The sequence below is a fragment of the Paenibacillus sp. J22FR83 genome, from assembly GCF_059691955.1.
Window position 1 is genome coordinate 115,343 of record NZ_JCAUAM010000018.1, and the last position, 40,677, is coordinate 156,019.

Genomic DNA, 40,677 nt, shown 5'->3' on the forward strand with positions numbered 1-40,677 from the left:
TTCAATATGTATGGCACTTTTACTTGCACTAGTATTCAGTCACAACATTCATGTTTTTGCCACCGAAGAAACAACCGAAGAAATGACTTTCAATGCAAGTCATATCGAATCTGATGGAAGTGTTACGTTTACTGCTACAGCTGAAGTTATTGATATGTATGGATTTGAAATCAAGGCTTCTTTTGACGCTACAAAGCTAGAATATTTGAGTGGAAAGGTAGAAATAGTCGATGGGTTTACAGTAGATCAAGGAACAACTGGCAATGAAATTATTTTTGCCTACTCCAGAACAGGTCAGAATCCGGGGCTAACAGGGAAGATAAAGCTGGCAACGTTCAAATTTAAAGTAAAAAGTAATGCCAAAGGAAGTACTGCTGTAACTTGGGCATCACTAACGGTGGTAAAAGCAGAGACGTCGACGAAAACAAAAAGTACACCAAATATTACGACAACTTTGATGCTTAACGACGACAATCCATCTCAAACCCAACCACCTGGGAATACCACAACTCCTGGTACAACGCCATCATCTAGTGAATTCAAAACAGATAAAGAAACTGTAAATCTAGTACCTACACTGATTAACGGAGTAGCAAAGTTTGAAATTAAAGAATCAGCTTTAACAGATATGTTCAAAAAAGGGAAGACAAATGAACATGGTGTGATGCAAGCAGAAATTAATGCGGCATATGTCTCGAGTGCAAATTCATATGAGCTTTCAATGCCATCTTCGTTGTTTCAAGTGGGTCAAGGTAAGAAACAACTCATCATTCAGACACCGCTTGCAGCCATAACGATTCCAGATAATATGCTGAAATCGCAAGATATAGGCAACGCTGCACAAGTTGAACTTGTCGTATCTACTGTTGACCATGCTGTTTTAAATGAATCCCTTCAAAAGAAAATTGGAAATCGACCAGTAATTGAATTAAATATTATGTTAGATGGTAAACGCTTAGATTGGAAAAATAAAGAAGTTTTGGTTAACGTAGCTTTTAAATACTCACCAACTCGTGATGAAATGAAGAATCCCGAGCATATCGCTATTTGGTATGTTGACGGTGAGGGCAAAATAGTGAAGATTCCTTCGGGCAAGTATGATCTTGTTACTGGGATGATGACCTTCAACACGACTCATTTTAGTTATTATACAGTTGGTTATGAAAAAATTAGTTTTGAAGATTTGGTTGGATATAGTTGGGCTCAGCAGCAAATAGAGGTCATGGCATCTAAAGGTATTATTGAAGGGATCTCGGATTCAAGATTTGAACCGAACAGATCAATTAGTCGAGGGGACTTCATATTACTTCTCACTAAAACGTTAGGACTAATGGCTGATGTTAAATCAAACTTTAAGGATGTCGCTACGAACGCGTACTATGCTGAAGCTGCTGGCGTTGCCAAGACGATCGGTTTAGCAGAGGGCTATGCAATGGGTTTGCTGCAGCCGAATCAACCCATTACTAGGCAAGATTTAATGACTCTCTTATCACGAGCATTAAAATTGAGAGGGAAACTCAGCTCAGCCTTGGATTCAGATTTAAGCAAATTTGACGATATGAAGGAAATCGCACCTTATGCGCTCAATGCAATTGCAGATTTAGTGAAAAGTGGAATTGTACAAGGGGACGGGAAGCATCTTAATCCAAGAGCGGAAACGACAAGAGCAGAAGCTGCTGTATTACTGTATCGTGTGTATACAAACTAGTTTTAAATTAGATTTAATTTTCAAAATAGTGGAAATTCCATATACATTTAGTAGGATTTCAGGTTCAAATGCAAGTTTAATCTGCGTAGTATTCATGTGGTAACTAATTCAGTAAAGAAAGGAGAATGATGCTAATGCTGTAAGCGCTTTAAAATATGCACTAAATAAGTACACTTTAGAAAATCTGGTTTAGTAAGGTAGTTATGAAACTTAATTTGGAGGTCATGCAATGTTAAGGAATCGCAAGATGTTAAAATTTTATTCATTACTTTTACTTGCCAGCATATTTTTAACCGTGCTTTCTTTGCCAGTGAAGGCTGCCGAAACTTCTACTTCAGGTTCATCAACACAAACAAACAATAGTTCTGCAATTTTTGAACAGCCAGCGATCAACGATACGGTAAGCGCAGCAGGCTTCGTTCATCCTTCTATTGGCTTTAGCAGCAATTCCTTGAGATTAATGCAGCAGAAGATTGCAAAAGGTGAAGAGCCTTGGGTTAGTGCATTTGAAAGTTTCCGTAACAGCCCTAGTGGATCGCTAGATTATGATATTCGGAACAAAAGCAAGCTGGATCCTTCGAAACCGGCATACACGAAGGTCGATAATGACGCAAAAGCAAAAGAAGCTAAGGTCGATGCAGCAGCTGCCATCGCAGATGCAGTGATTTGGACGGCGACAGGAGATATTAGATACCGTGCGAAAGCAATGGAAATAATACGTCTGTGGTCTCGAATTGATCCTACTAATCCAGTTGGTTTTACGGATTCTCACATTAGTATCGGTGATGCTATGTCTGACATGGTAAGAGCTGCGGAATTACTACGATACACCGAATGCGCGGGAGAATGGGGATGGACGGATCAAGACACATCCAATTTTACTAACAATTTTCTAATGGCTTTCTATGATGGTAGTTTTTATCACGCTAACGGAAGATGGATGAATCAACATGGTATTGTAACGCTTGCCTATATGATGGCGGCAATCTTTTCCGACAATAAGAATTGGTATCAAGAGGCCGTAGAATGGGCTACCGTTAACAAAACAGCTACCTATAAAGGGCAGTCCGGTGATATTTTTCATCAAATTCGATATGTGACACAAAATGAGAGAACTGGGGCACCTGTAGACCCCCATGTGCAATTAGTTGAAATGTTCAGAGATATGGGGCATGCTTCAGGAAACATAGGAGCGCTTTCAAGGATAGCGTATTTAACTGAACTCCAAGGAACTAAAGTGAATCCTGATCCAGTTTCTCCGACGTTTGGTGAGCTAACAAATGCTTCAAATGGAGTAGGATTATTTGAATTTTTGGACGATCGTATACTAACTGGTGCTAATCTATTTTCAAAATATAATTTAGGCTACGATATCCCTTATACACCCGTTAATATCAGTAATGCAATTATTGGTGATCCTCCACCAACAGGTAACTATGCGGATACGATTACTGATAATGGACGAGGATTAGGGGGAGCTTCCGAACTTGTATACGGATATTATACACATCTAAATAGCGCTCGTTTAAATCCAAATGATGAACGCATAAAATATCTTAGTCAATCAATTGATCGAATGGGAGGATTGGCAAACTTTCCATCCTATATTTTACTGCAAGGAACGGCAGATCTATCTACGGGGAAAATCGTTGGATCTCCAAAGCCCTTGAGTCAGCCTACTTATGCAGAATTAAAGATGGCCTATAATCGAATGCAAGCTTTTGATTTCCTAGGCAGAAGTGCGACGACTAGTACAAATACGTTCCAAGATCAAGATGGATTACGTTCCGTACTATATGATGTTCGATATGCCAATCAATTTACATGGTACGACTTGGACATTAAGGAAAACAGTTTCGATAATATTACCATTAGAGCGGCGAGTAATTCTAGCGTAGGCACGAAAGTTGATGTAATTTTACTGGACAATGTAGCAGGAATTGATCGTTCCAATGTCACTTTGGACAATTTGACTCAAGGTGAAGTATTGGCAACGCTGCAAGTCCCTAATACCGCATGGTGGACAAATTATGCAACAGTATCCGGTAAGCTTAGCAGACCCATTACTGGGAAGCATTTACTTGCATTTAAATACTATGGAAGTGACAACTGGCTTTCTTATCAAATAGCATTTGATTGGTTTGCATTCTCCAATTCCTATGCAGGTGTTGAAAACAATGTTTCGAATGCGGTCCTGTCCGGGCCAGCGACACTTGTTTCGGATGGTGTTCAATTAGAAAATGGTGGATCCATCTCGTTTAGTAAAATGGATTTTGACAGCGGTATCAATAGTGCAGAATTTAATGCCAAAACGTCGGATGCAACCGGGAAATTGTTGCTTTATAGTGATGGAGCGTTAGTTACTACTTACAACTTGACGAGTACAAGTGGTTCAATGATCAAATTTATTTCAGATATAGTGACCGCTGATATTGCCAAGATTACCGGAATTCATAATATATCCATTAAATATGAAGGCTCGTCGCCAATTGTTCTGAAGACATACAGAAATATTGAGCGCAATCGATTGCTAGGTTCATCTACTACAACAAACAATGCCATGCAAATCGAAGACCAAGCAGTTTCAATTTCCGGTAGCTTTGAAAGTGGAATTGACGGATCAATCAAGTATGTAAAAGCTACCAACGGCAGTATTATTTACTTAAGTCAGGCCGTTCTGCAGGCTGATCGAACGAAGGATAACATAGTATCATTCACCGTAAAATCCAATGGAGAGGCTCTTCTCAATTTACAAAGAGATCGTACTACGGTGCCATTTGCGACAATTCGGATTCCGGATACGAAGGGGCAGTGGATTAAAGTAAGTACGAACATCTCGAGCAAATATGTCAATCCTGACGACTACCCGACAAACCTTAAAAGTGTTTTTATTTCAATGAGTTCAGCAATTCCAAATACTGAATTACTGTTAGATAAATTGGAGCTTGATCCCGTACAAGTTCCTCCGACCATTAAGCTGTTAACGGCTAAGGGCGACGAGATACAGTCAATTATGACTTATGAACATGGCAGCAATTTTGATTTACAAGTTACAATCCAAGATCCGGATTCGGTTAATGTCATGGTATCTGCCGACCAGAAAGATTTTATGGAAACCAATTTAATGGGAAAAAGCGGAGGAACACTTACCATAAAACCAGCTGCACTTGCCCAAGGAGAATATTCGTTTCATATTTATGCACAGGATGATACAGGAAATTATGTGGATAAAGTAGTCAAATTGATGATCTACTCACAGCAGGAAAATCATGCGCCTGTGGGCTTAACGGCAAACGTAACAGGTGCGACGAGTACGGATCTGCAATGGTCTCCAGTCAAGGGAGCAAGCTATTATGCCATTTATCGAATGGATATGTCTAGTGGCAGCTACGTTAAAGTAGCGGATTCCAATGCGACAACATATTCCGATACGAGCATGAGCCCAAATACTACTTATAAATACAAGGTAACGGCTGGCGGAGTGTTTGGGGAAACCACTCCAAGTGATGCAGTAACCGTAACCACGCTATCAAAGATTGTAATTACTCCTGCGATGGTTAAGGCATCGACACTTACTTGGCCTACTACTGGAACTCCAGAATCAAATGGTTGGCTCGCTTTCGACGGTAATACAACGACTGCAACAGATACAACAACTAATCCGAGTTGGATAGTGATCGATTTGGGTGCAGGAAACGAACAAGTTGTAGGTGCGATGAGGTTCTACCCAAGAAGTTCCAATATTAGCAGAATAAACGCTGCTGTCATTCAAGGTTCGAATGATGGAACAACTTTCGTCGATTTGTATACGATTAACAACATCACTGCTGCTAAATGGTATTTTGCTCCGATAAGCAACAGTGCGTCTTATCGTTATATTCGGTTTTATACTCCGAAAGGCAATGCTAATGTTGCGGAGTTGGAGTTCTTCAAGAAGCTGAAGCCTGCCACTCCAGATGGTATAAAGGCAGTTGCAGGTAACGGTCAGGTTCAACTTTATTGGCAGGGGGTTACAAATGCCGTTTATTATACGGTAAAAAGAAGCTTGTCTTATGACGGACCTTTCAGTGCAGTACAGACAAATGTTGAGGGAACTAGCTTCACGGATACAAACCTTACAAATACTGAAACTTACTATTATGTAGTTACAGCATCGAATACTCAAGGTGAGAGTATTAGCTCTGCCAAAGTCAATGCAACACCATATGTTGCGGCTACTTCACTTTCAGTAACAGGAGCAGGGGGTTCTACAGCTATTTCGACCGTTGGTGGTACACTTCAACTGAATGCATTTATTCTACCTTCAGGTACAACATATCCTACCGTTAGCTGGGCCGTATATGACGTTGGTGGTGTTGCAGTAACAGATAAGGCAACGATTCAGCTTAATGGGTTACTTACAGCTTTGAAGAATGGCGTCGTTAAAGTTACCGCAACAGTTCAGGATGGCTCTGGTACTCAAGGAAGTGCATATGTTGTTATTAATGGACAGTCCCCAGTCACAAGCTCCTCCGTTTCAGCTGTTATAACTGCACCAAGCTCTGTGCTAGGAACGGAGGCGTTTCATTCTTCAATCGGAGTTAGCAATGTTAGTAACGCTGTGTATGGGGTAGATCTTACACTTACCTATAATCCAGACGCATTACAATTTGAATCAGCGCAATCTTTAAAGAGCGGGTTTACGCTCGTAAGCGCAAATAATGATGTCCCTGGTCAGTTGCGGATACTTGCTGTTAGTACCTCTACGGCAGGGGCAATTTCCGTAAATTCCGATATTATTCAGTTGAATTGGACCGCAAAACAAGTACCTTCGACTACAGCTGCACCAATCAATTTGACGCAAGTGCTTCTCTCGGATGGAAGCGGAGCATTAATGACGGCTGAGGCGTTTAGCCAGCAATTGGCTGTTATTTTTGTCAATAGAGTTGCACTCGCTAGTGCGATTCAAAACACAAATAACGAATATAATCATGCAGTAGAAGGAAATCAAATCGGTCAATATCAAACTGGAGCCAAGGTAACATTGCATACTGCCATTCAAGCAGCTAATAGTGTTAATTCGAACAGCTTGGCGTCACAGCTTGAAGTCGATGCAGCGGCAAATTCATTAAACCTTGCATTAAATGAGTTCCACAGTAAGTTAATTACAACTGGAATTCTCGGTGACTTTAATAGCAATGGTAAAGTTGACATCGGAGATCTAGCTTTAATGGCGCTTAAGTATGGAACTACATCTACAAGTCAAACCTGGAATGATGTTAAGAAGTTTGATGTAGACGGTGACAATATTATTGATATTGCTGATCTTGTTTTTGTTGCTAAGTTGATTCAATAAACGGTACACAAAATAAATAAAAAAGGGCTAAGCGAGTGCGCTTAGCTCTTTAACAATTTTATAAAATGGTAGAACGAGCATTTGCCTTTAAATCATATGTTTATATAATTGTTTAACAAAGTAGGAATTAACCTGTAAGTCAATAGGATATTGCCTTCATCACCTCGCTCTCCATGATTATAGTTAGAGAATGAGTATCGAAAATAGAATGGAGAATGATATTATGCAATCTATTCTTCAAGAGAAAATTGAATCGTTACGTTTTGAAATGATAAATCAAGCTGTAATAAACGGAAGTCTTACACATGAAAAAGTGATTTCAGTAAGTCAGTTGTTGGACCGATACATTTTGTTATATCAAAAACTTATTTTAGAACAAGCGAAATTGAAGTTTATTAGTTAAGACTACCTATGAGTATTAACTTCAGAAGGGTAGTTTTTTCACGTCCTTGTAAACAAAGTAGGAATTAACCTGTAAGTCGATAGGATATTGCCTTCATCATCTATCAATTCGTGACTATAGTTAGTAATTGAACATCGAATAATGATAATGAGGTAAATAACAGATGACGAAAGATCCAGGACATAAAGAAAAGCTGCAGAACTTAATCAACCGAGCTGAATACTTAATTACAACGAGAGGTCGCTTTTTCACAGAAGGGGCCAAATTGGCGATTCACGATATGATTCAAGACGCTTGCATGGCGTTAGAAGACACGTACCAACTTCCTTTTGTGAGAAGCCGCAGATTTTATTCGCCTAGAGAAGATGAAGCAGTTCACTTTACGACTAGGCGTTTTACGATGACACCGATCTACAAAGACGATGGAAATGAGCATAAGTACTATGGGTTGGAGCCAGCATTAGCGTGGTTTGAGAAGCAAGATATGATGATTGGTGGTCGAGCAAGTCTTCTTGCGAAATCAGATTTACTGATAGGTAAAACGGAGGAAATTCTGAGTACTGCCGTTATCGGAACTGAGATTGGTAATTATTCGGCAACTTCCTGTAAAGAAATAACATACGCTATTGAACAGATAAAGAAGGCGAATACAAGCTCTAGCAGCAGTGATGAAGAACTCGCTCTGGCAATTGTAGCAGGCTTCAATGCTCTGAGGAATTTCCGTTTTTCAAGAGTATTAAGGACGGATGTGGACCCCTCCGCTACTTTATATGTAACTCAAGAGGCTTTGGAAGAGATTATTAATAACACGAATATTGATCCTCTAGTAAAGCAACAGTATAACGAGATCGTTTCAATTGCGGATCGCTTTAGTTTGCCATATATAGAAAAGACTTCTCAACTGATGGGGGAAGATTGGGATTACAGCGAAGTTAATAAGGAATTCTATCTTTGGAGTAACACAGATAAAATCATTAATTTCATAGCTCCAGATCAAGCAGTTACAGCATCACTCTCTTTTGTTCTTCCATCCGTGGAGAATGAGCAGGACGGTCTTGGTCATGTTTGGATTGATGATCTTAAGCTTGAATCAGCGAGTGGAAATAACCCCGTGATTATGAATAGCAGCTTTGACGCAGGGGTTGGATCACCAGACCATTGGACACCAAAAGCACGAAGTGGAAAGCCCCTCATGATATGGGAGGGTAAGTACCCATATTGCGGTGGAGGGGACCGCTCTTACCCAAAGCAGTCAATTGAAGGCAAAGATCATGGTCTCGAGCCTCATTCCTTATATATTGGTAATCCTACCAGCAGTGATGAAGGGTCTTGGCAGTATGATAGTGACATTATGATTGTAAGTGGTAGTAGGTACACGATCTCTTTTGCCGCTAAAATTGAGGGGAAGTTTAAGCAAGGATTGAAGTTAATTCTAGTATTTAAGGATGTCAATGGTTGTGAACTCGATACGTTTGAGTATGATTTTAACCGAAAATCGTCTCTACCAAATTCCTGCTTTCTTTTGACTATGCAGTGTGACGCCATTCAATATGCTTTTACTAAGGAGTTGGTCTATGCCCTGAAAGCCAAAAAGGAGATTCTGTATACCCTGCATGATTTCTGTCAGGGTGCGGAGCACTGGCTGATTGAACAATTACGTCCAGATGGCAGTGATAGCTTCGGGGCTGTGCAAGGCGGAAGAGTACTGTGTTCCACTGCAGTAACGTATTCAATGATTAAAAATGCTGGGGTGTTCACCGAAGAGGAGAAAGCCAAATTTTACGCGATGGTTGAGTACCTCATGCGATACATGTTGGATTTACGTGACAGAACCGAACTCACACCGGAAGAAGCACAGCGTGCTTGTAGTAATTGGCAAACAGACATGTGCGCGGGAGCTGCATATATGATGTTAGTATTGGATGATTTCCCCAATCGAAAAGCATGGTTGTATAACGCGAATATGGTGCTCCGATCTCAATTGGAATGGAATGTGAATTCCGACCACTCTTGGCCAGAATCCATCCGATACCATCATGCAGCACTGGAACGATTTAGCGGCTATGCCAAGGTATTGGAAAATGTGACTGGGGACAACTGGTTTGCAACTACACCGCTAGCAGGCATGTTTGGTTTCAGTCTAGCAATGCAGACTCCAGGTTATACCTTTTTTGAGGGACGAATTGGAACCCCTCCATTTGGTGACCATGCCTTGGGTGGAGGTTCGGAATTCAGTGTTTTTGCAACGTATTTGACGGATATTGCGAAAATCGATCAGAAATTAGCAAGCAACATGCATCACACATGGCAGTTGGCAGGCAAGCCTTACAAACATTTCTGGGGGGAAGCGATTGCTTTTGAAAATCTGCTGGGTCAAAGCACGTCATATAAGCCATCTTCTCCACTTAGCCTGACTTCAACGCAAGATTATAGGGATGCTGGCATCACGATTTTCAGAAAAAGTTTTGGAGAGTCTCATCAAAGCTATTTTGCCATCATGTCCAGCCCCAAGCCGATCGGGCATGGTCATTTGGATCAAGGTTCTTTCATTATTTACAAAAATTCAGTGCCTATCGTCATGGATTCGGGCATCCAGGGTTATTTCAACTCCAGTACAAATTGGCACCTTAGTTCGTATTCTCACGCTTGCCTGCAATTCGCTACGAAACAAAGTGCTATTCTGAAACAAGGGAGCGGATTTATCAACCTTTCAGCAGGAACGTACAGCTTGGAGCGTGGTTGGGTTGATGTTCCTAAAACAAGTAAAGTTTTAGAATGCGAAATTGGCTCTGATTTGGAAACCATTACAATTGAGATTATGAATCCTGAAGGTACTGGCAAGCACATTCGCCAAGTATGGTATTGGAAAGAGTCAGATCTCTATGTGATTCGCGATACTGTTGTGGGGTACGAGGGCCAAGTATTATTTAGCTTACCAGTTGTTTCTCATCATTCCGTAATTGAAGAAAAGCGGGTCTACTCGACGGGGGTATATGGTGTTGATTTAGAGACAGTTTTCATCACAAAAGTGAAGGATCTCTGGTTGGAAAAAGGACGATCTACGCCAATTTGCGAGAATGAACAAGACTCAGATGTCTGCATGATGGATTACATTAGAGCGACCGCCGATGCTAAGGATGGTTTTCTAACGCTGCTCTATCCCAAGAACAGAGAAGCTCGAAGGCTCCAAGTATCAAGTGAAGACGAACTTACATTGCGCATTACTGTGGAGGATAAGACAATTGTATGGTCATTACCAAATTCATCCGATGAAGAGGAGAAAAAACATGTTAAACGTAAATGATCAGCAATGGTTGAACTCGGTTATCGATAAAATTTCATCAAAGATGAACTGGGTAAGCGAGAAATCGAAGCATAAAATTCCTTATACAACGATAAATGGAACACATGATGATCGTTCCGTAGATAACCCTTCAGGGACGATGGATAACGGTATTAATTGGTGGACGAATGGTTTCTGGGGCGGGATGATGTGGTTAATGTATCATGAAACCGGCAATGAAAAGTACAAAGATATTGCACGAATTTCAGAAGAGAAGCTGGATAAATGCTTCCAGGAATTCGAAGGGCTGCATCACGATGTAGGGTTTATGTGGTTACCTACCGCCGTGGCTAATTATAAAGTTACAGGTAACCCTGAATCTAGGAAAAGAGCCATGCATGCCGCCAATTTACTTGCTGGCCGTTTTAATTTAGCAGGCGGCTTTATTCGTGCATGGAATGACATTAAGGGAGCAGATACGCGTGGTTGGGCTATTGTGGATTGCATGTTCAATATTCCACTCTTGTATTGGGCAACGGAAGAAAGTGGTGATCCTCGTTTTATGCAAATCGCGATGAAACATGCGGATACAGCTATGACTGCCTTTGTCAGACCGGATGGTTCCGTCAATCACATCGTTGAATTCGATCCTTTTATTGGTGGTGTGGTAAGAACTCATGGCGGACAGGGCTATGAAGATGGCTCGTCGTGGACGAGAGGCCAGACTTGGGCGCTGTATGGATTTATGATGAGTTATAAGCATACGCAAAAAGAAGACTATTTGCATACAGCGAAGCGAATCGCTCATTATTTTATAGCAAATACACCTGAGAACGGAATTATCCCTGTTGATTTCAGACAGCCAAAGGAGCCTGCTTATGAAGATTCAACAGCTGCGGCGATTGCCGCTTGCGGATTGATTGAGATTGCGAAGGCTGTTGATTCATGTGAAAGTGATCTCTATTTAAATGCTGCATTGAAATTGTTGAAAGTGTTAGATGAAAACCGCTGTGACTGGACAACAGACTCCGATTGTATCTTGTTAAACGGCTCTGAAGCCTATCATCGTAATAACCATCATAGCGCTATTATTTATGGAGATTATTATTTGCTTGAGGCTATTTTTAAGCTGAAAGGAAATGATTTGTACTTGTGGTAAGGGAGTTGAAGTGACGGGGGGCACAAGAATGAAAGCCCGGGGCGTGAGGTGAGTAGGGGACGAAACCTTTCTAAATCTCATCTTGAGTTCAGACTATAGTGACCCTGATATAATACGTGTTGGGGATACATATTATATGATCTGATCCACCTTTCAGATGTTTTCTTGGCATAACTTTGCTTAAATCCACAGATCTAGTTAACTGGAAAACGATTGGAGCGGTTATAGTTAATTTAGTGAACTAGATCAGAAATTTGGCCGTGAACATTTGGGAGGATGTGGAAATTATAGAGACTAAAATAGGAGAAACATATCATATTGGAGTAAAACCCTGCCGTTATTGGCAGGGTTTTTTACGTTGCTTGTTGTACACAACCTCAAAAAATTCGACAATACGGGGGAAGATTTGGAAGATCTGATCTCCATCGGGACGATCGGTCTGATCAAAGCGATCGAATCCTTCTCTCCAAACAAAGGGACAAAGTTGGCGACTTTTGCTGCTCGTTGTATTGAGAATGAGATCCTCATGCATCTGCGCTCATTGAAAAAACACGGAAAGATGTATCCTTGCATGACCCCATTGGAACGGATAAAGAGGGGAATGAAACTACGCTAATTGACATCCTTGGCAGCGAAGCTGACGATGTGGTGGATGCGGTGCAACTGAAGATTGAGAAGTCGAAGATATATAAAAATTTAGAGATTTTGGACGACCGCGAGAAGGAAGTTGTTGTCGGACGGTTTGGGTTGGAGCTTGGCGGCGAAGAACGGACTCAGCGGGAGATTGCGAAGGAGCTGGGCATCAGCCGGAGCTATGTATCGCGGATTGAGAAGCGATACATAGCTCCGGCTGATGAAGTTGTATCATGAGTTTTATAAGGCGAAGCGGTAGAGGTCATTAGCGGCTTTGTAGCGATGGGGGCGCCCACCGTTTAAGCGAATAATAACAGAAACTTCTTCGAGATACTTCATATCACCTCGAACGGTCTTTTCGTCAGGTAGCGGACTATTGGCTGGCATTTGCGCATAGCAGATGTCTTGCAAGTCCTTGGCAGTTAGCTCCTGCGTGGATGCTTTCCGTTTCCTTAAGAGACTTAGCACGAAATAAGAAAAGGAGCAGCGGATCGGCAGATTCGTAATAGTTATATCGGAGCCCTTCGGAGAGCTCTGTTTCTTGCTCAGGAGGAAGCCCCTGCTGTAAGACACTTAGCATTTCTTTGAGGTTTCGAAGTGTTTTGTCATAGGTATGTACGGAAATGCCGAGGCTCGATCTCGGATGAGAGCAAGGGCGAGCTGCATCTGATCGCTTTGAACAAGAACAACGATTTCGCCATGAATGCGACGATCCATATTACCGGCGAGAAGCAGTACCGGCATGCGCGCGTATTCGCCTTCGACGGCTTGAGCGCAGAGATAGTCGAGCTACAGGGCATAGTGGACAGTGAGAACAATACTTTCATTTACAAGCTACCGAAGCTGACGGCCGAGCATATCGTATTGACCCGGTAAGATGTGCCTTATATAGAGCGCGCGGAAGTGATCCGCGCGCTCTATATAAGTATGTTCAACTGATAGTCGCCTCATTTTTCGATGGAGAAGGTTCTCAAGTCAACGCTGCGAGCGCGATTTTGAAGTGAGTTCCTTAATCGCTCGAATTAGTTCGGATCTGCTCGTCTGCTGCAGCACCTTTCCAGAAGTCGGAAACAGAAGCAAAAGGCGGAGTGAAACCTTGGAGAATTTGTCTCCATAGACCCCAACATACTCCGGAAACGTATGGTCCATCACCGCCAGAAACTGCAGCTTTGTTTGCACAGACATATCCGACAGGGATTCATGGAATCGCGTCAGATGGTGAAAATTTAGAAGTTGAGCCGCGGGCAAAATCTCCTGATTATTACACTCGCTCATAGACGAAATATCTGATGACTATACGTATCTGGTGGAGTTTTGAATATTATATTATTGTAGAAGGGAATAGCATGCAGGGATTTGCACTGCCTAGTCATCCACTTCTTAAAAGGGTATGCTGCACCAAATTAACAAATAGTGAATCACTTCGTTGGAGGGAATGAATCTTGAAAATAATTGGCACTACTTTTTCGGCGGGGCTGACGCCGATGACGATGTCGACCAACCGTGCAGCTTTTAAAATCAATCATCTAACGGACACTTCGCAGCTTGCCTTGTCTATTTCCCGCGTCGGCAGCGCAAAGTCCGAGTTTCTCGAGCGGTTCCGCGCAGCGTTGGATCCCGATGCAAGCTCCGCATCTTATGTGCTGTCGTATGCGGAGACATACACGAAAATCCGGGAAGAAATTTTAGGCGGTGAAAGCGACGCTCAGGAAATGTCGTTGAAACTTTTGGACGAGATATACGGCGAGGTGACCGGCGAGGCCGCGGATCGGTTGGCTAACCGCTTCGACGCCTTTTTCAACGGGCCGGAGAAGCTATCGGATAGATATCGGATGCCTTCGATGCCGTCCGGGTTCGACAGAGATTCGTTTCGCAACCATTTGACCAAACTTGCGGAGGAGGCTCGGCAGTTAGCGCTTGCGCATTCTGGAGAGGTAGCTGCTTACCTGGAACGTTCCGGGCCCGCCGATACGCTGGAATCGATGAGCTATCGCGATATAGAAGCGCTCTCAGGCGCATTGGCGGACATCAGCGCTTTGCGACCGCCGATTGCAGCCGGCAACGATCCGGATAAATTCGGCGCTGCGGTAGCGAACTGGGAGGCGGAGAGCCGCCGGATTCTTAACGCCGCCGGTCTCTCCGATCGCGTCAAGGACGCGGCCTCGAAGACGCTCCACGATTCGTCTCAAGCCCGGCTTAAGACAGGGTCCTATGCGCTTGCGGTGGATTCTTACAAAAGTAAAATCGATGAAACGCTCAAAAAATTGTCGCATCTCTCAAACTTGATCGCGACGATCAATGGCAAGCTGAATGAGTTAAAAGGACTGGACCCCGGAGATCCCCGCATACAGAACCTGCTGCGCAGGGAGCAGGAGTTGGAGAAGGGGCGCGCCGATTATTCCTCGGAGCTGAAGTCGAATAAAGCGAGCCTGAAAAAGCTCGAAAAGGATCCGGACTCCGTCGAAAGCAACGATACATACCGCCGAGCCAAGTCGGCTTACGACAACGCTTCGAACAATGGATCCAGTCAATAAAGCGGCATGGACATTTCCATTGCCGTCCCCGCCTGCATGTTGTCTTGAGGTCCGTTGACGATTCGGAGCGCCGCGGCGCCCGTATAGCCAGTTCTCCGATCACGCAGTGCGTTTGCTTGTAAGCAACCTTGCGGTATGCCCACACAGCAGGATTAATGAAACGAAATTTCCGACTGTAGTTCAATGTATATCCGAAGTTACCTACTACAATCCTCATTTAATTGGCTCATGGTCTTTGACGAGTGATCGAATCTTCGAATCGGATAATTATGCCCATTTGATCCTGTTCATTTCGCTGATGATGAGTGCATTGAGATAGACGGTCATGGTGGCTTTAGCTTTACTTTTAATAAATACATCTGTGAATTTAGACCTGGTTTTAGATGGCAGCTTTATTGAAAACAAGGAGTGACAATTTGAAATTCGAACTATTTGCAAAGAAGTTGCGAATTACTTCGGCATCTCCTTTGCGATATATAGGGGGATAATTACTGCGCGACCAACTATGTTTTTGAAGGGCGCGATATGGGAATATTACAAACCTGTTTGGTCAGATTGGTTGCAAGTCGGTTGGATGAGATTGAGTAATAAGCTTTTGTCTTTTGTGGGTAAGCTCAGAACCTGCTACCAGAACTATTTCGGTAGCAGGTTTTTATAGTTTCAGAAATGGCAAAATATTTGAAGATTTATCGATACATACTTACGACCTCGTGTGATTTTTCAGTGCCGACTTCCGTCTACATTCGCCGTCATTAAATAAGTTATATGGATTTATATCGGAATTTTATATAGGAGAACCGAGTCAATTTCACAATCTCAAACCCGCACCAAACCTATCTTTTTTCACATACAACGACTTGGAAAAACAGTCACGTTTGGGTCCGCCGCAGACATTAAACTTTCCAGCTATGCTCTATTCGCTTCGCATTGCAAAAATTGAACGAATGGATTTCGTGAAAGATATTGTTCGCCGTCTAAAAACGAGTGTTGAATTCCGCATGCAATGCTGCTTTACCGGCTCTGACGCTACGCCAAGTGAGGCTTCGTACTCTCGTCTCATACGTGCTATAAATGAACACCAACTCCTCGAAATGGTTCAGGACGGGCTAGTGCTCGATGCGATCTCAGAAGGCTTTTACCTGGGATTCATTTGGCGTTCGACTCTTCGGCAGTAGAGGCTTGGAACGCGGTCTTTCCAGACGCAGCCGCTAAGCGCAAAGCATCATGTCAAAAGAAAAAGGCACTTCCGCCGCAGCTCGAGCAACTTTCAGTTGTCATTGAAGAGGAGCTGAAAGAAGAAATAACATATTGTGGGCTGATATGGATATTCAAGATCAATTGGTGATATGGCATGAATATCATAAAAAATTAGTGATCTTATCTGGAGAATGGTACAAACTTAGAAAACGTGCGTGCTCTTCAGTAATTCTACAAAAAAGAGAAAAAGATTGTAACCGATTATGGGACAATCTCACTCTTAGAGGCGAAAGCAGTCGTTTTAGTTCAACATTTTCTGAGTAGCTTTGGGATCAGTGAACTGTTAGATGTTGCTGATATAGATATATCTAAGGTGGAGGAACTTGCAGCCAGAGGATTTATTTGTATGTCAGAATCAAAAAGTTTAGAGAGTTTAAGGACGTTAAATTGAAGTTTTTTCTGATGGAGATCTCAAAAGAGCAGGCGATGTATAGGTTCAATCGGAGGTGACTAAAGTTGCTTTCTTATCTTAGTGTAACAAGATCACCGCAAGTTAATTTAAATGAGCTATTTCCAGATGACTTCTTTGTCTAAGTTATAAGGTACATGCACTTCTAGGCTCCCACCTACATACACTAATACTAAGCTCAAAGCGGAGACTTCCGAACAGCTAAGATCCGCTAACACTGAAGGGGGTGGCTGGAATGCCTGGATTGTTTAGCGCAATAGCTGTATTAATAAAGCAGCTAACCTTGCTTGTATCCTATGTCAAAAATAATGCGTTTCCTCAACCACTTACCGAGGCAGAAGAAGAATTACATCTGAGGCAAATGGCAGAAGGTAATGATCATTCAAGGAACAAATTGATTGAACACAATTTGAGATTGGTCCGCTCATATAGTGAAAAAATTCGACAATACGGGGGAAGATTTAGAAGATCTGATCTCCATCGGGACGATCGGTCTGATCAAAGCGATCGAATCCTTCTCTCCAAACAAAGGGACAAAGTTGGCGACTTTTACTGCTCGTTGTATTGAGAATGAGATCTTGATGCACTTGCGATCACTCAAGAAAACTCGGAAAGATGTTTCATTACATGATCCGATTGGAACGGATAAAGAGGGGAACGAAATCACGATAATTGACATCCTCGGCAGCGAGGCAGACGATGTGGTGGATGCGGTGCAGTTGAAGATTGAAAAGTCGAAGATACATAAAAATTTAGAAATTTTGGACGACCGCGAGAAGGAAGTTGTTGTCGGTCGGTTTGGTTTGGAGCTTGGCGGGGAAGAACGGACGCAGCGGGAGATCGCGAAGGAGCTGGGGATTTCGCGTTCATATGTATCGCGTATTGAGAAGCGAGCGTTGATGAAGCTGTATCATGAATTTTATAAGGCAAAGCGTTAAAAGAATTAAATCGCAGACTTCATTTATTTGGCATCAGATAATGGGGGGCGAAGACAATGACAACATTAATTCAAATTGAGCATGTTAGCAAATTTTATCATATGGGCGGGGAGACAATCCCCGCCCTCAACGACATTTCCTTAGACATCGCGCAAGGCGAGTTTGTCGCTATTATGGGGCCTTCAGGCTCTGGAAAGTCCACGCTCATGAATATCATCGGCTGTTTGGACGTTTCGGACAAAGGCATATATGTGCTCGATGGGAAGCAGATTCACTCGCTGAAGGATTCACAATTGGCGGAAATTCGGAATCGGAAGATCGGGTTTGTATTTCAGAATTTCAACCTGTTGCCTAGATTAAATGCGTATGAGAATGTGGAGCTACCGTTGATTTATCGGGGATTAACGAGGAAGCAGCGTGAGACGTTGGTGCTACAGGCGTTGGAAGCGGTTGATTTGCTCGATCGTCGGAAGCACTTTCCTTCAGAACTGTCAGGTGGGCAGCAGCAACGCGTGGCCATAGCGCGAACGTTGGCTGGTGATCCGCCAATTATTTTGGCGGATGAGCCAACCGGGGCGCTGGATTCGAAGACAGGCGTGGAGATTATGGATATTTTCAGGAGATTGAACGAGCAGGGCAGGACGATTATTGTGATTACGCATGATCGGCAGGTTGCGGAGCAGGCGAAGCGGGTTGTAAGGTTTCGGGATGGGCGGTTGGTGGATTGAGTACAGAATGCATTGGTGAAATTTAGGTTCAAGAGATTGATTAAAACATCTAAATTAATATTACACTGTAAACCCGTGCAAATTGCGCGGGTTTACTCTTGATGTATAAATGTATCATACGAAAAAGTCATGTTAAAATCGTGTAATGATGACCTTCATGCTCAAGGAAAATAAAGATCGTTTTTTTGTTGTCGGTCAGCTACTGAGTTAACCGAGTCATGACCACAAGGACAGACTATTGATGAGGTTAATTCCGCAGTTGTACAGTTCCGAGTTGTACCTGGTTATTGAAGAGATATTTCCTTTCCCAAAATATGTGTACACGATACGGAAGTCATGAACAGATCCTGGGTTTAGTGAAAAAAATAAGATTCAAATTGTCACAACGTTTTTCGAATGATACAGTGGTACTTTTGGAGCAGATTAAAGAAATACGAGGGTATTTATCCATACAAAAAACGAAACAGCAAACGCACGGAAATAAATGTGAATGAATTAGGATGACTTTTAGTTGATATTGAAATGGAAAAGTATGACTACAGATGCGAATTGGAAACAAAAAAGATGATTAGTGAGTATCTAAAAGCCCGTTTTAATATTCCATATGAGGACGTTCAACAACAGGTTATTTCCCAAAGAAATCAAATAACAACAGTCAAAGATATTCATACTTTCGTGAAATCAATGTTAAATTTCTTTGTGATACTTATAGTCCGTCGACTCCATGCAAATAAGTATATTAATATGAAAAAGTTAGGAAATTGGCAGAGGCACTGTTCATAAGAACAGATGCTTTGCAAATGATACAAATTGTATCAATACAAGAGAGGAGGATCAATTGGGTATGAGATTGGAATTATCGAAAGTTATTAAAAAGCAGCTATCTATGTTATTGATCATGATAATGGTTGTGACCACCGTCATGCCTGCTGCAGTGAATGCTGCTAGTCCCAATGACAGAAATCTCTCTTCCGGCTCTATAACGGATGCTGTGTACACGAATATGGAGGGAATAAGGCAACTAGTTCAACCACGGTTACCCAGATCTGTAGGTTCGCTTTCATGGAACGTACTGACAAGAATGAACCGCGGTTACAATGCTTACATGTTGGCTACGTATGACTCACCGATTACAAAGCTAAGCTCAGATGAAAAATATTTGGCTTTTATGACTTACGCGGCTGATGATGAACATGCAGCAGGACGACAGGCTGTCTACGTACAAGATCGGAGTAAAGGGGTGTACCAACCTGTCAAAACCCCAGATCAAACAGGAACCGTCATTCATTTTGATATGACACCGGATGCTCGTTATTTCGTTTATACGTATGGAAAAGATATTATTAGCGGTAAAATTAGTGTCTATCTCTACGACCGAGTATCGGATGAGCTGGAAACAATTACTGACGTGAACGGATCCAGTGAGTTAAGGTTCGAGGATGGAGACTACGTTTCTATTAGTGCAAACGGACGGTATGTGGTATTCGATACAGAAGCGAAACTCGCCCCCCTAGATACCAATGAGGAGAAGGATGTGTACCTCTACGATCGGATGGGAACGGGGAATAAACTGGAGCGAATCAGTGTACCGCTGGAAGAACAATGGAATAACGACAGCTGGGCTCCTGCTATAAGCGGGGAAGGGCAAACCATTGCTTTTGTCTCTAGAGCCAAGCTAATAGAGAATGATGCAGGTATCTCTACAGATCGTGTGTATCTTTATGATCGTAGTGCTGGGACAGGCGCTGTGCTCAAGCAGGTAACTCAAGGGAAATCGCCTTCAATCAGTAGTGACGGCAGGTACTTGGCATTTACAACAGGGCGCAACGATCTAATCCCTGGAGATACTAACAACAAAGATGATATCTATGTTTACGATAGCAAAGAAAAAGGCTTTCTTCGAGCTTCATTGCAAGAAGATGGAAGCGAGCACGTAAACAGCAGTAGATATCCTTCTATCAGCCGTAATGGCGCTTATGTCGCCTATGAAGTGAAGAACGATGGCATTCTGGATCCATCCGATAGTTATGTGACAAGGATACAAGATCTAACATCGAAGAAAATTGCCGTACCTAACTCTTCTATCTCACTGAAAGCTCCAAGCCAACGACCAACGGTTGGAGATACAGGCGGTACGATTACATTTTTCTCTTCCTATATAGAGAAAATTAATGATATCGAGTTTCCATTTCGTGATTATTTCGTTGCAACGAACGGGACTGCACCAGTGTGGCAACCAGGCAGTAGCCTGCAAGCCACAAATATAGGAAAAGATCATATCTCGCTTAGTTGGCCGGAAGCAACTGATGTAAATGGGGTAACGGGATACGCTTTATATAAGAACGGATCGCCAATTGCCTATATTGCCGCTTCGGAAGCTAGGACGTATACCGTTACCAATGAATACCAAAGTTCAAATCAAAATGTGTTGTTTCAAGTTGAGGCTATAAACAGCCGTTATCACATGAGCATGAACGGTCCCACTTATACATGGATTCGGGATGGAGGAGAGAACCCGCCGCCGCAGGAGGAATCCCTCTATTTTGATTGGATTGGGGAGCGCAGCAATGTCGAAGGACCACTTAAACAAGGCGGCAAGGTTACCCTTCTTGCCGAGGGAGCGCCGGGACGTACTGCGAAAGCAGAATGGTCCTATAAGGAATGGGTTAATGATTCTCAGGTCGTAAAGACTTCTTCTATCCAGTTAGAGGAGTCGACAGATGCTCCAGGTTTTTATTCAGAGTCATTTTATTTAACAGCGTTGTCTACAGAACTAACGGATATGAAGCTGACGCTGAGTGGAGACGGAAAGGTAAAGGAGGAAGAAGCAGATGAACTGCCAATTTCAGTTGGAGGCGGCCTAGATATCACATTTACCGGAGCCACACCTTCAGAGCTGCAAGGTTCGGTTCTAACTGTTTCGCAGGTAAACGCTGAGGAACAAACCTTTATCCTTGATGGCGATGAGCTTGGAATTATTGATGGATTGTGGGCAGATAAGGATACAACCATTACGCTCCGAACGCCGGATTATCGGTACGAAATGGGCAGCTTGCAGGATATCCAAGTTCAACCTGGCCGCACACAATCTCTCTCCTTTCCTGTGACAATGCCTGCACAATTTCGTGTGAAAGTAGTAGATTCGGAAGGAAAGCCTGTTTCCGATGTGCCGATCACACTATGGGATTCAGAACGCCAACTACTGGGGACAACTTCCACGATGTCGGACGGGACAACGAACTGGCGTGAAGGATTGTTACGAAATCAGACAGTAACTGTTGAGCTGGAACTTGGTGATATGTATTATGAGCTGTCACCCGGGTCTAATCTAAACTTCACCTTGGATAAGGGCGATAATGAGGGGGTTATACGTCTCATTTCTCCCGATCATGGATATCTAGAGCTCACGGTCAAGAGCCCGGACAACAAACCTGTATTTGACGCTATCGTTACCGCTACCCAAACCTATAAGGGGAAGCCAATCGTCACGAGAGGCCGAACCAGCTTGGACGGCAAGGTTAGGTTTGACTTGTTTGTTGGTGAAGTAGCGCTTGAAGCTACCCAGTACTCTTATGAGTACAGCTCTTCACTCCTTATCACACAAATTAAGCCTCAAGCTACTGTTCTCATGGATATCCCGATGAAGCAGCCAGACCATTATGTCATTAATCTCAATGTTTTCAAAAAAGCATTGGATACGGAATGGATAGGTCCGCTCAATATGAGCAATGAGAATTTTATGTCCACCGTCAGCTCCAAGCATGGGTGGGTGAGGACCTACTTTTCCAATGCAGTTACACTGGGCGGAAATCCTGGTGAGAAGGTTGAAGTGTGTGTAACAGGAACCATTTATACGTATATAAATACTTGTAATCAGGTCACTATGGACGAAAATTCAAATGCGACTGCTGAGGTTCGCCTGGAGGAAAAAGGCGCTCGCATTCAGGGCCTAGTCGAAATGGGGCGCAACATACGTTATGACGCTCAAATTTATGAAATTAAGCCTAATGGAAGCAAACAATGGGTAGCGGACTCTTGGGACGCTCATTTCCAAGCAGCCCCTTTTAACATTAATATCCCATCGGGCGGGACCTTCCGAATGGAGATAACCAAAAGTGTACGGGATCAGAACTATAAAATGCATTACGAGTACGCGAATGTAGAGTTTACGATTGAACAAAATCAAGTTAAAAATCTGGGTGCGATATCGTTTAATTCGACAAGTTATTTTAACAATCAATCTGGTAATTATTTTACAGCCCAGCCAGCGCGAGCCATACCAGGCAGTACGATTGTGTTGAAAGCTTTCTACCGGAATAATTCGGATAAAATAGCAAAAAGTGCGCGCCTGGAGTTAGAAATTCCGGAAGATATGACGTTAGTATCGGATACGAATGGAAACAAAGCAGTAACGGGGGGGAAGGGGAATAGCCCAGTTACCGTTGAAGGACGTACACTTCTCGTTCCTTTGGGTGATTTAGAGCAAGGAAGCAGCGGTACGGTAACATACAAGCTTATGGTATCTACAGCTTTTAATAAAAAGAGCTTATCCGCTTCTGCCAGAATTCATACCCAGCTAAGCACAGAGCCGGAAACCATCGGGACGGTTCATCTGGATACTCCTAAAGTCACGCTTGATGTCCCGACAAAGATTTCAGATGCTAGCATGAGAACGGAAATTAGCGGCTATGCTCCAGCAGGAAGCACTGTAAACCTGTATGACACGAATGTCAGGATCGGCGGAGCCGTCGCGAATGCTTCTGGCATTTGGAAGGTTTCTGTAACGCTTGTAGACTTAGGAAACCACAGTATGCACGCTTTGTGGGCAGAAACAGCCTTGAACCAAGTAACCTTACAATCAGAGAAAGTCTACGCGATGTACGATAAGAATTTCCCGCAGTTGGAAAAAATGGTGTTCTCCCAAGCGCCTGACGGCAGATGGATAACAATAGAGCCAGGGAAAAACCTGCCGGAATTACCTTATTCAGTTTATCCGGGGAATCCGTTTCTATTTGATTTGCAGTTTACCAATCCCGGTGAATTAGAAAATGTTCGCGTTTATATGGATGGTCAAGAAGGAGAACCTTTGTTGGCTACAAGAGAAGGAGATCTATTTCGAGCTACCGTTCCCACAACCAAGGATGCTTTGGGGGGCATATATGTTGATTATGATGTGAAAAATCAACCGCGCACCTATGATGGCAGCTTGCCGGATCTTGAACAGATTCGTGCGTCTATGCCTTTGAAGATGCGAGACTTTGAAGTTGTTTCCATGGAGCCTTTGGCATTATCCGATGGTAAATACACAGGAGCTGTTGTTCTTCGCTTTCCACAACTCCATAGCTACAAGATTAGTTATACGTTGACTATCGATCTTAATTCCAAATACAAGCCGACGGAGGAGGAAAAGGAGCTCGCTAAGCGATCGGGTGTACCGGCCGTGCAGAAAATGACTGATTTCACAGAGACGGATACAGCCATGAATATGAAGTTGAGAGGTTATATACCGAGTAATCTCCTCCTGCAAGAGAAAGCTGGCTTGCAAAGTGCTGCGGCAGGAGGAGATTGGGAACATACAGCTGAGTATTTCATGGATATTAAGGCTGATGTGGATGAGATAGATGATCAGTTAAATGAAGTTAAGGAACAATACGATGACTATATGGAATATGCGGGGAAAATTAACAAGATTATGTACAATGTTGAGGCCAGCGGTCTCGATTGTTTGGACGAAATGCCAACGACGGCTAAAGAGGCAGGAAAGGCATTGGCAGCTGTTATCCTAGGTGAAGTAGCGAAGACAGCGATGAGCGCAGGGGTAGGCGTAATGGCCCTGAGCGGCCCCGCAGGTGTTGCGGCTGGCGTTGTTTCAGACATTGTTGGAGATAAAATTGATAACTATGTCGATGAACAGATCGATGCCGTAGGCGCAGGTTATAATGAATGCAAAGAAGACCCTGACCTTGATAAAAAGAAACATAAAGGTCAAAAAGTAGCTAGTCCTAAATGGATTTACGATCCTAGCGGATTCGTATATGAAGCTGTAAAAAGCAATCCACTTGAAGGCGCTGTTGCAACAGTTCTTTATCAAGACGTGAATACGGGCGTTTGGAAAGTTTGGGATGCGGAGGCGTATGACCAGGTGAATCCGCAATTAACCGACACTGCGGGAAAATACGGTTGGGATGTTCCGCCTGGCAAATGGAAGGTTGTTTGGAAGAAAGACGGGTATGAGTCACTTACAAGCGCAGAATTAGATGTTCCACCACCACATACGGAAGTAAACGCTGGACTGATTTCTAGAACTGCTCCACAAATCTCGACCGTGTCGGGCGTTACTTATGAGGGGGGGAGTTATGTAGATATTACGTTCTCCAAATATCTCAAAGTAACTAATTTGTCAGAGGGTGCTGTTGCCATAACGGGTGCTGGTAATACCTTGTTGAAAGGAACCGCTGAGTTTATCCAAGTAGAGGAAAGCGCGTCAAATCCTAGTGCAATGGTGTCTCGAATCGTCCGGTTTACACCTAAGGTAAACTTATCAAGAACTGGAACATATCAAGTGAAACTTGATAATATCTTTTTTACAAGCTATGCAGGCACGATGATGTTGGATAAAGATGCAGGGTCGATCGTGATTCCAATGCGTACATTGGACATAGTTGGACCAACCGTGGTACATGCGAGGATGGAAAGCGGCGGTCGTATGATTCGGATCACTTATAATGAGCCTATTCAACCGACTGCGGATGTTTCCAAATTTCAGTTGAATGGAACGGCGGATACGGTAACTTCAGCTGTCGCTGTAACGAAACAAGGTGTGGCTGAAACGCGTGAGCTGCTTTTAACTTTACGTGGCCCTATTATAAATCAATCTTATCTGAATTTATTGCCAGATGCCGTCCAGGACAAGGATGGCAATACATCAAAGGAAGGTACACTGCAGTTAGTCTCTGATAGTATGCCTAACCTAAGTGAGCTCAGAGTAGGAAGTGGAACACTGAGTCCGGCATTCGATCCTACACAATACGAATACAGTTTGAAATTGCCTAAAGGTTCGAAAGAGCTTGAAGTAACAGCAGTTACAGCAGACCCTAAAGCTAAACTAACAATTGGCTCAGTGCCGGCTGTCAGCGGATTAATGAAACCGATGTCCATACCTGATGATGGAATCATCCATATAGGAGTTGAACTTGGCGGCGGTACAGTGACGAAGACCTATAGCATTCGTATTAGTGACTATATCCCAGATCCGAACTCACCTTCGACACCTTCACCTCCGAATGTGGGAGGCGACCAAGCTGTGGATTTGAATAACTTGGGTGAAACTGCTGATAAAGTAAGGAAGACAGCATTGGACGGAAGACGCAGTTTAGTCGTAGGTATTAGCAAAGAAACTGTCGCGAATGCTTTGAAAGTTGGCAAGCAACCTAAACAGCTTTATGTGGAGTTGAAAGATTCCGTAGATGAAATCATTCTACAAGTTCCTGTTGAAGCACTTCAAGCAATGAAAAACAATCAACCGATTATAGTTGTGAAAACAGGCCTGATGAATGTCCAAATCGATGCTGCCGCGGCACTTCAACAATTGGATTTGGCGAAGGGAACGATGTTCCAACTGGTTATTGCCAAGGCAGGCGATCAGCTAGAGGCAGCAGCAGTCAGAGTGGCACATCAACAAAACGAAACTTTGCAAATGATGTCTTCTGCCGTAGTTGTTAGTGCTGAAGCTATCCAGAGCAACAACCAGGCTTCTCCCATTTTGAATGCTTTGCAAGGACAATATACAGTGCAGGAGTCAAACGCTGAGCGCAGCGATGTGTATCAATTTGATGCTAATTCTTCCGTATGGATATATGTTGAGAGTATGAAGAATGAAAAGGGGAAAGTATTGCAGTTTGATCTGCTCTCTGATGATATTTATGCTGTAATGAGCATTGGTAATCGTTTTGAAGATATGGCGGGACACTGGGCACAGCCGGATGTTGATTGGATGTTACGCCACTTATTGGTGAACGGAGTAACGCAAACAGTGTTCAAACCCAATAGTACAGTAAAAAGAGCAGAGTTCGCGGCTATGCTTGTAAGAGCTCTCGGGATCCCATTATCCGAGAATCTTCCTCAAAATCACTTTAGCGATGTCGATATCAAAGCTTGGTACTATGAGGCTGTTCAGAAGGCTGTATCCAAGGGACTCATAGATGGGGTGGACCTGGAGCGTTTTGCGCCAGAAGAGTCGATCACTCGCGAGCAGATGGCTGTGATGATTGGCCGTGCTTATCGATTCTTGGGACTCGGCAGTACTTCGTCAGGGGACTCTGCTTCGCTGGCCCCATTCATTGACAGCAGTAGTGTACAAGATTGGGCTAAAGCCGATGTCACTCTGGCAATTAAGGAAGGTTTCATGATTGGTGTAACTGCTGAAAGCTTTGAGCCCGGAGGGATCACGACTCGTGCGCAAGCTGCAGTAGTATTGAGAAGATTACTTGAGTATAGTGAAAGAAAATAATATTTATAAGCGGGCCTATAGAGCAGTTTCTATTGGCCCTTTTTTCATGAAAAATTATGGACATACAACCTTCAAAACCTGTTTTATTATTTAATGAAATTGATACTTATAGTCCGTCGACTCGGCGTAGCGTGTAATATAAGATTGATGCATACACTTTGAACAAAATACTAGAATGTAAACCTTTTTATTGGGCTGTATACTACGAAATGTGCCCAGTGAGGGTTACTGCCTTATGGTGTAAATATAGATAAAATGAAATGAGGAGAAATTATTAATGAATGCAACAATGGAGAATTTACAGCCCCCCCAGGGACCAAAGGGATCTTTGCTTGGCGGGAATTTGATGGCATACCGGAATGATCCGCTCGGGTTCTTAACAGGACTGCAAAAGGATTACGGTGGAGTGGCTAAAATTAGATTTGGCCCTCAGACCATGTATGTTATTTATGACCCGGCGCTTCTAAAAGAGGTCTTAATTACAAAACAAGAGCATTTTGTTAAGTTAAAAGGCTTTCAAGAGGCACGTCTTTTTGTGGGAGACGGGCTAGCGACCAGTGAGGGTGAGAAGCATAAGCGGATGAGACGTACCATGCAGCCGCATTTTACAAGAGCGCATATTCAGACTTATGCCAAGCAAATGGCAGAGATTGTTCGAAGTGAATTAGATACTTGGAAATCAGATCAAGAACGTATGCTCACGGATGATATATCAAACATCACTTTTTCAATTATTGCTAAAACCCTTTTCAGTTTAGACGGAAATGATCATTCTCGTGCAATCAGAGAGCCTTATGAGTTAATTAATCAGATGTGTTCAGAACGGATGCGTTCGCTTATGGCGGTACCTCTGTTCATTTCAACCGCCAAAAACCGAGCTTACAAAGATGCGCTTCAAGCGTTAGATTCTGCTGTGTATTCGATCATTCAGCAAAGAAGATTGAATCCTGAACTAGGAAATGGTGATCTTCTTTCTGTACTACTTACGGCCAAAGATGAAAATGGAGCCGTTATGAGTGATAGGGAGCTGCGTGACGAATTGATGATTATGTTTATCGCGGGGCATGAAACTTCGGCAAACGCGTTATCGTGGGCTTTTTCATATATCTTGCAGCAACCTGAGGTAGAGTTAAAACTTTATGAGGAGTGGGATCGTGTACTAAGAGGAAACGATCCCTCTGATGCGAATTATATGCAGCTTACCTATACGCAAAACGTACTATGGGAGGCGATGCGATTACGTTCACCGAGCTTTTTTACGGGACGTTCTGCAACAGCGGACGTTGAGATCAGTCATTTTACAGTGAAGAAGGGGCAGTCCATTCTATTTAGTCCTTACGCGATGCACCAGAATCCTGAATATTTTCCAGACCCTTTATCTTTTATTCCGGAACGGTTCGAGAATGATCTCGTGAAACGGATACCGCAGTTTGCTTATATTCCTTTCGGCGGTGGGCCGCGTGGTTGCATCGGAAGCCATTTTGCAATGCTAGAGATGGTGATCGCTTTGTGTATGATCGGTCAGCGTTATCGGGTTCGTTTAGTGCCAGGTCAGCTACCGATCGAAATGGAGCCACTAATGACATTACGTCCTAAGAATGGCATTAAGGTGATATTGAGAGAGCATTAAGTAGAAGGGTTGCTGAAAATAAGATAAGTAGTTCTTGGCAAATATAATAGGTATCTTACTCTACTAAAATAATGTTTAAAAGGGAGTATCTATGACTAACTTTCATCTACTAGAGATCGAGTTCGAGAATAATGGACAAAAACAGAGCATCACTCCGACCATTATTCGAAGTAACTACGATACGATTCTTATCGACTGCGGGTACCCAAATTTTATCCCTCTACTTGAAGAAGCGGTTAAAAGGCATGATGTCACATTCGATTCGATTTCAAAATTGATTGTGACGCATCACGATTTGGACCACATCGGTTCACTAGCTGCATTAAAACGGAAATACCCAAACATCGAGATTGTCGCACATGAACTGGATGCACCTTACATTGAAGGGGCAAAAAAGTCGTTGCGGCTTGAACAGGCTGAATCAACCTTTAACAATTTATCGGATGAAGCTAGACCGCATGCGGAACAGTTTATTCGCTTAATACAATCGATTGAGTCAGTTCCTGTTGATCGGACTGTTTCCAATGATGAGCGGCTTCCTTGGTGCGGTGGCATCGACATTATTCACACGCCAGGGCATATGCCGGGCCATATTTCGTTGTTTCTTCCTGCCTGCAGAACGCTGATTGCGGGTGATGCTGTCGTAATCGAAGAGGGGAAGCTCAATATCGCAAATCCTCAATTCACATTGGATTTGGATGAGGCCATCCGCTCTGTCCAACGATTGCTAGATTATGATATTGAAAAGTTAATTTGTTATCATGGGGGTTTATTTGATGGCGACGTAAAGCATGCGCTGCGACAACTTATTCGTAAATATACGTCTTAAATCGTCTGATTTATAAAACACTAATATTGGAGGCTGTAAAGTGTTAAAGGTAATCGTACCGTATCAGACACAATATCATGACAAATTAGTGAGTATTTGGTACCGAGCTGTTGTCCAAACCCATACTTTCCTGACTAACGCTGAAATTGAATTCTACGATCAGATCGTACGAAATGGTGCTTTGAGAGAGGTAGAGATTTGGATTGAATTAAACGAAGATCAAGAACCAATTGGCTTTATTGGGATGGACGGATCAAAAATCGAAATGTTATTCGTAGATCCTGAACATCATGGGAGGGGGACAGGCCGTCGGTTAATAAAGCATGTATAAGCACTAAAGGGAGCGAATCTCAGAGTTGATGTTAACGAGCAGAATGATGGAGCACACAGCTTCTATAAACGACTTGGTTTTGTTCAAATTGGAAGATCTGAGCTTGATTCTTCAGGCAATCCTTTCCCTCTGCTGCACTTGGAGTATATTCAACCTTAAAAGAGAATGTTGGCACCGTATTGCCGACTTCTCATACACGCCAGAATTTATATGTATTTGGGGTTGGTTGGGGTAAGCGAAGCTTATCAATTATTTAAGCCTTTAAACGTGTTCTCAATAGCCCAATTGAATAAGTATTTAGAAGGGCCATGTAGAATGTGTTTCTATATGGCCCATTTATATATTTAAATAGGTCAACTCCTTCACTCGCCTGTTGGAACGGATAAATAGCGTTAGTGGCAATTACATGTTCAGCAATGTTAAATGGAATTACTTCAGGGAGTGCTTTGGTGAAGAAAGGACATTTTAAATTAAAACTTAATTTTGCACAAAAAACAGATATTTCAGCCGTAATTTTGCGTGGAACGGATAAGGATGGCGGCAGCGTTCCAGGCATTTGGAGAACAAATAGAGCAGGAACTAGGTGGTGCTTAGTATTACACAGGGTGAAATGGTTGTGACACCAGGTTTTAAAAAGGATGTTAAAGAACCGATTGGTAAGGTAGCCAAACCATATGTGAGACCATATAAACTAATGAATAAAATAATGATCTTTACTGCAAGTAGGAAATAATCTTTAATTGAGTATTTCATACTTGCATCTCCTCATGTAAAAAGTTAAATTGAATAGTGAATAGTATTCTTTTCAGTTTACTTCCGGTTAGTATATAAATTTACCGATATATACCATTATATTTTGTGTCCAATAGATTGCTAATAGTTACAAGAGTTGCATAACGGTGCTTCGCGCACAACTTATTAGGGTCGATGAATTCTTTAAACTGCCTTCAAATGTCAGTTTAAGTGACAGGCGAATAAGGGATATTATTGCCGCCGTAGACGAAGGAGGAGAGCTGCTTGGCATTAACGATCAAGGATATTGCTTCTATGGCCGGGGTCTCTATATCTACGGTTTCCAGAGTGCTGAATAACAGCAAGCCTGTCAAAGAGGAAGTCCGCCAGCGGATTATGGCGGTCATTGAGCAGACCGGCTTTTTGCCCAATGCGAATGCAAGAAGTCTTGTTAAGAAGGAAAGGTTGCTCATTGGTGTGATTGTACCGGAAATCAAAAATACGGTTCTTGATGAATTAATTAACGGTATTCAAGTCGTTGCGCAAATGTACGGATATGATATCATGCTCAGCCTGACTTCGGGGAAGCTATCCACGGAGCTTCATTATTTTAATTTTTATCAGGAAATGAGAGCAGATGGCATTATTCTATGTACGTTGAAAGAGGAGCATATTGAGACGTTAAAAAGAGTCAATATTCCATGTATCGTGATCGGCAATGTTTCTGAAATGGTGTCGGTTCCTTCCGTTCATATTGATAATGTGACTGCTGCCTATGAAGCAGTTACTTATTTGATCAAGAACGGGCATCGAGATATCGGCATGATTCGAGGAGCTGAGGGAGATACCGTTGTGGGCAAGCACCGGTTTCAAGGCTTTCAGCAAGCATTGGTTGACGCTTCCATTCCATTGCGGGAGGAATGGGTGATTGAGAGCGAATTGTCCTTGCACGAAGGGGAACGATGTATGAGGAAAATTATGGAAAATGGCTCGGTGCCGACGGCCGTGTTTTGCGCGGCTGACCGTATTGCCATAGGCGCGATCAAGTATTTAAACGAGCGTGGAATCAAAGTGCCGGATGATATTTCAGTCTTTGGATTTGACGATATTGAAATGGCTTCCATCATTTCCCCAAAGCTGTCCACCGTCAAATACTCGGCAGAGGATATCGGGATGACGGCCATGCGCCAACTGATCAAAGGGATGAAAGACGATACAATGACGGTACAACATACGGATTTGCCCCATCACCTGGTCATAAGGGACAGTGTCAAGGCAATCTGAATGAGAGGTTGGAATGCACGTTTATTTCATGAAACGTGTATTTTTTTTGAAATCTTGCAGAAGGAATCGATCCCTCCCCCGCCCGTTGACATTAGAGTGGATTGGCGATATAGTTGACTTAAAAAAGGAAAACGTTTTCCTAAAATTCGACGATATTCATCCTCTACTCGAATGAATTTGGTACAAAATTGATACTATTCAGGCCGATTATGGATTATTTTCCTTCAATTCGGGAAAACGATACCAATAAATTGAGTTCTAAAAGGGAGCGGATTTCCATGTCTGAACATGCAGTTGACAAAATTGAAATTACGTATTCAAACACAAAGGATGGCGCGACATTGAAATTGGTCGAAGCCTTTGAGAAGCTTCATCCGCATATTAAAGTGAATTTCAAGGCGATGCCTGCGGCGCCGGATGAGGTGCATGAGCAGTATATGGCGATGTTCACGGTCGGCTCCTCCGAAATTGACGTGATGGACATCAATGTCATCTGGCCTGCAGGCTTTGCTGTAGAAGGGTATCTCCTGCCGCTTGACGATCTCATCCGCAGAGATGGCTTGAATATGGATGAGCACAGCGCCGGAGCCCTTGAAGCCGCGGTGTATAACGGCAAGCAATGGGGAATTCCACGTTATCAGGAAATAGGACATCTGTTTTACCGGACAGATATTGTCACCTCGCCGCCGGAGACGTGGGAGGAATTAATCGTGCAAGCGAAGGCGCTGAAAGAACAAGCGGACATGAAGTATGGATACGTGCTGCAGGCCGCGAAGTACGAAGGCTTGATATGCAACGCTGTTGAATTTATAGCCGCTTATGGAGGACGAATTGTTGACAGACAAGGAAATATCATGATCAATAGTCCGGAAACGATTAAAGGTCTCAAGGTGATGAAAGAAATCGTAAGCTCCGATTTTGTTCCCGAGGACATTCTTAGGTATATGGAACCGGAAAGTGAGCACGATTTTCTCGAAGGCTCCGTCGTGTTCAACCGAAACTGGCCTTGCAATTATGTCATCGCTCAGGATACATCCAGATCGAAAATTGCCGGCAAGGTTGGCATAGCTCCTTTGCCAAGAGGCGATGCTCGCTCGGCGGCTACGCTTGGCGGCTTTATGACAGCGATCAATAAAGACTCGAAGCATCCCGAAGCGGCTTGGGAGTTTGTGAAGTTCATTACCGGAATGGAAGGCCAAAAATTGCAGGCACTGATAGCCGGATCGCCGCCAACCCTGATGAAGCTGTATGGAGATAAAGATATTCAGACGCAAATTCCGTTTTTTACAGAACCAGGATTTTTGGCAGGCATGAGCAACTCCGTAGCCCTACCGGTATCTCCCATTTACCCTAAACTCTCTTCCATCATGCAAAAAGAAATCCATCAGTTCCTGTCCGGGCAACAATCGGCTGAAGAGGCCGTGCATGCGATCGAAGCGGAGATGAAGAAACTTTTGTACAAATAAGAGAGGTGAACGACGATGGATTTATCTGCAGTGTGATCTAACAGGCTAGGTAGCTGTCGTTACAGGTGTAAGCAAAGGGATCGGGTATGGAATTGCCTTGGAGATAATAACCTGCCCTGGACCGATTTTTACGCCCGAGGAACGGGTAAAAGGTTTGAATTAAGTGAAGTGTTATGCATGATGGATAACGAACACTTCTTTATTCGAGGTTGTGTATCGTTAAGCGAAACTAATTTTAGGAAAGTTATGAACATTGGAATAATCTAGAATCATTAGATCTAATGCTTGGATGGTTTTCTACTATCTTGCGTAAAAGATGTGAGTTTTTTCAAAAAATAGAATTAAATTAAACTAACAGTTGAAGTGATCATGGAAGTAACCAAAATATATTGAATGCTCCTGTGGCATATTCGGTTGTGGTAGGCTTTTATTGATGTCAAACATAAGAAAGAAAGAAAGAAAGAAAGAAAGAAAGAAAGCGTAATTTGGGGTACTTAAGCAATCAACTTATAAAAAGCACATATTGACAATGGATAACATCAGATCAAAATGACAAACCACCTTCTCGATGTAGATATTAAATTGAATTATAGATTAGCTGTGGAATGTGTAAATGGGACATATGTCCTTTACCGTATCCTGACTTATCGTTAAATTGAAAACATGAAGATGAAGGGAGGAATATTAGAGATGAAAGGGGCTTTATATGCTTGTTTAGGCGGCGCTTTCCTGACTTTACAAGGCGCAGCTAATGCGAATATCGGCGATAGAATTGGAACATGGCAGGCGGCTACTCTTACTCAGGGTACTGGATTTATAGCAGCATTAATACTCGTTTGGTTGGTTGGGGATAAGTCATGGAGGAATCTTAAGCAGGTGAAGCCAGTATACCTATTTGGTCGGGCTTTCGCAGCTTTTATTCTGTATAGTAACATAACGGCGTTTCACCGAAATGGTGCAGCTTTAACTGTTTCGGCAGTTCTGATTTCGCAAATCATTGTAACTTTGATATTGGAGAAAATTGGTTGGTTTGGCTCAGTCCCACTTCGCTTGAGACCATTACAATGGATCGGTGTCGGGATAATGGTTATTGGGATCTTATTTTTAACTTAATAATGTACAGAATACCTGATATAAAGGTGGTGATTTTCTATGAAAGAGATCGTGGACACGAATCGAGTCAATCAATATCTCAGTCAGTTTGACTTGGGAAATGTTTTGCCTGAGGCATTACGACAACATCTAGCCCTATTTCGTTTTGAGTCGGATGAAGCACTTTGCCTCCAAGGCGAAGAACCCCAGTATATACATTTTCTTGTGAAAGGAAAGGTAAAAGTGTATACAACCTCAATGGATGGAAAAACATTACTAATTAATTTTACTATCCCGTTGGGTGTAATTGGGGAAATAGAATGTTTGAGAGAGAAAGAAAATCTCAATACAGTAACAGCTGTGACCCCTGTAGAGACGATCAGCGTTCATAAACGTTGGTTAAGCCAATATGAAAATGAAGTGTCATTTCTACGATTTTTGCTTGACATGATCACCCAAAAATTCTACTTAAAATCGCTATCGCTTAGTTATAATCTTCTATATCCAGTAGAAGTCAGGCTCGCCAGCTATCTTCTGTCTATTTCAACGAAAGACGTGATGGAAGCATATTCAGGTGTAAGCATTGCAAACTTAAAAGATACAGCGAATCTAATCGGTACAAGTTACCGACATTTGAACCGGCTCCTTCAGGAGTTCAGTCAATCAGGACTGGTTGAGCGGAGCAGAGGAACACTTATCGTGAAAGATCGAAAGGGTCTAATCAATGTAGCTGGCCGAAATATTTACGAGAATGGGGATAGTAAATCATGATTTGGGGCATTTTGATGGCTTTGGCGGCAGGCTCCTTAATAAGTGTTCAAACGATGTTCAACAGAAAAGTTAATGAAGCTGTGAGATCTCATTCTACGACGGCTCTAGTGCTTGGCATGGGATTCCTTGCTTCTATTAGTATGGGATTAATGTTTGACGGAGTCGTTTTTTTTTCGTTGAAACCTATGCAAACATGGTTCTGGTTTAGCGGTTTACTGGGGATTGGTGTTGTAACTTGCGTAGTAAGAGGGGTAAAACTGTTGGGACCAAGCTACGCAATTTCGATCGTCATGGCATCTCAGCTATTATGTGCATTATGGTGGGATTCCGTAGGTTGGTTCGGACTAGATAGGGTCCCTTTTATGATTCAAAAAACAATAGGAGTGACTTTATTAATCAGTGGCTTGATTTTATTCAGAGCAAAGCCCAGAACTCTTTGTTCAAAACAGAAGGAGAGTAATTAGAAGCAAGCAATTACTAAAAGCCACTGCAATGATATTATCTAAATTGGGAACATTTAATTATAATAAGTTATGTCAATCGTTTGTTTCATCAATAGGTATATGCATGAGTATTTATCATCTACTCGAAATCGAATTTGAGTATAACAGACAAAAACAGGTCAATACCCCGATCCTTCTTCAAGATGAGTGCGATATAATTCTTATTGATTGCGGATATTCCAATTTTATTTCTCTTCTTGAAGAAGCGGCTAACCAGCACAACGTTACTCTCGGTTCGATTACACGATATGGACCATATTGGATCGCTCGCTGCTTTGAAGCAGTTGTACCCACACATCCAAATCATCGCACACGAGCTGGAAGCGCCTTACATTGAAGGGGCGAAAAAGTCGTTGCGACTTGAACAGGCGGAATCAACGTTAAATGCATTGCCGGATGAAGGTAAGCTCGCCATCGCTAATACTCAACACACACTGGATCTGGATGAGGCAATCCACTCGGTACAGCGATTGCTCGATTACGACATGAGCAGATTATTTGCTATCATGGAGGTTTATTTCATGGCGATATACAGCAAGAGCTTCAACAACTAATTCATAATATAAGTCATAAAAGATCTGTACTCGTTAAGCTCCCTGATTCGTTATATAAGCGGGGGATTACTAGACGCTTTTGTTGAATGAAAGATAATCACCCTCAACTGTCTTTGTGAAGGAGATAATGGATTAATGAGTGCCCTTATAGGTGATAAAATATATTTACGTGAATTCAATTTTTCCGACTGGCTAGATGTACATAAATATGCATCGCAGGATATCGTTTGTCGTTTCCAACCTTGGGGACCCAACAATGAAGAACAGACTCAAGCATTTGTTAATCAAATTATAATAGACTCTAAAAAAATACCTAGAACACGTTTTGTTTTTGCGATTATCGAGCAAAGTACGGAAGTTATGATTGGTGCGGGAGAATTTAATATAAGAAGTGAAACAAATAAAAGTGGCGAGATCGGCTACATCGTACATCCTGATTATTGGGGTAAAGGTATAGCTACTGAAGTTTCAAAATTATTAGTAGACTTCGGCTTTAAGGAATTTCAGCTTCATAGAATTTATGCAACGTGTGACCCTAGAAATATTGGCTCTGCTAAAGTTCTTACAAAATTAGGTATGACACAAGAAGGAAGATTGAGGGACGCACTATTAATCAAAGATGGATGGCGCGATTCCTTAGTATTCAGTATCTTAGAAGCTGAGTGGGATAGGATTTCACCATAAGGGTATTGAGCTATCATAGTTTTTTGATTTTTATCTTGATAATTTCCAATAAAGTTGTAGACTGGCCGCGGGCATTAAGCTCCCTCGGAATAATTTGATTTCCTCACGCACAAGCTCGCGTATTCGCAGGATTTCATCCTGTAGATTTCGATGAAGAATGGAAAATTGGGAGAAATAAGATCCCCTGCCTCTCCTAAAACACCAGCTAGAGCAATTGAACTTATTCCAGTAACGGCAAAGATTTTGTCTGAATAGGGAATACGTTCAACAACGTCTTTGGCTTCTTTTTCGATCCTCTGCAGTTGTTTAGTGGCTAAGTCATGCTCCTCAAGGAGTTGCTCTAGATGGAGTTTGAAAGCATGTGTTGCTTACTTAAAACCAACAGTTTTCTTAGCAAAATTGATGAGTAGATGAGCTCTACGCACACCAGAATGCCTCTTCATGTTCTTCTTGAGATAATTTAAATGAAGCTAGCAAGTTGGGAATCCAACGGTCGATGGACTTAAAAACATCCTCGACGTTACTAAACACTAAAGGATTACCAAGAGCGACACCTCGAAAGTTAAAAGGTTTCTTTTTGTCCGCTGCTGTTTTGTTAAAACACAAAAAACCACTCAGAGAGTATGAGTGGAGATAGTTTTAGAGAAATGTAACTCAAATCCATATGATTATTCATCATCCGTATAAACTAGGTCAATAATATTCACGAATATCCGTAATACCAAGGGATTCAGCGATGCGCTCATTGTGCTGAAAGTTAATGTATTGCCGTTTGGCGTTAGATAATTTACTTAGGGCAGCGTGCCTAATGTCAGTAACTCTCTTGGGGCTTCTTTTTGTGTCGTTGAATCGATATCAAATTAGCATCAAAGTTTCTTTCCCGCCGTCCCATTTTACGACAAGGGTGACAGGAACATTGGATTCCGCAATGATTACCGGCTTTTCCTTCGGAGAAGTTCTCTTCTCACAGCGGAGCTGAAGGATACCGTTGTTTCCGTAGGGGTATCTGGAAATACCATGGGCATCCAGAAGCCTTACATCCCATTCAAGGGTATCATTGGGCACATCCGGTTTCAGGCCGAAAACATATTCGAAAAGAACGGCGACTGGCGGAAGCCCGGACCATCCGACGAAATGCGGCATGGCAGGGTTTCCGGGAGCCGCTTTCTCAGGGGAATAGTTCTCCCAAAGAGTACCTGTGGTCTCATAAACCTTCAAGACATAGTCTAAATGCTTTATTGCAATCTCATGAGCCAAAGCGTCATCCCCGTTTTTATGAAGGCCTTTCAGTACCATATAATTGGTTGGCGCCCAAACTCCGCCTCTCCAGTAGCCGCCATCCTCTTTATACTCAGGATGATCGGCGGATAGAGTTGGGATCGGATGGGGACGATTAAACTCGTTTTCGTTGACCAGATGGGAGATGAACCTGACCATTTGATCATCCGGCACGATATCGGCGTGCAAAGCCCAGTAGGCCCCGATGGACTTGACATGGTTCAGCTCCCCGCTTTTCCAGAGATCGTAGTAAAAGGCACTGTCGGGATCCCATAGCTTACGGTTCACGAAATCTGAAAGTAAGGCAATTTCTTCCTCGAACTCCTGCATCTCCGGTCTTCTGCCGATGACGTCGCTCATCTTAACGAGCAATTTCGCGCTTAGAATCTGCTGGATGCAGGCATCTACCCAGACCATGTGCCCGTGGGAAAAGGATTCGTGGTAATTCTTTTCCAACCGGGGGGTGTTGTCCATGCCGCAGCCCCAACCAGAGGACCAATAGCTTCCGTCACTCCAGGTTCTAAATTCCTTCAACCACAAGTGATAAGCGGCCAATACAGGAAACACCTTTTCCAAGCGCTCCTTTTCCCCGTAATTCAAATAATATTCCCACTCCGTAAAAGGCAGGATATTCGGTCCTGTGCTGACCACGTCAAATCGGTGAAACCGGTCCTTGCCGTCGATCTCGTTGATCTCCCGGCAGATAAAACCGTCCCTGTGCTGCTTGGCATACAGGTTGTCTAAGGTCTTTTGAAAATCAAATGCATGCTTTCCGTATCTCGCAAAGAGCAAGATAAAACTGGAATCCCACATAAATAGGCAGTTGTTAAAGGCGGTGTCAATGTAGTTCGTCACGAACCCATTTTCGGGCATCGGTTTTTTTAGATTTTTAAAAGCCAGCTCCCAAGCCTTCCAATAGCAGGAAATGGCAACATCATGGCCTTCCCAAAAGGGTTCAGGCAAAACCTCCTTCACATTCTCAAAAATCGGTAGATCCTCCTTTTCCGCTGCCATCTTCAAAAAGACATTTTCCTTTACGAACTGGTTATCCACATACATATCCAAATAGCTCATTATCTTCAACCTCTCTATTAATAAATCCAATATTACTGCATGTTAACATAACTGCAATGTAAGTATAATGTTGATAATGGATTTAAATCTCACATTATAATATACAATAATCCTACCATTCTGTTAAAAGAGGGATAAAATGAAAAAAACTAAAGCACTGGTTTATGAAGGACCGTCGGAAAAGCCTGATTTTCCGGTGCGGATCTCCTACAACGACTCCCGAAATGTGATGCATGATTCGGACCGGCTCGTGTACTGCCATTACCATGATGAATTTGAATTCAATTATGTCATAGAGGGAAGTATCGTAATGGAGATCGATACCAAACTCATTCGCGTCTGTGCGGGAGATGCCGTCATCATCAACGGTAAAGAGATCCATAGCGGTTATTGCGAGAACGGGGAGCATTGCCGCATGTTCGGAATCATTTTCAAACTCGACATGTTGTGCAGTCATGAGCCGGACGCCTGCCAAAGCAAATATCTCGATCCGTTCCTTTGCGGACAGTATAAATTCCCCTCCTATATTCAGAATGTACCCGGTTGGCAATCGAAGGTGATATCCGAAATAGTTCGCATCGTGGAATCGCTCCAGCAACAGCCCTTCGGATACGAATGGAAAATTAAATCCAGTTTATTCTCCATTATGGCTGAAATCATTGCAAACAAAGCATTTCTTACCCATAACGGGCAGAAATGTTTGCTCAATGAAAAGCTGGACAGGTTTCAAAAAACCATTGCATATATACAGGAACGATATAACAGCCACATTACTATAGAAGACCTTGCAGGGGTTGCGGGGATCAGCGTGGATCATTTTTATAAATTTTTTAAGCAGATATCAGGGGAATCCCCTGTGACTTACGTCAACCGCTATCGGATACGGATGGCCTCCAACCTGTTGAAGTACACCGATTTATCAGTTCTGGATATTGCCCTCCAGATCGGCTTTGATAATGTCAGCTATTTTATCAAGACATTTAAGAAGTACACGGGCTTTACGCCAAGAGTATGGAGAAAAAAATCGGGATGGTGGCTTACAACTGAACCTTACAATTAGGGGGGAGGGAATTTCGTTGAATTGGCTGACTGCACTTCGTCGGCGAAACAAAAATATTTCGCGAGCAGCACGGCTGCGTACATATTTTATTGTTTTCCCTCCTTGCTATATTAGCAATAGTATGGATGTGGGTTGTTATCGTGAATTTGATGCTACAAACAGTTGTAACTGACACAACAAAGCCCCTTGTAGACCATGCCGACACACGCTGCATCTTTAGATATACCAAAAGAGTATGTTCTTGAAAAAATGTAAAACAGAAAGTTAAGGGCTTTTTACTCTCAGTATGTAGAAGCTCTTAAATACACAGATGATCAAGGAAAATAAAGTGTGTTAGTGGAAAATAGAGTTCGTTAGTAGTTGTTCACTTTTGTGAACAACATTTTTGTGCGACGGGCAGTCGCAACTTTAGCGCAAAAGCGTTATAAGTAACGAATACAAACGACGATGACGTTACCTTGGTAAATACGAGTCGAGAGTTTGGAAAGTTATT

Annotated in this window: 21 protein-coding genes and 5 pseudogenes (1 of these 26 running past the window's edge); 22 read left to right on the forward strand and 4 right to left on the reverse strand. The window is 42.7% G+C overall.

Annotated features, from left to right (window positions below; all coding sequences use genetic code 11):
* The 6 genes and pseudogenes from AC58PV_RS27975 to sigK (AC58PV_RS28000) form a co-directional block, all read left to right on the forward strand.
* On the forward strand, positions 1–1,708 hold the 3' portion of the coding sequence (locus tag AC58PV_RS27975) for an S-layer homology domain-containing protein (protein WP_497435998.1). 20 nt of this gene lie to the left of the window's left edge; only the last 1,708 of its 1,728 coding nucleotides appear in the window; its start codon lies off the left edge, out of view; the stop codon is at positions 1,706–1,708.
* Positions 1,709–1,937: 229 nt separating this feature from the next.
* Positions 1,938–7,043, forward strand: coding sequence for a carbohydrate-binding protein (locus AC58PV_RS27980; RefSeq protein WP_497435999.1), 5,106 nt, complete (start codon positions 1,938–1,940; stop codon positions 7,041–7,043).
* A gap of 223 nt (positions 7,044–7,266) precedes the next feature.
* Positions 7,267–7,446 (forward strand): aspartyl-phosphate phosphatase Spo0E family protein, encoded by a 180-nt coding sequence (locus AC58PV_RS27985; protein ID WP_497436001.1) that lies wholly within the window; start codon positions 7,267–7,269, stop codon positions 7,444–7,446.
* A 163-nt stretch (positions 7,447–7,609) separates the two neighbouring features.
* The gene (locus tag AC58PV_RS27990) at positions 7,610–10,750 is read left to right on the forward strand and encodes a heparinase II/III domain-containing protein (protein WP_497436002.1); all 3,141 of its coding nucleotides are present in this window, start codon (positions 7,610–7,612) and stop codon (positions 10,748–10,750) included.
* On the forward strand, positions 10,734–11,888 hold the full coding sequence (locus AC58PV_RS27995; RefSeq protein ID WP_497436003.1) for a glycoside hydrolase family 88 protein: 1,155 nt from the start codon (positions 10,734–10,736) through the stop codon (positions 11,886–11,888). Before AC58PV_RS27990 ends, AC58PV_RS27995 begins: the two co-directional genes overlap by 17 nt.
* 361 nt (positions 11,889–12,249) lie before the next feature.
* A pseudogene (sigK, locus tag AC58PV_RS28000) lies at positions 12,250–12,780 on the forward strand (RNA polymerase sporulation sigma factor SigK); the annotation flags it as partial.
* Here the strand turns inward: sigK (AC58PV_RS28000) and AC58PV_RS28005 are convergent.
* The gene (locus tag AC58PV_RS28005) at positions 12,762–13,094 is read right to left on the reverse strand and encodes a hypothetical protein (RefSeq protein ID WP_497436004.1); all 333 of its coding nucleotides are present in this window, start codon (positions 13,092–13,094) and stop codon (positions 12,762–12,764) included. The pseudogene sigK (AC58PV_RS28000) and the gene AC58PV_RS28005 sit on opposite strands and share 19 nt — an antisense overlap.
* 24 nt (positions 13,095–13,118) lie before the next feature.
* Between AC58PV_RS28005 and AC58PV_RS28010 the strand changes: the two genes are divergently transcribed.
* On the forward strand, positions 13,119–13,397 hold the full coding sequence (locus AC58PV_RS28010; protein ID WP_497436006.1) for a hypothetical protein: 279 nt from the start codon (positions 13,119–13,121) through the stop codon (positions 13,395–13,397).
* A 99-nt stretch (positions 13,398–13,496) separates the two neighbouring features.
* On the opposite strand, the gene AC58PV_RS28015 is transcribed toward AC58PV_RS28010, so the two are convergent.
* Positions 13,497–13,706, reverse strand: a complete 210-nt coding sequence (locus tag AC58PV_RS28015; protein WP_497436007.1) for a hypothetical protein — start codon at positions 13,704–13,706, stop codon at positions 13,497–13,499.
* Positions 13,707–13,963: 257 nt separating this feature from the next.
* On the opposite strand from AC58PV_RS28015, the gene AC58PV_RS28020 reads away from it, so the two are divergent.
* The 14 genes and pseudogenes from AC58PV_RS28020 to AC58PV_RS28085 all read left to right on the forward strand — a co-directional run bounded on the left by AC58PV_RS28020 (position 13,964) and on the right by AC58PV_RS28085 (position 36,772).
* Positions 13,964–15,055: a hypothetical protein gene (locus AC58PV_RS28020; protein ID WP_497436009.1), complete on the forward strand. Its 1,092-nt coding sequence runs from the start codon at positions 13,964–13,966 to the stop codon at positions 15,053–15,055.
* 1,901 nt (positions 15,056–16,956) lie between these two features.
* Positions 16,957–17,659 (forward strand): annotated as a pseudogene (gene sigK / locus AC58PV_RS28025) (RNA polymerase sporulation sigma factor SigK).
* 56 nt (positions 17,660–17,715) lie between these two features.
* On the forward strand, positions 17,716–18,387 hold the full coding sequence (locus AC58PV_RS28030) for an ABC transporter ATP-binding protein (protein ID WP_497436010.1): 672 nt from the start codon (positions 17,716–17,718) through the stop codon (positions 18,385–18,387).
* Between the two features lie 844 nt (positions 18,388–19,231).
* A complete protein-coding gene (locus tag AC58PV_RS28035; protein ID WP_497436012.1) occupies positions 19,232–26,896 on the forward strand; it encodes an S-layer homology domain-containing protein in 7,665 nt (2,554 codons plus the stop codon).
* Between the two features lie 277 nt (positions 26,897–27,173).
* Positions 27,174–28,526: a cytochrome P450 gene (locus tag AC58PV_RS28040; RefSeq protein WP_497436013.1), complete on the forward strand. Its 1,353-nt coding sequence runs from the start codon at positions 27,174–27,176 to the stop codon at positions 28,524–28,526.
* Between the two features lie 91 nt (positions 28,527–28,617).
* Positions 28,618–29,355 (forward strand): MBL fold metallo-hydrolase, encoded by a 738-nt coding sequence (locus tag AC58PV_RS28045; RefSeq protein WP_497436014.1) that lies wholly within the window; start codon positions 28,618–28,620, stop codon positions 29,353–29,355.
* 40 nt (positions 29,356–29,395) lie between these two features.
* Positions 29,396–29,845, forward strand: a pseudogene (locus AC58PV_RS28050) (acetyltransferase).
* 858 nt (positions 29,846–30,703) lie between these two features.
* Positions 30,704–31,702 carry a LacI family DNA-binding transcriptional regulator gene (locus AC58PV_RS28055; RefSeq protein ID WP_497436015.1) on the forward strand — a complete coding sequence of 333 codons (999 nt, stop codon included), beginning with the start codon at positions 30,704–30,706 and terminating at the stop codon, positions 31,700–31,702.
* 278 nt (positions 31,703–31,980) lie between these two features.
* Positions 31,981–33,168: an ABC transporter substrate-binding protein gene (locus AC58PV_RS28060; RefSeq protein ID WP_497436017.1), complete on the forward strand. Its 1,188-nt coding sequence runs from the start codon at positions 31,981–31,983 to the stop codon at positions 33,166–33,168.
* A gap of 690 nt (positions 33,169–33,858) precedes the next feature.
* Positions 33,859–34,281: a DMT family transporter gene (locus AC58PV_RS28065; RefSeq protein ID WP_497436018.1), complete on the forward strand. Its 423-nt coding sequence runs from the start codon at positions 33,859–33,861 to the stop codon at positions 34,279–34,281.
* 39 nt (positions 34,282–34,320) lie between these two features.
* Positions 34,321–35,031, forward strand: coding sequence for a Crp/Fnr family transcriptional regulator (locus tag AC58PV_RS28070; protein WP_497436019.1), 711 nt, complete (start codon positions 34,321–34,323; stop codon positions 35,029–35,031).
* On the forward strand, positions 35,028–35,495 hold the full coding sequence (locus AC58PV_RS28075; protein ID WP_497436020.1) for a DMT family transporter: 468 nt from the start codon (positions 35,028–35,030) through the stop codon (positions 35,493–35,495). Before AC58PV_RS28070 ends, AC58PV_RS28075 begins: the two co-directional genes overlap by 4 nt.
* 103 nt (positions 35,496–35,598) lie before the next feature.
* A pseudogene (locus AC58PV_RS28080) lies at positions 35,599–36,174 on the forward strand (MBL fold metallo-hydrolase).
* 49 nt (positions 36,175–36,223) lie between these two features.
* Positions 36,224–36,772, forward strand: coding sequence for a GNAT family N-acetyltransferase (locus AC58PV_RS28085; RefSeq protein WP_497436022.1), 549 nt, complete (start codon positions 36,224–36,226; stop codon positions 36,770–36,772).
* A gap of 668 nt (positions 36,773–37,440) precedes the next feature.
* Here the strand turns inward: AC58PV_RS28085 and AC58PV_RS28090 are convergent.
* Both AC58PV_RS28090 and AC58PV_RS28095 read right to left on the reverse strand, forming a co-directional pair.
* Positions 37,441–37,606 (reverse strand): annotated as a pseudogene (locus tag AC58PV_RS28090) (helix-turn-helix domain-containing protein); the annotation flags it as partial.
* 21 nt (positions 37,607–37,627) lie between these two features.
* Positions 37,628–39,124 carry an MGH1-like glycoside hydrolase domain-containing protein gene (locus tag AC58PV_RS28095; RefSeq protein WP_497436024.1) on the reverse strand — a complete coding sequence of 499 codons (1,497 nt, stop codon included), beginning with the start codon at positions 39,122–39,124 and terminating at the stop codon, positions 37,628–37,630.
* Between the two features lie 139 nt (positions 39,125–39,263).
* On the opposite strand from AC58PV_RS28095, the gene AC58PV_RS28100 reads away from it, so the two are divergent.
* Complete coding sequence (locus AC58PV_RS28100; RefSeq protein ID WP_497436025.1) at positions 39,264–40,184, forward strand: helix-turn-helix domain-containing protein; 921 nt, start codon at positions 39,264–39,266, stop codon at positions 40,182–40,184.
* The last annotated feature ends 493 nt before the right edge of the window (positions 40,185–40,677 follow it).

What these genes read in the sequence shown, in the direction of transcription:
- AC58PV_RS27980 (WP_497435999.1), top strand. Translation starts at nt 1,938, where the DNA reads ATGTTAAGGAATCGCAAGATGTTAAAATTTTATTCATTACTTTTACTT.
- AC58PV_RS27985 (WP_497436001.1), top strand. Translation starts at nt 7,267, where the DNA reads ATGCAATCTATTCTTCAAGAGAAAATTGAATCGTTACGTTTTGAAATG.
- AC58PV_RS27990 (WP_497436002.1), top strand. Translation starts at nt 7,610, where the DNA reads ATGACGAAAGATCCAGGACATAAAGAAAAGCTGCAGAACTTAATCAAC.
- AC58PV_RS27995 (WP_497436003.1), top strand. Translation starts at nt 10,734, where the DNA reads ATGTTAAACGTAAATGATCAGCAATGGTTGAACTCGGTTATCGATAAA.
- AC58PV_RS28015 (WP_497436007.1), bottom strand. Translation starts at nt 13,706, where the DNA reads ATGTCTGTGCAAACAAAGCTGCAGTTTCTGGCGGTGATGGACCATACG.
- AC58PV_RS28030 (WP_497436010.1), top strand. Translation starts at nt 17,716, where the DNA reads ATGACAACATTAATTCAAATTGAGCATGTTAGCAAATTTTATCATATG.
- AC58PV_RS28035 (WP_497436012.1), top strand. Translation starts at nt 19,232, where the DNA reads ATGAGATTGGAATTATCGAAAGTTATTAAAAAGCAGCTATCTATGTTA.
- AC58PV_RS28040 (WP_497436013.1), top strand. Translation starts at nt 27,174, where the DNA reads ATGAATGCAACAATGGAGAATTTACAGCCCCCCCAGGGACCAAAGGGA.
- AC58PV_RS28045 (WP_497436014.1), top strand. Translation starts at nt 28,618, where the DNA reads ATGACTAACTTTCATCTACTAGAGATCGAGTTCGAGAATAATGGACAA.
- AC58PV_RS28060 (WP_497436017.1), top strand. Translation starts at nt 31,981, where the DNA reads ATGTCTGAACATGCAGTTGACAAAATTGAAATTACGTATTCAAACACA.
- AC58PV_RS28065 (WP_497436018.1), top strand. Translation starts at nt 33,859, where the DNA reads ATGAAAGGGGCTTTATATGCTTGTTTAGGCGGCGCTTTCCTGACTTTA.
- AC58PV_RS28070 (WP_497436019.1), top strand. Translation starts at nt 34,321, where the DNA reads ATGAAAGAGATCGTGGACACGAATCGAGTCAATCAATATCTCAGTCAG.
- AC58PV_RS28075 (WP_497436020.1), top strand. Translation starts at nt 35,028, where the DNA reads ATGATTTGGGGCATTTTGATGGCTTTGGCGGCAGGCTCCTTAATAAGT.
- AC58PV_RS28085 (WP_497436022.1), top strand. Translation starts at nt 36,224, where the DNA reads ATGAGTGCCCTTATAGGTGATAAAATATATTTACGTGAATTCAATTTT.
- AC58PV_RS28095 (WP_497436024.1), bottom strand. Translation starts at nt 39,124, where the DNA reads ATGAGCTATTTGGATATGTATGTGGATAACCAGTTCGTAAAGGAAAAT.
- AC58PV_RS28100 (WP_497436025.1), top strand. Translation starts at nt 39,264, where the DNA reads ATGAAAAAAACTAAAGCACTGGTTTATGAAGGACCGTCGGAAAAGCCT.